Source organism: Bradyrhizobium iriomotense (assembly GCF_018130765.1).
GTDB classification, from domain to species: domain Bacteria; phylum Pseudomonadota; class Alphaproteobacteria; order Rhizobiales; family Xanthobacteraceae; genus Bradyrhizobium; species Bradyrhizobium iriomotense_A.
This window is the reverse complement of sequence record NZ_JAFCJZ010000002.1, coordinates 401,438-454,670: the sequence shown is the minus strand read 5'-3', so window position 1 is coordinate 454,670 and position 53,233 is coordinate 401,438. Positions and strand designations below refer to the sequence as shown.

At 64.5% G+C, this 53,233-nt stretch carries 58 protein-coding genes and 1 riboswitch (2 of these 59 cut by a window edge); of the genes, 30 read left to right on the top strand and 28 right to left on the bottom strand.

All coding sequences use genetic code 11. The features are described 5' to 3' along the window. Positions 1-700 carry the 5' portion of a phosphoribosylaminoimidazolesuccinocarboxamide synthase gene (purC, locus tag JQ635_RS05520; RefSeq protein WP_172782948.1) on the bottom strand. It extends 68 nt beyond the left edge of the window, so only the first 700 of its 768 coding nucleotides appear in the window; it begins with the start codon at positions 698-700; its stop codon lies off the left edge, out of view. 331 nt (positions 701-1,031) lie between these two features. Between purC and JQ635_RS05515 the strand changes: the two genes are divergently transcribed. Next, complete coding sequence (locus tag JQ635_RS05515; RefSeq protein ID WP_211408847.1) at positions 1,032-1,355, top strand: DUF1476 domain-containing protein; 324 nt, start codon at positions 1,032-1,034, stop codon at positions 1,353-1,355. 5 nt (positions 1,356-1,360) lie between these two features. Here JQ635_RS05515 and JQ635_RS05510 read toward each other — a convergent pair whose 3' ends face one another. Beyond that, positions 1,361-2,335 (bottom strand): LysR family transcriptional regulator, encoded by a 975-nt coding sequence (locus JQ635_RS05510; protein WP_211408846.1) that lies wholly within the window; start codon positions 2,333-2,335, stop codon positions 1,361-1,363. Between the two features lie 108 nt (positions 2,336-2,443). Here JQ635_RS05510 and JQ635_RS05505 point away from each other — a divergent pair, with 108 nt between their 5' ends. Continuing rightward, on the top strand, positions 2,444-3,271 hold the full coding sequence (locus JQ635_RS05505; RefSeq protein ID WP_211408845.1) for an isocitrate lyase/PEP mutase family protein: 828 nt from the start codon (positions 2,444-2,446) through the stop codon (positions 3,269-3,271). On the opposite strand, the gene cynS is transcribed toward JQ635_RS05505, so the two are convergent. From cynS to JQ635_RS05485, 4 genes are all read right to left on the bottom strand, one after another. After that, positions 3,258-3,746 carry a cyanase gene (gene cynS / locus JQ635_RS05500; protein WP_211408844.1) on the bottom strand — a complete coding sequence of 163 codons (489 nt, stop codon included), beginning with the start codon at positions 3,744-3,746 and terminating at the stop codon, positions 3,258-3,260. The two genes, JQ635_RS05505 and cynS, sit on opposite strands and share 14 nt — an antisense overlap. A gap of 15 nt (positions 3,747-3,761) precedes the next feature. Continuing rightward, entirely contained in the window at positions 3,762-4,685 is a 924-nt protein-coding gene (locus JQ635_RS05495; protein WP_211408843.1) for an ABC transporter ATP-binding protein, read from the bottom strand. Positions 4,686-4,690: 5 nt separating this feature from the next. Beyond that, positions 4,691-5,530, bottom strand: coding sequence for a nitrate ABC transporter permease (gene ntrB / locus JQ635_RS05490; protein WP_211408842.1), 840 nt, complete (start codon positions 5,528-5,530; stop codon positions 4,691-4,693). A 172-nt stretch (positions 5,531-5,702) separates the two neighbouring features. Then, a complete protein-coding gene (locus JQ635_RS05485) occupies positions 5,703-7,082 on the bottom strand; it encodes a CmpA/NrtA family ABC transporter substrate-binding protein (RefSeq protein ID WP_211408841.1) in 1,380 nt (459 codons plus the stop codon). Between the two features lie 160 nt (positions 7,083-7,242). Between JQ635_RS05485 and JQ635_RS05480 the strand changes: the two genes are divergently transcribed. After that, entirely contained in the window at positions 7,243-9,162 is a 1,920-nt protein-coding gene (locus JQ635_RS05480) for a sigma 54-interacting transcriptional regulator (RefSeq protein ID WP_211408840.1), read from the top strand. A gap of 9 nt (positions 9,163-9,171) precedes the next feature. On the opposite strand, the gene JQ635_RS05475 is transcribed toward JQ635_RS05480, so the two are convergent. The 3 genes from JQ635_RS05475 to JQ635_RS05465 all read right to left on the bottom strand — a co-directional run bounded on the left by JQ635_RS05475 (position 9,172) and on the right by JQ635_RS05465 (position 11,827). Beyond that, positions 9,172-10,050, bottom strand: a complete 879-nt coding sequence (locus tag JQ635_RS05475) for a sulfurtransferase (RefSeq protein WP_211408839.1) — start codon at positions 10,048-10,050, stop codon at positions 9,172-9,174. Between the two features lie 86 nt (positions 10,051-10,136). Continuing rightward, a complete protein-coding gene (locus tag JQ635_RS05470) occupies positions 10,137-11,249 on the bottom strand; it encodes an acyl-CoA dehydrogenase family protein (RefSeq protein ID WP_211408838.1) in 1,113 nt (370 codons plus the stop codon). A 35-nt stretch (positions 11,250-11,284) separates the two neighbouring features. Further along, positions 11,285-11,827, bottom strand: coding sequence for an OsmC family protein (locus tag JQ635_RS05465; protein WP_211408837.1), 543 nt, complete (start codon positions 11,825-11,827; stop codon positions 11,285-11,287). A gap of 247 nt (positions 11,828-12,074) precedes the next feature. Between JQ635_RS05465 and JQ635_RS05460 the strand changes: the two genes are divergently transcribed. Next, on the top strand, positions 12,075-12,722 hold the full coding sequence (locus tag JQ635_RS05460) for a TetR/AcrR family transcriptional regulator (RefSeq protein WP_211408836.1): 648 nt from the start codon (positions 12,075-12,077) through the stop codon (positions 12,720-12,722). Positions 12,723-12,921: 199 nt separating this feature from the next. Here the strand turns inward: JQ635_RS05460 and JQ635_RS05455 are convergent, their stop codons facing one another. The 3 genes from JQ635_RS05455 to JQ635_RS05445 all read right to left on the bottom strand — a co-directional run bounded on the left by JQ635_RS05455 (position 12,922) and on the right by JQ635_RS05445 (position 17,664). Continuing rightward, entirely contained in the window at positions 12,922-14,274 is a 1,353-nt protein-coding gene (locus JQ635_RS05455) for a tetratricopeptide repeat protein (protein ID WP_211408835.1), read from the bottom strand. Between the two features lie 251 nt (positions 14,275-14,525). Beyond that, the gene (locus tag JQ635_RS05450; RefSeq protein ID WP_246583310.1) at positions 14,526-16,208 is read right to left on the bottom strand and encodes a tetratricopeptide repeat protein; all 1,683 of its coding nucleotides are present in this window, start codon (positions 16,206-16,208) and stop codon (positions 14,526-14,528) included. Between the two features lie 256 nt (positions 16,209-16,464). Beyond that, complete coding sequence (locus JQ635_RS05445) at positions 16,465-17,664, bottom strand: TrmJ/YjtD family RNA methyltransferase (RefSeq protein WP_211408834.1); 1,200 nt, start codon at positions 17,662-17,664, stop codon at positions 16,465-16,467. 341 nt (positions 17,665-18,005) lie between these two features. Between JQ635_RS05445 and JQ635_RS05440 the strand changes: the two genes are divergently transcribed. Further along, positions 18,006-19,220, top strand: coding sequence for an NADP-dependent isocitrate dehydrogenase (locus JQ635_RS05440; protein WP_211408833.1), 1,215 nt, complete (start codon positions 18,006-18,008; stop codon positions 19,218-19,220). Between the two features lie 97 nt (positions 19,221-19,317). Continuing rightward, positions 19,318-19,821: a DUF3455 domain-containing protein gene (locus tag JQ635_RS05435; protein WP_211408832.1), complete on the top strand. Its 504-nt coding sequence runs from the start codon at positions 19,318-19,320 to the stop codon at positions 19,819-19,821. 4 nt (positions 19,822-19,825) lie between these two features. Here the strand turns inward: JQ635_RS05435 and JQ635_RS05430 are convergent, their stop codons facing one another. After that, complete coding sequence (locus JQ635_RS05430) at positions 19,826-21,052, bottom strand: cyclic nucleotide-gated ion channel (RefSeq protein WP_211408831.1); 1,227 nt, start codon at positions 21,050-21,052, stop codon at positions 19,826-19,828. 5 nt (positions 21,053-21,057) lie between these two features. Further along, the gene (gene alaS / locus JQ635_RS05425; RefSeq protein WP_211408830.1) at positions 21,058-23,736 is read right to left on the bottom strand and encodes an alanine--tRNA ligase; all 2,679 of its coding nucleotides are present in this window, start codon (positions 23,734-23,736) and stop codon (positions 21,058-21,060) included. A gap of 219 nt (positions 23,737-23,955) precedes the next feature. Beyond that, positions 23,956-24,046, top strand: a riboswitch (glycine riboswitch). Positions 24,047-24,193: 147 nt separating this feature from the next. Between alaS and gcvT the strand changes: the two genes are divergently transcribed. The 3 genes from gcvT to gcvP are packed head-to-tail and all read left to right on the top strand — an operon-like array spanning position 24,194 to position 28,620. After that, entirely contained in the window at positions 24,194-25,339 is a 1,146-nt protein-coding gene (gene gcvT / locus JQ635_RS05420; RefSeq protein ID WP_211408829.1) for a glycine cleavage system aminomethyltransferase GcvT, read from the top strand. An 11-nt stretch (positions 25,340-25,350) separates the two neighbouring features. Further along, positions 25,351-25,719: a glycine cleavage system protein GcvH gene (gene gcvH, locus JQ635_RS05415; protein WP_211408828.1), complete on the top strand. Its 369-nt coding sequence runs from the start codon at positions 25,351-25,353 to the stop codon at positions 25,717-25,719. 18 nt (positions 25,720-25,737) lie between these two features. Beyond that, complete coding sequence (gene gcvP / locus JQ635_RS05410; RefSeq protein ID WP_211408827.1) at positions 25,738-28,620, top strand: aminomethyl-transferring glycine dehydrogenase; 2,883 nt, start codon at positions 25,738-25,740, stop codon at positions 28,618-28,620. A 255-nt stretch (positions 28,621-28,875) separates the two neighbouring features. Here gcvP and recA read toward each other — a convergent pair whose 3' ends face one another. Then, entirely contained in the window at positions 28,876-29,964 is a 1,089-nt protein-coding gene (recA, locus tag JQ635_RS05405) for a recombinase RecA (protein ID WP_211408826.1), read from the bottom strand. 423 nt (positions 29,965-30,387) lie between these two features. Between recA and JQ635_RS05400 the strand changes: the two genes are divergently transcribed. The 4 genes from JQ635_RS05400 (at position 30,388) to JQ635_RS05385 (ending at position 33,127) form a co-directional block, all read left to right on the top strand. Next, complete coding sequence (locus JQ635_RS05400) at positions 30,388-30,606, top strand: hypothetical protein (protein WP_211408825.1); 219 nt, start codon at positions 30,388-30,390, stop codon at positions 30,604-30,606. Between the two features lie 1,067 nt (positions 30,607-31,673). After that, positions 31,674-31,844, top strand: a complete 171-nt coding sequence (locus JQ635_RS05395; protein ID WP_211408824.1) for a hypothetical protein — start codon at positions 31,674-31,676, stop codon at positions 31,842-31,844. A 354-nt stretch (positions 31,845-32,198) separates the two neighbouring features. After that, entirely contained in the window at positions 32,199-32,378 is a 180-nt protein-coding gene (locus JQ635_RS05390) for a hypothetical protein (RefSeq protein WP_211408823.1), read from the top strand. Between the two features lie 206 nt (positions 32,379-32,584). Continuing rightward, entirely contained in the window at positions 32,585-33,127 is a 543-nt protein-coding gene (locus JQ635_RS05385; protein WP_211408970.1) for a hypothetical protein, read from the top strand. A gap of 739 nt (positions 33,128-33,866) precedes the next feature. Here JQ635_RS05385 and JQ635_RS05380 read toward each other — a convergent pair. After that, on the bottom strand, positions 33,867-34,106 hold the full coding sequence (locus JQ635_RS05380) for a DUF2798 domain-containing protein (protein WP_211408822.1): 240 nt from the start codon (positions 34,104-34,106) through the stop codon (positions 33,867-33,869). 320 nt (positions 34,107-34,426) lie between these two features. Here JQ635_RS05380 and JQ635_RS05375 point away from each other — a divergent pair, with 320 nt between their 5' ends. Next, positions 34,427-34,615 (top strand): hypothetical protein, encoded by a 189-nt coding sequence (locus JQ635_RS05375; RefSeq protein ID WP_026311954.1) that lies wholly within the window; start codon positions 34,427-34,429, stop codon positions 34,613-34,615. A 153-nt stretch (positions 34,616-34,768) separates the two neighbouring features. Beyond that, positions 34,769-35,002, top strand: a complete 234-nt coding sequence (locus JQ635_RS05370; protein WP_018642771.1) for a DUF6894 family protein — start codon at positions 34,769-34,771, stop codon at positions 35,000-35,002. A gap of 19 nt (positions 35,003-35,021) precedes the next feature. Here the strand turns inward: JQ635_RS05370 and JQ635_RS05365 are convergent, their stop codons facing one another. Further along, positions 35,022-35,279, bottom strand: coding sequence for a hypothetical protein (locus JQ635_RS05365; protein ID WP_211408821.1), 258 nt, complete (start codon positions 35,277-35,279; stop codon positions 35,022-35,024). A gap of 99 nt (positions 35,280-35,378) precedes the next feature. Beyond that, a complete protein-coding gene (locus JQ635_RS05360; RefSeq protein ID WP_211408820.1) occupies positions 35,379-35,678 on the bottom strand; it encodes a hypothetical protein in 300 nt (99 codons plus the stop codon). Between the two features lie 365 nt (positions 35,679-36,043). Between JQ635_RS05360 and JQ635_RS05355 the strand changes: the two genes are divergently transcribed. Then, positions 36,044-36,508, top strand: a complete 465-nt coding sequence (locus tag JQ635_RS05355) for a PaaI family thioesterase (protein WP_211408819.1) — start codon at positions 36,044-36,046, stop codon at positions 36,506-36,508. A gap of 118 nt (positions 36,509-36,626) precedes the next feature. Here the strand turns inward: JQ635_RS05355 and JQ635_RS05350 are convergent, their stop codons facing one another. Then, entirely contained in the window at positions 36,627-36,920 is a 294-nt protein-coding gene (locus tag JQ635_RS05350; RefSeq protein ID WP_211408818.1) for an HdeA family protein, read from the bottom strand. Between the two features lie 184 nt (positions 36,921-37,104). Between JQ635_RS05350 and JQ635_RS05345 the strand changes: the two genes are divergently transcribed. After that, positions 37,105-37,347: a PilZ domain-containing protein gene (locus tag JQ635_RS05345; protein ID WP_211408961.1), complete on the top strand. Its 243-nt coding sequence runs from the start codon at positions 37,105-37,107 to the stop codon at positions 37,345-37,347. 44 nt (positions 37,348-37,391) lie between these two features. On the opposite strand, the gene JQ635_RS05340 is transcribed toward JQ635_RS05345, so the two are convergent. Both JQ635_RS05340 and JQ635_RS05335 read right to left on the bottom strand, forming a co-directional pair. Then, positions 37,392-39,374 (bottom strand): pyrroloquinoline quinone-dependent dehydrogenase, encoded by a 1,983-nt coding sequence (locus JQ635_RS05340; protein ID WP_211408960.1) that lies wholly within the window; start codon positions 39,372-39,374, stop codon positions 37,392-37,394. A gap of 68 nt (positions 39,375-39,442) precedes the next feature. Further along, positions 39,443-39,667: a hypothetical protein gene (locus tag JQ635_RS05335; RefSeq protein WP_211408817.1), complete on the bottom strand. Its 225-nt coding sequence runs from the start codon at positions 39,665-39,667 to the stop codon at positions 39,443-39,445. Between the two features lie 152 nt (positions 39,668-39,819). Here JQ635_RS05335 and JQ635_RS05330 point away from each other — a divergent pair, with 152 nt between their 5' ends. Both JQ635_RS05330 and JQ635_RS05325 read left to right on the top strand, forming a co-directional pair. Beyond that, entirely contained in the window at positions 39,820-40,224 is a 405-nt protein-coding gene (locus JQ635_RS05330) for a hypothetical protein (RefSeq protein WP_211408816.1), read from the top strand. Positions 40,225-40,336: 112 nt separating this feature from the next. After that, the gene (locus JQ635_RS05325) at positions 40,337-40,666 is read left to right on the top strand and encodes a hypothetical protein (RefSeq protein ID WP_211408815.1); all 330 of its coding nucleotides are present in this window, start codon (positions 40,337-40,339) and stop codon (positions 40,664-40,666) included. 72 nt (positions 40,667-40,738) lie between these two features. On the opposite strand, the gene JQ635_RS05320 is transcribed toward JQ635_RS05325, so the two are convergent. Genes JQ635_RS05320 through JQ635_RS05310 form a run of 3 tightly spaced genes read right to left on the bottom strand, consistent with a single transcriptional unit; the run spans position 40,739 to position 42,018 of the window. After that, entirely contained in the window at positions 40,739-41,095 is a 357-nt protein-coding gene (locus tag JQ635_RS05320) for a carboxymuconolactone decarboxylase family protein (protein WP_211408814.1), read from the bottom strand. A gap of 21 nt (positions 41,096-41,116) precedes the next feature. Continuing rightward, positions 41,117-41,584, bottom strand: a complete 468-nt coding sequence (locus JQ635_RS05315; protein ID WP_211408813.1) for a DUF6691 family protein — start codon at positions 41,582-41,584, stop codon at positions 41,117-41,119. Between the two features lie 5 nt (positions 41,585-41,589). Then, complete coding sequence (locus JQ635_RS05310) at positions 41,590-42,018, bottom strand: YeeE/YedE family protein (RefSeq protein ID WP_211408812.1); 429 nt, start codon at positions 42,016-42,018, stop codon at positions 41,590-41,592. A 92-nt stretch (positions 42,019-42,110) separates the two neighbouring features. Here JQ635_RS05310 and JQ635_RS05305 point away from each other — a divergent pair, with 92 nt between their 5' ends. From JQ635_RS05305 to JQ635_RS05295, 3 genes are all read left to right on the top strand, one after another. Further along, a complete protein-coding gene (locus JQ635_RS05305) occupies positions 42,111-42,431 on the top strand; it encodes an ArsR/SmtB family transcription factor (protein WP_211408811.1) in 321 nt (106 codons plus the stop codon). A 33-nt stretch (positions 42,432-42,464) separates the two neighbouring features. Next, entirely contained in the window at positions 42,465-43,904 is a 1,440-nt protein-coding gene (ccoG, locus tag JQ635_RS05300) for a cytochrome c oxidase accessory protein CcoG (RefSeq protein WP_211408810.1), read from the top strand. A 163-nt stretch (positions 43,905-44,067) separates the two neighbouring features. Continuing rightward, complete coding sequence (locus tag JQ635_RS05295; protein WP_211408809.1) at positions 44,068-45,237, top strand: GNAT family N-acetyltransferase; 1,170 nt, start codon at positions 44,068-44,070, stop codon at positions 45,235-45,237. Positions 45,238-45,242: 5 nt separating this feature from the next. On the opposite strand, the gene JQ635_RS05290 is transcribed toward JQ635_RS05295, so the two are convergent. Further along, complete coding sequence (locus JQ635_RS05290) at positions 45,243-45,908, bottom strand: DsbA family oxidoreductase (RefSeq protein WP_211408808.1); 666 nt, start codon at positions 45,906-45,908, stop codon at positions 45,243-45,245. Between the two features lie 67 nt (positions 45,909-45,975). Then, positions 45,976-46,797, bottom strand: coding sequence for a helix-turn-helix domain-containing protein (locus JQ635_RS05285; protein WP_211408807.1), 822 nt, complete (start codon positions 46,795-46,797; stop codon positions 45,976-45,978). A 101-nt stretch (positions 46,798-46,898) separates the two neighbouring features. Here JQ635_RS05285 and JQ635_RS05280 point away from each other — a divergent pair, with 101 nt between their 5' ends. Together JQ635_RS05280 and JQ635_RS05275 are read left to right on the top strand one after the other, a co-directional pair. Further along, positions 46,899-47,129: a hypothetical protein gene (locus JQ635_RS05280; RefSeq protein WP_211408806.1), complete on the top strand. Its 231-nt coding sequence runs from the start codon at positions 46,899-46,901 to the stop codon at positions 47,127-47,129. Between the two features lie 32 nt (positions 47,130-47,161). Next, the gene (locus tag JQ635_RS05275; RefSeq protein ID WP_211408805.1) at positions 47,162-47,560 is read left to right on the top strand and encodes a hypothetical protein; all 399 of its coding nucleotides are present in this window, start codon (positions 47,162-47,164) and stop codon (positions 47,558-47,560) included. 174 nt (positions 47,561-47,734) lie between these two features. On the opposite strand, the gene JQ635_RS05270 is transcribed toward JQ635_RS05275, so the two are convergent. Further along, complete coding sequence (locus JQ635_RS05270; protein ID WP_211408804.1) at positions 47,735-48,295, bottom strand: SET domain-containing protein; 561 nt, start codon at positions 48,293-48,295, stop codon at positions 47,735-47,737. 164 nt (positions 48,296-48,459) lie between these two features. Between JQ635_RS05270 and JQ635_RS05265 the strand changes: the two genes are divergently transcribed. Then, the gene (locus JQ635_RS05265; RefSeq protein WP_211408959.1) at positions 48,460-49,065 is read left to right on the top strand and encodes a hypothetical protein; all 606 of its coding nucleotides are present in this window, start codon (positions 48,460-48,462) and stop codon (positions 49,063-49,065) included. A gap of 23 nt (positions 49,066-49,088) precedes the next feature. Here JQ635_RS05265 and JQ635_RS05260 read toward each other — a convergent pair whose 3' ends face one another. After that, on the bottom strand, positions 49,089-49,817 hold the full coding sequence (locus JQ635_RS05260) for a TetR/AcrR family transcriptional regulator (protein WP_211408803.1): 729 nt from the start codon (positions 49,815-49,817) through the stop codon (positions 49,089-49,091). A gap of 106 nt (positions 49,818-49,923) precedes the next feature. Between JQ635_RS05260 and JQ635_RS05255 the strand changes: the two genes are divergently transcribed. The 5 genes from JQ635_RS05255 to JQ635_RS05235 all read left to right on the top strand — a co-directional run. After that, on the top strand, positions 49,924-51,321 hold the full coding sequence (locus JQ635_RS05255; RefSeq protein ID WP_211408802.1) for a carotenoid oxygenase family protein: 1,398 nt from the start codon (positions 49,924-49,926) through the stop codon (positions 51,319-51,321). Positions 51,322-51,447: 126 nt separating this feature from the next. After that, complete coding sequence (locus JQ635_RS05250) at positions 51,448-51,711, top strand: hypothetical protein (protein ID WP_211408801.1); 264 nt, start codon at positions 51,448-51,450, stop codon at positions 51,709-51,711. Between the two features lie 76 nt (positions 51,712-51,787). Further along, a complete protein-coding gene (locus tag JQ635_RS05245) occupies positions 51,788-52,363 on the top strand; it encodes a hypothetical protein (protein ID WP_211408800.1) in 576 nt (191 codons plus the stop codon). Between the two features lie 12 nt (positions 52,364-52,375). After that, a complete protein-coding gene (locus JQ635_RS05240) occupies positions 52,376-52,930 on the top strand; it encodes an inner membrane-spanning protein YciB (RefSeq protein WP_211408799.1) in 555 nt (184 codons plus the stop codon). 106 nt (positions 52,931-53,036) lie between these two features. Beyond that, positions 53,037-53,233: the 5' portion of a hypothetical protein gene (locus tag JQ635_RS05235; protein WP_211408798.1), read on the top strand. Its footprint extends 100 nt past the window's final position; the window shows 197 of its 297 coding nt (coding positions 1-197); it begins with the start codon at positions 53,037-53,039; its stop codon lies off the right edge, out of view.

The window sequence follows — 53,233 nt, the reverse complement described above, 5'->3', positions numbered from 1 at the left end:
TTGCGACTTCCGTGTAGGCCTCGAGCAGGCCGCCGAGGTCGCGGCGGAAACGGTCCTTGTCGAGCTTCTCGTTCGATTTGATGTCCCACAGCCGGCAGCTATCCGGCGAGATCTCGTCGGCGACGATGATCCGCATCATCTCGTTCTCGAACAGACGGCCGCACTCCATCTTGAAGTCGACGAGGCGGATGCCGATGCCGAGGAAGAGGCCGGTGAGGAAATCGTTGACGCGGATGGCGAGCGCCATGATGTCGTCGATCTCTTGGGGCGTTGCCCAGCCGAAGGCAGTGATGTGCTCTTCCGACACCATGGGGTCGTTGAGCTGGTCGTTCTTGTAATAGAATTCGATGATCGAACGGGGCAGCTGCGTGCCCTCCTCGATGCCGAGGCGCTGCGACAGCGAGCCGGCGGCAACGTTCCGCACCACCACTTCCAGCGGCACGATCTCGACCTCGCGAATCAACTGCTCGCGCATGTTGAGGCGGCGGATGAAATGGGTCGGCACCCCGATGTCGTTGAGGTGCTGAAACAGGTACTCCGAGATCCGGTTGTTGAGGACACCCTTGCCCTCGATCACCTGATGCTTCTTCGCATTGAACGCGGTGGCGTCATCCTTGAAGTGCTGGATCAGGGTACCGGGCTCCGGGCCTTCATAGAGAACCTTTGCCTTGCCTTCATAAATGCGACGCCGACGGCTCATTGGGATGTACCGTGTTTTGTTGAAATCCATGAATTTGGTGTGCTCCGGTTGATTAGGATTACGACCCACAGCGGAGCTGCCGTGAACGGCTCGGAACCCGTCCATAACCCAAGGAAACACCGAGGAAACAGAACGGGAACCAAGCCTTAGGCAACCTATCCGATTGGCTGTCCGAGCACAATCGATCCGGCCGTCCGGCGCCCAACTTATACCGTCTTGCCTGCGGCTTAACGGCTCGTTGTTTTGCCGATTCGTGCTCCTTATCTAGGCATGCGCCGGGGCTCCCGCAACGAGGGCCGCCGGGTCCAGTCAGCAGGGAATTGGAAGAGGCATGAACGAGATCAATAAGCGCGAGGAAGGCTTCGAGAAGAAATTTGCCCTCGACGAGGAGCAGAAATTCAAGGCGGAGGCCCGCCGCAACCGGCTGCTCGGGCTGTGGGCGGCCGAAAATCTCGGCATATCGGGCGAAGCTGCCACCGCCTATGCCAAGGAGGTCGTCGCGGCCGATTTCGAGGAAGCCGGCGATGCCGACGTCCTGCGCAAGATCATGGCCGATTTCGCCGCCAAGAGCGTCGCAGTTACCGAACAGGCGATTCGCGCCAAGATGAGCGAGCTGCTCGCGGTCGCGGCTGCCGAGGTGAAGACAGGGAAATAATCCATTCAGGCCCGACGCCGGCGCGCCACGACCTTGCGCGCCGGCGATCTTTTTCGGCCAGCCCGGTTCTTCGAGACGTCGCCCGTGGCGTAGTCGCGGCGGATGGTTTCCAGGAGGCGCTGAGCGGCCGCACTCAGGAAGCCACCGCGACGGGTCACCAGCACGATATGCTGGTCCGCGGCGAGATCGCCGACGGCGATCGTCGAGATCGCTCCCGCATGCAGCTCCTCCGCCACGTGGCTCTGCGCCAAGAGCGCAAGGCCGAAGCCCGCCTCCACGAGCCGCTTCTGCGCGGTGAGGCTGTCCACCGCCGTCCACTCCACGTCCCCGAGGCCTTGCGTCAGGAACAGCGCGAACACGTGAGCAGCCGCAATCTCGCGGCGGCCGCGCGTTTCCGGGAACGCGATCCAGCGCTCGCCGCGAAGCTCGACAAGCCGTTTCACGCGCTTGCCGGCAAGCGGATGATCGGACGCGCAGACCACCTGCAACGCCTCGCTCAGCACCAGCTCATAGGCAAGATCGCCGGCGCGGTCGGCGTTGTAACGCAGGCCGATCGTCGCCTCTCCACGCCGGATGAGATCGCTGACCTCCGCGCTGGTCGCGGTCCGCAAGGCGAGCGCGACGGCGGGATTTTCCGCGGCAAATCGCTTCATGATGCCCGACAGGCGGCCGTCGGCGAGCGTGCCGGTCACGGCCAGCGAAACCGGCCCCGAATTCTGCTTGGTCAGCGCGCGTATGGCCTGCTCGGCGTCCTGCGCCGCCGCGACGGCGCGCTCGGCATAGGGGATCAGCACGCGCCCGGCATCGCTGAGCCGTGTGCGGCCGGCGATCCTTTCGAACAGGGGCACGCCGAGCTCCTGCTCCAGCAGCGCAATGCGGCGCGAAATCGCCGGCTGCGAGCGATGCAGCGCCTTTGCAGCGTTCGAGATGCCGCCGCGCCGGTGTACCACCAGGAACGTGTTCAGCGCGTCGCTGTCCATGCCGGACCTCATGCAAAAAGCTGATGATATCGAGAGAAATAACAAATTTGTCTGATGGGTGAAACCACCCTATCGCTGCTGCGCGACAAGAGACCGACAGGAGCCCCCATGCGCACCCAGGCCGACAAGGCAGCACGATTTCGCGAACTGCATCAGCGCCCCGGCGCCTTCATCATCCCGAACCCCTGGGATGCCGGCACCGCAAAACTGCTGGCGTCGATGGGGTTCGAGGCGCTTGCGACGACGAGCCTTGGCCTTGCCAACACCCTCGGCGGCACCACCGTCAGCCTCGATGCCATCCTTGAAAACTGCCGGATCATCGCCGAGGCGACCGATCTTCCCGTCAATGCCGACCTCGAAAACTGTGGCGCGGACGATCCGAAGACCGCGGCAAGGGCCATCACGCGCGCGGCGGAGGCCGGCTGCGTCGGCGGCTCGATCGAGGATTTTACCGGCGATCCGCGCAAGCCGATCTACGAATTCCAGCTCGCGGTCGAACGCGTGCAGGCCGCCGTCGAGGCGGCACGCGCGCTCCCCTTCCCATTCACGCTGACGGCCCGCACCGAGAACCTGCTGAAGGGCACCAACGATCTCGACGACACGATCCGGCGGCTGCAGGCCTTCGAGGCCGCCGGCGCCGACGTGCTGTATTCGCCGGGGGTCCACGACATCGAGACCATCCGCACCGTGGCCTCGTCGGTCAAAAAGCCCTTCAACCTGGTGATGGGTTTTGCTGATCCGACGCTGACCCTCGCGCAATTGTCGGCGGCCGGCGTCAAGCGCATCAGCGTCGGCGGCGCCATGTCGCGCTATGCGCTGGCCGCCTTCCTGAAGAGCGCGCGCGAGATGAAGGAGAACGGCTCCTTCACCTTTGTTCGCGAGATGGCACCGATCAAGGAGCTGCGCGAGGCCTTCGCGTCGGTCAGCCCTCCCTAAAGCCGTACTCCGGCACGTTGCCGCTGGCGCCGTAATATTTGTACGGCAGGAATTTGCCGCTCATGGTGATCTTGACGCGGTCGCCCTTCGGGTTGGCGACGCGCTCGATGCCCATGTCGAAGTCGATCGCCGACATGATGCCGTCGCCGAACTCTTCCTCGATCAGCGCCTTCCAGGCCGGGCCGTTCACCATCACCATCTCGTAGAAGCGGTAGATCAAGGGATCGGTCGGCGGCATCGGCGTGCCGGCGCCGCGCATCGGCACCTCATTGAGCATAGCGGTCTCGGCCTTGGAGAGGCCGAACAGCTCGGCGGCGTTGGCGGCCTGCGGCTTCGTCAGCTTCATCTGGCCCATGATCGCGCCGACGATCAGCACCTCGGAATAGCCGCCGATCTTCTCGCAGATGTGTTTCCAGCTCCAGCCCTTCTCGCGCTTGATGTCGAGCAGCTTCTCGGTGAGGTCTTCGCGTTTCATGTCAGGGTCTCCTCGTTAGGCGGTCAATCCGGGATTGGCCCCGGGTGTCCAGGTCTGTCGTTGCTCTTCACCGCTGGATGCGATCGAGAGGCCGGGCTTGCCGATATGCACCAGGGGTACGTTGCGCGGATCGTGATCCGGCTTTTCAGTGGTGAAGGTCTTGCTGCGCGTCACCAGGAAATCGATGATGTGGTTGCGCAGCGCGTAATAAAGCGGATGGCGGTGCAGGTCGGTGCGGCCGCGATCCCTGGGCAGCGGGTTCTCGACGACCTCGGCCAGCACCGCGCCGGGTCCGTTGGTCATCAGGAAAATCTTGTCGGCGAGGTAGATCGCCTCGTCGACGTCATGGGTGATCATGAACGCGGTCTGCCCTGTCTCCAGGCAAATCCGCCGGACCTCGTCCTGCAGCGTGCCGCGCGTCAGCGCGTCCAGCGCCGAGAACGGCTCGTCCATCAGCATCATCTTCGGCGTGATCGACAGTGCCCGCGCAATGCCGACGCGCTGCTTCATGCCGCCGGACAGTTCTGACGGCCGCTTGTGCTCGGAGCCGGTGAGCCCGACAAGGTCGATGAAATTCTGCGCGTGCGCCTTGACCTTGGCGCGATCCCAGCTGCGCCATTTCGAGCTCACAGCGTAAGAGACGTTGCCGAGCACGGTGCGCCAGGGCAGGAGCGCATGGCTCTGGAAGATCACGGCGCGGTCGAGGCTGGTGCCCGAGATCGCCTGCCCGTCGACGATGACGGCGCCCTCGCTCGGCGCATCGAGGCCGGCGAGGATGTTGAGCACCGTGGTCTTGCCGCAGCCGGAATGGCCGATCACGCAGCAGAACTCACCGCGCGCCATCGAGAGCCAGAGGTTCTCGAAAATGGTGGTCGTGGCGCCACCCGCACCGGGATAGCGTTTTGCAATGCCTTCGATGGAGACGAACTTGTCGGTCACAGCCACTACTCCGGAAAGGTGACCATGCGCGTGAAGCGCGCGAGGATCTGGTCGAGCAGCATGCCGACGATCCCGATCAGGAGGATCGCGATGATCACGTTGGTGATCGAGAGGTTGTTCCACTCGTTCCAGACGAAGTAGCCGATGCCGGTGCCGCCGACGAGCATTTCGGCCGCGACGATCACGAGCCAGGCGATGCCGATCGAGATGCGCATGCCGGTCAAAATCGTCGGTGCCGCCGCAGGGAGGATCACCGTGAAGGCGCGCCTGACGGTGCCGACCTCCAGCGTGCGCGCGACGTTGATCCATTCCTTGCGGACGCTCGCGACGCCGAACACGGTGTTGAGCAGCATCGGCCAGATCGAGCAGATGAAGATCACGAAGATGGCGGAGACCGAGGAATCCTTGATGGTGTAGAGCGCCAGCGGCATCCAGGCGAGCGGCGAGATCGGCTTCAAGACCTGGATGAACGGATCGAGCGCCTTGCTGAGCAGCGGCGACATGCCGATGAGGAAACCGAGTGGGATCGCGACCAGCACCGCCAGCAGATAGCCGGTGCCGACGCGCGCGATGGAATAAGCGAGCTGGATGCCGAGCCCCTTGTCGTTCGGCCCGTTGTCATAGAACGGCCGCTTCAGATGCTCCCACAGCTTCGCGCCGACATCGAGCGGCCCGGGCATTGCGGATTTGCCCTGGGTCGCGGTGAGGCCCATCAGCTTGGCGTATTCCGGACTCATCGTCGCCACCGGCGCGGTGGAGCGCGTGGCAAGATGCCAGATGCCGAGGAACGCGGCGAGCAGCGCGATGGAGACGAGGCCGGCGCGGAGGCGGAGGGAGGAGTTCATTGCGCGAGACCTCTCCACGCGTCGTCCCGGCGAACGCCGGGACCCAAACCGCGTGATCCATCGATTGCGATCAGTGGGAGTACCGAACGACGAGTCTTCGCCAAACCTCTCCCTGTGGTTATGGGTCCCGGCCTTCGCCGGGACGACAATGGAGCGAGAGCGAGAGACTTACTCACGACTGCTTCCTGATCTTGAAGCTCGCGACATAATCCTCGGGCTTGGCCGGATCGAAATTCTTCCCCATCACCGCGAACGACTTGTAGCTGCTCGCCGGCGGCGACAGGCCCATCTCGGTCATCAGCTTCTTGGTATCGGTCGCCAGATACACCTGCTCGGCGACCGCCTTGTAATCGACGTCGCCCTTGATCTGACCCCAGCGCTTCATCTGCGTCAGCATCCACACCGCGAAGGACTGCCAGGGGAACGGATCGAAATCGACGCGCTTGGCATCGGTCTTCACGCCGCCGAGGCCGTCGGCGTAAGTGCCGGTCAGGACCTGCTCCAGCACCGTCACCGGGGCGTTGATGTAGTTGGCCGGCGCGATCGCCTCCGCAATCTGCTTGCGGTTCTCCGCCTTCGACGCATAGGCGGTCGCATCGACGATGGCGCGCGTCAGCGCGGCAAAGCTGTTCGGCGCTGCCGTGATGAACTCACGGCTGGCGGCGAAGCTGCAGCAGGGATGGCCGTCCCAGATCTCCTTGGAGAGCAGATGCATGAAGCCGACGCCGTCATAGATCGCGCGCTGGCAGATGTTGTCGGGCGCGAGGAAGCCGTCGATGTTGTCGGCGCGCAGATTGGCCACCATCTCCGGCGGCGGCACCGAGCGCAATTGCACGTCGGTGTCGGGGTCGAGGCCGTGCTCGGCGAGATAATAGCGCAGCAGGTAGTTGTGCATGGAATAGTCGAAGGGGATCGCGAATTTCAGGCCCTTCCAGTCCTTCGGATCGCGCTTGTCCTTGTGCTTGGTCGCGAGCACGATGCCCTGCCCGTTGATGTTCTCGATCGCGGGCACCGCGAACGGAATGGCGTTGGCCCCGAGGCCAAGCGAGATCGCGATCGGCATCGGCGCCAGCATGTGCGCGGCGTCGTACTCCTTGTTGATGGTCTTGTCGCGGATCACCGCCCAGCCGGCGGTCTTGACCACTTCGACGTTGAGGCCGTGCTTGGCATAGAAGCCCATCGGCGCCGCCATGATGATCGGCGTGGCGCAGGTGATCGGGATGAAGCCGACCTTGAGATCCTTCTTCTCGGGCGCGCCGGCCTGCGCGAACACTTCGGTCGCCGTCTTGAGCGGGAAGAACTGCGAGAGCGCCGCGAGCGCGGTCGATGCGCCGACCGACTTCAGGAAGGCACGCCGCGCCACATCCTGGGGAAACATCGCGCGCATGACGGCGGAGGCGACCACGCCCTCGTAACGCTTCTCCTCGCTCTCGACGGGATCACAGCGCAGCGCAGTGGCCTGCTCATGCTCCGCCGCGGATTGGTGCTGGCCGCAAACGCAGCCGGCTCGAAGGTTGCGATCGGGATCAAACGGATTGTCGAACGTGGACATCGGCCCTCCTGCGCGTCATTGCGAGGAGGATTTACGCAAGGAGTGTGCCACCCCCTCGGGAGCGGCCAGTGCCTTGATGACGCAGCACTTTCGGTCACGCTTGGCCACTACGAAAACTCGTGATAAACGAAATTTCGTAGCTCAATGACGAGATTTCGTAATGGCAACGACGCCAATGCCCGTCCACGATGTTCCCGCCATCGACCCGCGCATCGCGGCGTTCGAATCCTCGGTCGAGGCGACGCTGCTGGTCGATCCCTTCGGCGACCAGATCGTCGATGCCAATCCCGCCGCCTGCGCCCTGCTCGGCTATGACCGCGCGCTGCTGCGGCAAACGAAGGCCAGCACGCTCCATGCCGGCGAGCTTCCCGCGCTCACCGTCTTCACCCAGGCCGTGCTGCACAAGGGCGCCTACTGGACCACGGCCCTCACTCCCCGCCATGCGACAGGGCAAAACCTCCAGCTCGAATATGCCGGCTGCCTGCTGCCGCATGATGGCCGCTCGCTGCTGCTGCTCACGCTGACCGATCTCGAAGCGCGCCGCCGGCGCAATGTCGACGCCGCCGCCGAGGACCACATGCGCGGCGGCATTTCGACCTGGCAGCGTGTCGAGCGCGTGTTCCAGGACATCGAGCGCGAGAACCAGCTGATCCTGCGCGCCGCCGGCGAAGGCATCTATGGCGTCAACGCAGAAGGCAAGACCACCTTCGTCAATCCTGCGGCCGAGCGGATGCTGGGCTGGACCGCCGAGGAGCTGGTCGGCAAGGAGATCCACCCGATCGTCCACCACACCCATCACGACGGCCGCCACTATCACAACCACGACTGCCCGATCTACGCGGCGTTCCGCGACGGCGCCGTGCACCAGGTCGACGGCGAGGTGTTTTGGCGCAAGGACGGATCGCCCGCCTGGGTCGAATATACCTCCACGCCCATTCGCGATCGCGGCGTCGTGGTCGGCGCGGTCGTGGTGTTTCGCGACGTCAGCCAGCGCCGCGAAGCCGACGAGAAGCTGCACGCCGCGCTCGCCGAGGTCGACCGTCTGCGCGAGCGGCTGGAGCTGGAGAACGCCTATCTCCAGGAGGAAATCCGCATCGAGACCAACCCGCGCGGCATCATCGGCGGAAGCGAGGCGATCCAGAAGACGCTGCGCCAGGTCAAGCTGGTGGCGCCGACCACGGCGGCGGTGATGATCACCGGCGAGTCCGGCACCGGCAAGGAGCTGATCGCGCGCGCCATCCACGAGGATTCCACCCGCAGCGACCGGCCGCTGATCCGCGTCAACTGCGCCGCGATCCCGCGCGAATTGTTCGAGAGCGAGTTCTTCGGCCATGTCCGCGGCGCCTTCACCGGCGCGACGCGCGACCGCATCGGCCGCTTCGAGCTTGCCGACGGCGGCACGCTGTTTCTCGACGAGGTCGGCGAGATCCCGCTCGAATTGCAAGGCAAGCTGCTGCGCGTGTTGCAGGAGGGCCATTTCGAGCGCGTCGGCCAGGAGCGCACCCGCGCGGTCGACGTCCGCGTCATCGCCGCGACCAACCGCGATCTCAAGCAGGAGGTGCAGCGCGGACGCTTTCGTGAAGACCTCTATTTCCGTCTCAACGTGTTCCCGATCGAAACCGTCCCCTTGCGCGAGCGGCGCGAGGACATTCCCCTGCTCGCGCAACATTTCCTGACGCGCGAGGGCAAGGCGCTGAAGTCGAATTTGCGCCTGTCCGAAGGCGATGCGCGGCGGCTCGCCCGCTACGACTGGCCCGGCAATGTCCGCGAATTGCAGAACGTGATCGAGCGCGCCGCGATCCTGTCGCAGAACGGCCGCCTGCGCATCGATCTTCCCGATGTCTCCGGCGCGCAGGCACCTAGCAGCGCCGCCCGCCAGAAGACGGATGCGCGCCCCGCCGTGATGACGTCGTCGGAAATGCGCGACCACGAGCGCGCCAACATCCTGGCCGCGCTCGAGGCCTGCGCCGGAAAAGTCTTCGGCCCCGGCGGCGCGGCCGAGATGCTCGACATCAAACCGACCACGCTGGCCTCGCGGATCAAGGCGCTGGGGATCGCGCCCCGTCCGCGGACCATGTGATCGCGGCACTCACGCCGCCTTGGTCGTCACACCAGACGCAATCGGCAGGCCCTGCTCGATCGGCAGCGAGGGATCGCGCGACCATTCGTTCCAGGAGCCGAAATACATCCGCACGTCCTTCACGCCGGCATTCTTCAGCGCCAGGAACGTGTTCGAGGCACGCGCGCCCTTGAAGCAGTAGAGATAGACCGGCGTCGTCGTCGAGATGCCGACGGTGGCGCATTCAGCCAAAATCTCGTCCTTGGACTTGAAGCGCGGGCCCTCGGCGGTCGGCTTCATCATGCGGTACCATTCCAGCCAGACAGCGCCGGGGATGCGGCCCTTGCGCGGGCAGAAGTCCTTCCCGTAGGGCGAGGAGCTGTCGCCGATCCACTCGTCGACGTCGCGCACGTCGAGGATGGCGATGCCGGGCTTGCCGACGGCACCCAGCATCGTCTTGGCGTCGATCAGGATCTCGCCGGCTTCCGGCACGATCGCGAACGAAGCCTTCACCGGCGTCGGCACGTCCTTGGTCACCGGGAAGCCGGCCGCCGACCACGCATCGAAGCCGCCATGCAGCACCTTCACCTTGGGATAGCCGAGCATGGTGAGCAGGTAATAGCCGCGGCAGGACTGGCCGAAGCCCGAGTTCATCGACTGCTCGTAGATCACGGCCGTCTCCTTGCCGGAAAGGCCCGCGCCGCCGAAGGCGTCGGCGAATTTTGTCTTCAGCTCCGCCATGCCCTCAGGCGTCGAGGTCGCCAGGAACGTGAAGATCTCATGCACGTTGACGGCGCCCGGCAGGTGTCCGGCGGCATAGGCATCGGGATTGCGGGTGTCGATGACGACACACGGCTCTAGCTTCAAGAGATCGGCGAGTTCGACGGCAGTGATCAGGACGTCAGTCATGGCAGCCTCTCCGTTGAGGTTGGGGGTCTCTGGGGTCGTCGTCTTAGGGTCGCGTCTTAGGTCTTCTTGGGGTGGACTCGTAGAACTCAGGCATCGGCGAGCATCTTGCGCAGTTGCTTGGTGGCCGGCGTGACGATCGCGACGAAATAGGCCTCGCGCAGGCGCCGCTGCGCGCGGTGGCTCTTGAGATAGCCGCGCGCGCCACAATGCAGCATCGCTGCATGCGCCGCCGCGACGCTGGCCTCGCCCGCACGCAGGCGCAGCGCGATCACCTTGCGCCAATAGGTCTCCTCCTCGTTGTAGGGATCGCGCGCCAGCGCCATGGTCTCGGCCTCGAGCTCGGCGGCGAGCTCGCGGAAGTGCACCGGCTGCTGCGGCAGATAGCGGTTGATGTGGCCGAGCGGGTTATCCACCTCGTCCATGATGTTGATGCAGTCCCTGATGACGCCAAGCGCCATGCCGGCCTGGAGCAGGATGAAGCCGGCGCGGATCTTCTTGACGAAGGGCCCGGCGGGATCGGCGAGGATCAGCTCGTCCGGCACGAAGACATCGCGGAACTGCACGCCGTAGGTGCCGGTGCCGTCCATCGCGAGGAACGGCTTGCATGGCGTCAGCGTGATCGCCGGGTCCGAGCAGTCGGCGAGGAACATGACAGTGCCCTGATCGTCCTCGCGCTCGAAGATGGTGCCGAAGAAATGATCGGGGCCGAGATTGGAGACCCAGGGCAGCGCGCCACGCACGATGTAGCCGCCCTCGACCTTCTTCCCTTTCAGCTTGAGCTTCTCGATGCCGAAAAAGCTCTTCATGGGATTGGAGAGTCCGGTGCCGCCGAGCACGCGCCCGGTCGAGAACGCATCGCCGAAACGCCTCGCTAGCTTCAGATTGGTCGAGTTGGCGGCGTACCAGACCAGCGTGTTCTGGCACCAGGCCATGAAGGCGGTGGCGCCGCAGACCTCGCCGATCGCAGCCATCGACTCGATCGCGCAGCGCAAGTCCGCGGGACCTTCGTAAGGAACGTGACTGCCCCAGGCTCCGACCGCGCCGAACGCGCGCAGCACCTCGGCCGGATAGACCGAGCCGTCGTCGATGCCGACGGCGAGCGGCGCGAGCTGCTCCCGCGCAATCCGCGCCACCTCCCCTGCAATGGACGGTGCGGGCTGATCCAAAACTTCGGCCCGCGATAAAGCCAGTGAACCCATGATCGTCTCCCGCACCGTTGTCCCTGTTGCTATTGTTAGATGCCGACCTCGAGATTGACGGGACGGGTGAAGGTGTTGGCGACCGGCGACCATTTCTTCACATGGGCGACCAGCGCGTTGATCTCGTCCTGCGAGATGCCCTCGCACTCCATGTCCACTTTCACGCGCACGTCGGTGAAGCCGACCGGCTTGTCGGAGACATCGCCGGTGCCCCAGACCGCGGTGATGTTGAGGTCGCCTTCGAGCTCGAGCTCGAGCTTGTTGACGATCCAGCCGCGATGCACGGCGTTGGCGTGCAGGCCGACCGCAAGACACGAGCCGAGCGCGGCGAGCGAGGCTTCCGACGGATTGGGGGCGGTGTCGTCGCCCAGAAGCCCCGGCGGCTCGTCGACGATGTAGGGCGGCAGGTTGCGGATGTAGTTGGCGTGGCGGAACTTTCCTTCCGCAACCGTCTTGCACTTCAAGGTCTTGATGACCTTCGGATTCGCCTTGCCATTGGCGATCAGTTGCTCGAGGCCATTCTTGTCGATGGGTGCGAGGCAACCCGTCAGCACGGTCTTCTGAACGACGGCAGTCATCAATCTTCTCCCTGGCAGAAGTGGAATTCGGCAGGATACCGAACGGTCTGTTTCCCTGCATGGAGCGTGCCAGAGCCGGCCGAAAACAAAACGCGAAGCTTTGGAGCCGCTTAAGCCTCCCTGCCTGCGGATTGATCAGCCGGTGCTTGCTCAAAGGCGATGCAGATGGGCTGGCCTTTGCGAATCTTTTCAGCGCGGAACAGATGCGGCTTGCTGATGCGGCGCAGCTGCGGGTAAGTTCGTCACCATGGCAAAGACGTCATCGAAGAAGACTTCGCCCCACGCCGCCGCTGGCGAAGATGAATCCGCGCGCGGGCGCCTCCTCAGCGCCGCAACGCATCTGTTCTGCAAGAACGGGATCAACGCCACCGGCATCGACGCGATCATCGAGGAAGCCGGCACGGCGAAGACCACACTCTACAAATTGTTCGGCTCCAAGACCAATCTCGTCAACGCGGTGCTGGAGAGCGAAGGCAAGCAGTGGCGCGAATGGTTCATCGGCGCCATGGAAGCGGGCGGCGGCGACGCGCAGGCCAAGCTGACGCGGATCTTCCCGGCGCTGAAGAGCTGGTTCGCCGAAGAGCGCTTCTACGGCTGCCCCTTCATCAATGCCGTCGGCGAGCACGACAAGGACGCCAAACAGTTCCGCAACATCGCGCTGAAGCACAAGAAGATCGTGCTCGGCCATATCGAGAAGCTCGCCGGCGAACTCGGCTCGAGCGAGCCCGCGGTGCTCGCGCACCAGCTCGGCCTGATCATCGACGGCGCCATCGTCGCCGCAATGATCTCGCGCGACCCAGGCGTGGCCGATACGGCGGCGCTCACGGCCGGCCCCCTGCTCGGCCAGTCCAAGGCGAAGAAGAAGCGCGCGGCGGATCAGCTCGAGGCGGTGTAAACGCGCTGGTCTTGTAGCCCGCATACAGCGAAGCGGAATGCGGGAACACCGTCCCGGATTGCGCTCCGCTCCATCCGGGGTACGAGGTCCGTAGGGTGGGCAAAGGCGCAAAGCGCCGTGCCCACCAAACTCGTCGAGCTTTGTTGATCGAGATGGCGGGCGCGCTTTGCTTTGCCCACCCTACGAGAGCTGCGCCCCGTCAGGGATTGACGCCCAGCGCCTTGAGCTCGGCCGCGGCCGCCTGTGCTTCCACGAAGGTCGGCGGGCAATCGGCAAGTGCCAGTCCGAAAAGCCGCCGCGCCTCCTCCTTCATGCGACGCTGCAAAGCGAGTTCAGCGGTGAAGAAATTCGCTTCACAGATCTGGCCCTTCTTCTTGATCGGGTCGGCATCGTCGGCTGCGCGCAGCAACTCCTCGGCCGTCATCGTCCCCAACATCACCCGGATGATTGGAGCAGGCCATTTCGTCATATCGAGCTTGGCGGTCGCCTCTGACAACGTCTCCGGGGCATTACTGCGCCAGCCGGCGATTTCACGCCAGATCGCACCATAGGGCTCCTTGGGATCGAGCTCTCGTGAACGATCGAGGTTGGAGATTGCCTGCCCGGTCGAGCCGGCCTGGAGGTGTGCCATGGCACATATGCGATACTGGCCGGCCGCCTTCGGAGCACGCTCGATCGCGAGATCGCATGCCGAGACGGCGCGCTGCGGATCCCCCATCGCCAGATAGCTGAAGGTGCGGCACATATATGTGTTGGGGTCCTTGGGATCGAAGGCCACCGCGCGATCGCAGTCATCCATGGCGCGCGCAAGCTCGTGCTTTGCTCGATAAGCGCCTGCACGATAGACGTACGCAGGAGGGTACCCCGGATCGAGCGCGAGCGCCGCTTCGTAATCGGAGATTGCACCATCAATGTTGCCCTTCTTGCTCTGGGCAACACCGCGCGCCAGATAGGCCGCCCTGTGCAATGGATTGAATTGAGCGGACGGACCGGGATCAGTGGGAGCCAGATCCCCACCATGATAGAAAGGCCGCGCCCCGCCGGCAGCGAGTGACGGATCGAGCTTCAATTCGATTGCTCTCGTATAGTCGGCAATGGCGCGGTCGAAATCGCCCTTCGTGGAATATGACACCCCGCGACTGTAGTAAGCGCGCTGATCCTTGGGGTTCAGCCGGATGGCCTCGCCGTAGTCCGCAATCGCGCGATCGAGTTCTCCGAGTTGATAGTAAGAGTATGCGCGATTGTAATGCGCGTAGACATTTTGAGGATGGAGCCTGATCAGCTCACTGTAATCGGCGACCGCGAGTTCGAACGCGCCCTTCTTGCTGTAAGCGCTAGCTCGATTGAACCGGGCGCTGATCACGCCTCGCTCGCCAAATTTCCCGGCATCCAGCACGGACGTGCAGGCGGCGATCCGCTCATCGACCGGGATTTCCGTGATCGCAGTGCATTTCCAGTCCGTATTGGACTCAGCAATGGAGGGCGACACAAGCGAAGCAGCGGCCAAACAAATCGCCGCGGCGACAATCTCGCGGCCCGTCATTCCAGACATGCAGTCCCCATTTCAATTCCCGGGAACTTCATAGCAATCGATTGAGCGCCCGCACAGCCCTTGGTTGCGGCGCAAATTGCAAACCTCGTGCGAGGATGACGGTCTCGTAGGGTGGGCAAAGGCGCGCAGCGCCGTGCCCACCACCTCTGTATCAGCTACGTCGATCGACATGGTGGGCACGCTTCCGCCTTTGCTCTTGGAGCTACGGCGGACAAGCCGCTTGCCCACCCTACGAAATCCCACCCGTTCGATCAGCGGCTCGCTCGCAGCGCGCCAAGCTCAGCGTCTGCGGCCTGCTTCTCGATAAAGGTCTTCGGGCAATCGGCCGCCGCCTGCTCGAACAGCTTCAACGCCTCTTCCCTGGAGCCGCTCTGCAAGGCGCGCTCGGCGATATAGAAATTCGCCTCGCAGACCTGCCCCTTCTTCTTCGCCGGGTCGGCATCGTCCGCCGCGCTGAGCACTTGCTCCGGCGTCGTCGTGCCAAGGAAGAGATTGAGGACCGGCGCGGGCCACTTCGCCGTGTCGAGCTGCTTTGCAGCCTCGCTCAGCTGGCTCGGTTGGTCACTGCGCCTTGCAACAATTTCGCGCCATAAGACCGGGTAGGCATTCTTTGGATCGAGCTGGATCGCCTGATCGAGGTCGGCCAACGATTTGGCGAATGAAGCAATCTGCCAATAGACCCTTGCACGATGAAAATAGGCGCGCGCATCCTTGGCATCGAGCTGCACGAGTTGATCGTAATCCGCGAGCGAACGGTCGAAATCTCCCTTGGCCTTGTACGCGTTAGCGCGGAGCCCGAGTGCGTCCTTGTCCTTAGGGTTGAGGCGGATCGCCTCATCATAGTCTGCGATGGCCAGATCAAGGTCCCCTCTTGCGGAGTACGCAGTTCCCCGAGCGCGGAATGCAGGACCGTCCCCCCAGCCGAGCGCAGCTGTCCCGCCATCAACAGACGCTGAAGCGGGATCGGCGTCTTGACCTGGAATCTGATGCGTCCCCTCGCCTGGGCTTCCCTGATCCCGATGGGCCAGCTGAATTGCCTGTGTGAAATCGGCAATGGCGTGGTCGTAGTCGCCTTTTCGAGCATAGGCGACACCCCGGCAGAGGTAGACAGATCGACCTCGTGGGTTGAGCTCGATGATCCGGTCATAATCGGCGAACGCGCGAGTGAACTCGTCCAATTGAAGGAAGGATTCTGCGCGAAAGAAATAAAATTCCTCGCTCCTTGGCTTGATCTGCATGGTTTGATCGAGTGCGGCCAATGCGAGCTCTCTGTTACCCCTGGCGAAGTAGACCCGACCGCGACACAACTGGCCACCGCCGGTTTGCGGGCTCAGCTCGACCGCTCGGTCACAGTCAGCCATGGCACGATCCAGGTCTCCCTTGCGGATGAAAGCGAGACCTCGGTCGACAAGCGCTATGACATTGTCCGGATGGACCAGGAGGGCTTGATCATAGTCAGCGATAGCGCGGACCATATCTCCTTTGGCTTGGTAGATTCGGGCACGCCCCAGACGGGCATAGACAGCCTTGGGATCAAGCTCGATGACCTTGTCGTAGTCGGCAAGCGCAGCGTCGGTTTGTCGCCTCGCGGTTTGTGCAGCAGCTCTCTGAAGACGCGCGTTCAGATTGCCCGGATCGCGTTCGATGATCACGTTGTAGTCCGCGATCGCAAGGCCGACCTCACCTTTCTGACGGTAGAGCATGGCACGGCGAAAGTGCGCCGCGATCACGCTCTGTTGCAAGGCCTTCCCAGCCTCAATGATGGCGGTGCAGCCCGCAATGCGATCATCGAGGGTGATGTTGCCGAGCGCGTTGCACTTTGCAGCCAAAGGCATTTCCGCTCGGGCAGGCGATACTTCGATCAAGATTGTGAGCGCCAACGCGCTTAAGCTTGCTGCCGCACAAATCAGTGCACGGCCGATCATTCCAAACATGCAGTCCCCATTTCAATTCCCGGGGACTTCATAGCAACCGATTACGCCTCTGCACAGCCCTTGGTTGCGGCGTTGGCGTGCAGCTCGGGCGATAGTGCTTAGGGTGGATTAGCCACAAGCGCCGTGCCGCGACTTGTCCGCCGTAGCTCGAAGAGCGAAGGCGGAAGCGTGCCCACCATCTCTCTCGACACAAAAAAGTGGTGGGCACGGCGCTATGCGCCTTTGCCCACCCTACGAGACCTGCGCCTGACGAGACCTACGCGCCCTGCTCGATCATCCCCTGCAGCCGCACCAGCTCCGCCTCCAGATCGCGCTCGACATCCGCGGCCCGGATCTCCAGCACCCGATAGTCGCGCGCCTCGAGCCAGGTCCGCCGCCCCGCGCGGTCGGTCGCGATGGCCTCGCCCTCGCCCGGGTTCACCAGCTCGATCGCGATCCGGTGCGGGAACGAGACGAAGTCCGGGATGTGGCGGCCGACCGGGGTCTGGCGCTTGAACCCACCTGCGAAGCGGCGGTCGCGGGTCAGGGCCTGCCACAGCAGGCGCTCGGCGTCGGTCGGGTTGCGGCGGAGCAGGCGGGCGAGGCCGCGCACGGTCGAGCCGCTGTCGGGCACACCGCCGCCCTGGCCGTGCTCGGCCAGCAGCGCGCGCAGGCGCGTGGCCTGCTCGCCGTCGAGCACGCCGCCCTTGGCCGGGCCCTTGCGCCCCTCCGCAATCGCCATCACCACGCCATGCAGAGTGTGCATGTCCTGCTTGGTCGGCTCCATCCGGCTAAAAATGTTGCGCAGGTTCACCAGCATGGTGTCGCGCTTCTCGGCGGGCCGCAGGAACTCGACCTTGTCGAGCTCGCGCACGAGATTGTCGAAGAAGGCCTGCATCTGATGCTGCGAGGCGCGCTCGGAGCGCTCCGGCATGGCGTGCGGCAGTTCGCCTGATGTCGCCAGCTTGAACCATTCGTAGCCGATCAGCAGCACGGCCTGGGCGAGGTTGAGCGAGGCAAAGCCCGGATTGACCGGGAAGGTGATGATGCGGTTGGAGAGCCCGACCTCCTCGTTGGTCAGCCCCCAGCGCTCCCGGCCGAACAGGATACCGGCCTTGCCGCCGGTCGCGACGTGCCCGGCGATCTCGCTGGCTGCGGCCTCCGGCCCGACCACGGGCTTAGCCTGATCGTGGGGGCGAGCCGTGGTGGCGAACAGCAGATCGAGGTCGGCGACCGCCTCCTCGACCGTGCCAAACAATTCGACCTTTTCCAGAATGTGGTCGGCGCCGGCCGCGGCCCGCTGGGCCGCGATGTTGGGCCAGCCGTCCCTGGGGTTGACGATGCGCAAGGCGCCAAGCGCGAAATTGCCCATGGCGCGCGCGGCCATGCCGATGTTTTCACCCAGCTGCGGCTCGACCAGGATGACGATGGGACCGTCGAGGGAAAGGCCCGTCTTGCTCTTGTCAGTCCCCGACATCTCGCTTCGCTTTCACACTGTCTCTCAAGGCCTTGGCAAGGCCACCTTAGGAATTGATTCAAGCAGGCCGCCGGCCGGCTCGGGCGCCATCCGCCTGTCGTTTGCCTGTCCTGACAAAATTCTCAAGAGAAATAACGGGTTGGATTCGACTTTTGAATCTCTTCTGAAGCCTCAGGCCCGCCCCTGCCGGCGGGCCGCTCCCCGCCCCCCATCTGTGGAAGCTGGATGAGCTAAAAGTGCATAATCACTTGGCTTTCACCCGCTGCTATCAGGTGCTAAGAGGCGGCGGATATTCACGTTGGCGCGCAACAAGCGCCGTTCCCAAGAGGGCTTCCCCGATCATGGCAAAAATCAAGGTATCCAATCCCGTCGTCGAACTCGATGGCGACGAGATGACCCGGATCATCTGGCAGTACATCAAGGACAAGCTGATCAACCCGTTCCTGGATGTCGAGCTGCTCTATTTCGACCTGGGCATGGAGTACCGCGACCACACCAACGATCAGGTGACCATCGACGCCGCCGAGGCGATCAAGAAGGTCGGCGTCGGCGTCAAGTGCGCCACCATCACCCCGGACGAAGCCCGGGTGAAGGAGTTCAACCTCAAGCAGATGTGGAAGTCGCCGAACGGCACCATCCGCAACATCCTCGGCGGCTGCATCTTCCGCGAGCCGATCATCTGCAAGAACGTGCCGCGCCTCGTTCCCGGCTGGACCAAGCCGATCATCATCGGCCGCCATGCCTATGGCGACCAGTACCGCGCCACCGACATCAAGTTCCCGGGCAAGGGCACCCTCTCGCTGAAGTTCGTCGGCGAGGACGGCACCGTGATCGAGAAGGAAGTGTTCAAGGCTCCGGGCGCCGGCGTCGCCATGGAGATGTACAACCTCGACGACTCCATCATCGACTTCGCCCGCGCCTCCTTCAACTACGGCCTCTTGCGCGGCTATCCGGTCTATCTCTCGACCAAGAACACGATCCTCAAGGTCTACGACGGCCGCTTCAAGGACATCTTCCAGGAGATCTTCGACAAGGAGTTCAAGAAGGAGTTCGACGCCAAGGGCCTGACCTACGAGCACCGCCTGATCGACGACATGGTGGCCTCGGCGCTGAAGTGGTCCGGCGGCTATGTCTGGGCCTGTAAAAACTACGACGGCGACGTGCAGTCCGACACGGTCGCGCAGGGCTACGGCTCGCTCGGCCTGATGACCTCGGTGCTGCTCACCCCCGACGGCAAGACCGTGGAAGCGGAAGCTGCCCACGGCACGGTGACCCGCCACTACCGCGAGCACCAGAAGGGCAAGGAGACCTCGACCAACTCAATCGCGTCGATCTTCGCCTGGACCCGTGGCCTCGCCCACCGCGCCAAGCTCGACAACAATGCCGAGCTCGCCAAGTTCGCGAACACGCTGGAGAAGGTCTGCGTCGACACCGTCGAGGCCGGCTACATGACCAAGGACCTCGCCCTGCTGGTCGGTGCCGACCAGCGCTGGCTCTCGACCACCGGCTTCCTCGACAAGGTCGCCGAGAACCTTACCAAGGCGATGGCGGCGTAAGTCGACCGCAATTTCGCCCGACTGGGCCAGACATCATCACGGGCCGCGCCTTTGGGCGCGGCCCGTTTCTTTTTTGAGAGCTTTTGCGGAGACCGCCATGTTCATCAAGCTTGCCACCCCCACTCTGTTCCTGCTCGCCGCAATGGCCGGGCCCGCTGTCGCCGCAGACCCACTCCCCGACGCGATCGCCGCCCCCGGCGAGAGCGTCGTGCTCAGCGTCCACGCCGAGGGCGCGCAGGTCTATGAGTGCAAGGCGGCCGCCGACAGCAAGCTCGCCTGGGCCTTCCGCGAGCCGGTCGCGACGCTGCTCTCCGAGGGCAAGACCGTCGGCCGTCACTATGCCGGGCCGAACTGGGAGCTCGCCGACGGCAGCGCCGTGGTCGGCAAGGCCATCGGCAACGCGCCGGGTGCAACCGCCGCCGACATCCCCTGGCTGAAGCTGGAGGTCGCCTCCCGCCGTGGCAGCGGCACCCTCACGCCGGTCACCACCGTCCAGCGCATCAACACCCATGGCGGCAAGCTCGAGGGTTCTTGCGACAAAGCCGGCGAATTCAAGAGCGCGCCCTACTCGGCCGATTACGTCTTCCTGAAGAAGGGCTGACCGCTCAGCGGTCAGTCCGCTCCTGCTCCGCCTGCGCCAGCTCTGCCGCGGCGAGATCGCCGCTGTCGGCCAGCCGCGCCTTCGCGGTGGTATGGACGTGGGCGGCGAGCGTCGGCATGCGCTCGATCAGGGCGTGAAAATGCTGCACGTCCAGCACCAGCAGCCGCGTCTTGCGCGTTGCCGTTACCGTGCCGCTGCGCTTGGTCTTGTGCAGCAGCGCGATCTCGCCGAAGAAGGTGCCGTCGGCGAGCCGCACATTCTGGTTCGGCAGCGCGATCTCGACCTCGCCGGCGGTGATGAAATACATCGACGAGGCGTCATCCCCTCGCCGCACCAGGATCTCGCCCTGCTCGATGGTGCGCGCGCGCAGGAGGCGCATGATGTCGGCGATCTCCGACGCCGACAGATGCGAGAACAGCGGCACCCGCGCCAGCATGCCCCAGGTCACGACGAAATCGCGCCGCTTCACCTCTTCGGCGAACGCCGAGGAGATGATCGCGACCGGCAGCGCGATCATCGCAAAGCCGCTGATGATCGCGAACACCGAGATGAACTTGCCGAGCGGCGTCACCGGCACGACGTCGCCATAGCCGACGGTGCCGAGCGTCACGATCGCCCACCACATCGCCTGCGGGATGGTGCCGAGCTTGTCCGGCTGCACGTCGCGCTCGACGACATAGAGCAGCGAGGCGAAGGTCAGCACCGCGCCGATCAGGATGACGATGCAGCCGATCAGCGCGCGCCGCTCGGCATGGACGGCGGCGAGCAGCGAGCGCATCGCCGGCGAGTAGCGGATCAGCTTGAAGAACGGCAGCACGCCGAGCCCGGCGAGCGTCGCGTGCCGGCCGGTGGCGAGCACGATCGCGGCCGGCAGGAACGCCATGAGGTCGATGATGCCGAGCGCGGAGAAGGCATAAGAGAGCCGGTCGGACAGCGCCGAACCTGTGCGCTGGGTGTGTCCCGCCACCGTCCACAGCCGCGCCAGATATTCGAGTGCGAACACGATGACGGCGAGGATTGCGATCGCGCTGAACAGCGTGTCGAACCGCGCGTCGAGCTCCGGCACCGAGGCGAGGATCATCGCGGCCACATCGAGCACGATGACGCCAATGATGAGCTGGATGAAGCGCGACCCGACCGAATAGGCCAGGGGATCGTGCTCCAGCAATTCGTAGAGCCGATCCCTTAAGTTAGGATCGCGAAGCCCACGCCCTCGCGGAACGAGGCGCATGGGACTTACGCGCCTGCCATCGCTTTTTCGATCGCCGCGAGCGCCGCGGTCGCGTTGGCGCCATCGGGGCCGCCGGCCTGGGCCATGTCGGGCCGGCCGCCGCCGCCCTTGCCGCCGAGCGCTTCGGAGGCGACGCGGACGAGGTTCACGGCGTTGAAGCGCGCGGTGAGGTCAGGCGTGACACCGACCACGACGCCGGCCTTGCCGTCCCCGGTGACGCCCACGATCGCGACGACGCCCGAGCCGATCTGCTTCTTGCCGTCGTCGGCAAGGCCCTTGAGATCCTTCATCTCGATGCCCTCGACCGCACGCGCCATCAGCTTGACGTCGCCGACCTCGCGCACGCCGCTCGCTGCGCCGTTGCCGGCAGCCGCGCCGCCGCCCATGGCGAGCTTCTTGCGCGCGTCGGACAATTCGCGCTCGAGCTTCTTGCGCTCCTCCATCAGCGCGGCGATGCGCGCCGGCACGTCGTCGAGCGAGGTGCGCAGCTCGTTCGCCGCAGTCTTCGCCAGCGCCATGGTCTCGTTGGCATGCCGGCGCGCGTAATTGCCGGTCAGCGCCTCGATGCGGCGCACGCCGGAGGCGACCGCGCTTTCGCTCGTGAGCGTGATCAGGCCGATGTCGCCGGTGCGCTTCACATGCGTGCCGCCGCAGAGCTCGACCGACCAGCCGAGCGCATTGGCGCCGCGCTCGCGCGCGGTCCTGCCCATGGAGACGACGCGGACCTCGTCGCCATATTTCTCGCCGAACAGCGCGCGCGCACCGGCCTCGCGGGCCTCGTCGACGCCCATCACGCGCGTCGTCACCTCGTCGTTTTCCAGCACCACGTCGTTGGCAATATCCTCGACGCGGGACAGCTCCTCCGCCGTGATCGGCTTCGGATGCACGAAGTCGAAGCGCAGGCGGTCGGGCGCGACCATCGAGCCGCGCTGGGCGATGTGATCGCCGAGCACCTGGCGCAGCGCCTCGTGAATGAGATGCGTCGCCGAATGATGCGCGCGGATCGACGAGCGCCTGGAATGATCGACCTCGAGCTGCAGCGCGGTGCCGACCTTCAGCTCGCCGCTCTCGACCGTGCCGACGTGAACGAAGAAATCGCCGAGCTTCTTCTGCGTGTCGGTGACGCGGAACTTGATGCCGCCTTCGCCCGTCAGCAGGCCGGTGTCGCCGACCTGGCCGCCCGACTCCGCATAGAACGGCGTCTGGTTCAGCAGAAGCGCGCCGGTTTCGCCGGCCTTGAGGCTCGCGACTTCCGCGCCATCCTTGACCAGCGCGGACACGACGCCCTCGGCGCTCTCAGTCTCATAGCCCAGGAATTCGGTCGCACCCAGCTTCTCGCGCAGCGGGAACCAGATCGCTTCGGAAGCAGCCTCACCCGAGCCCTTCCAGGACTCGCGCGCCTTGGCTTTCTGGCGCTCCATGGCGTCGGTGAAGGCGGACTGGTCGACGCCGATTCCGCGCGACTTCAGCGCGTCCTGCGTCAGGTCGAGCGGGAAGCCGTAGGTGTCGTACAGCGTGAAGGCGACATCGCCGTCGAACATGTCGCCCTTCTTCAGGGACGCGCTCTTCTCGTCGAGGATGGCAAGGCCGCGCGCCAGCGTCTTGCGGAAGCGGGTCTCTTCCAGCCGCAGCGTTTCCTCGATCAGCTTCTCCGCGCGCATCAGGTCGGGATAGGCCTGGCCCATCTCGCGCACCAGCGCCGGGACGAGACGATGCATCAAGGGGTCCTTGGCCCCCAGCAGCTGCGCATGGCGCATCGCGCGGCGCATGATCCGGCGCAGCACATAGCCGCGGCCCTCGTTCGAGGGCAGCACGCCGTCGGCGACCAGGAAGGCCGAGGAACGCAAGTGGTCGGCGATGACGCGGAACGAGCCGGCAGTCTGCTCCTGCGGCCCGCTCCCGAGCGCGGACGCGGTCGCATCGATCAGGTTGCGGAACAGGTCGGTCTCGAACACGCTGTCGACGCCCTGGAGGACGCAGGCCATGCGCTCCAGGCCCATGCCGGTGTCGATCGAGGGACGCGGCAGGTCCACGCGCTCCTCCTTCGTCACCTGCTCGTATTGCATGAACACGAGATTCCAGAACTCGAGGAAGCGGTCGCCGTCCTCTTCCGGCGAGCCCGGAGGCCCGCCCCAGATGTGCTCGCCGCGATCGATGAAGATCTCCGAGCACGGGCCGCACGGCCCGGTGTCGCCCATCGCCCAGAAATTGTCCGAGGTCGGGATGCGGATGATGCGGTCGTCGGAGAAGCCGGCGATCTTCTTCCACAGACCCGCCGCCTCGTCGTCGGTGTGGTAGACCGTAACCAGCAGCTTGTCCTTCTTCAGCCCGTACTCCTTCGTGATCAGCTTCCAGGCGAGCTCGATCGCACGCTCCTTGAAGTAATCGCCGAACGAGAAGTTGCCGAGCATCTCGAAGAAGGTGAGATGGCGCGCGGTGTAGCCGACATTGTCGAGGTCGTTGTGCTTGCCGCCGGCGCGCACGCATTTCTGCGACGTGGTGGCGCGCTGATACGGCCGCTTCTCGACGCCGGTAAAAACGTTCTTGAACTGCACCATGCCGGCATTGGTGAACATCAACGTCGGGTCGTTGCGCGGCACGAGCGGCGAGGACGGCACGATCTCGTGGCCGTTCTCGGCAAAGAAGTTCAGAAAGGTCGACCTGATCTCGTTGACGCCGCTCATGTTCATCCAATCGGGTGTGCTTGGACCCGCTCCGCCGTCCAAACCGGAAATTAAGGCTGATATCTGCGGGCCAAAGCGCTTTTAGACAAGGCCAGCTTCGCTGTCCAGAAACTGTGCAGAGAGATCAGAGGGTTGCCGCAGGCGCTCAATCCGGTTGAAAGGCACTGAAGTCGCGTTGACAGGCTTGGCTGCCCTGTGGTCTGTACCCATCTGTATCGTACGGCCACGTCGGGAGAGACCGGCTTTAGGCAGCCGGCGCCGAAGGAGCAACCGCCCCGGAAACTCTCAGGCAAAAGGACCGCGTGGCTTTGACAGCATCTGGAAAGAGGCGCCGACGGGCATAAGGGCCCGGACTGCGTCCGCCGACGGGATAATACTCTCAGGCACAGCGACAGATGGGGCTTCGACTGGTTTGTCTCGGGGAATCGTCCCCGGGGAACCGCCGAGGGCCCCTGAGATGCTAGCGCACGACCAAGACTCCCTGAAACGTACGCCCCTTTACGACCTCCATGTCTCCCTGGGCGGCAAGATGGTGCCGTTCGCAGGCTATGACATGCCCGTGCAGTACCCCGCCGGCGTGCTCAAAGAGCACCTTCATACCCGCACCCAAGCCGGCCTGTTCGACGTCTCCCATATGGGCCAGATTGCGCTCCGGCCGAAGTCGGGCAAGGTCGAGGACGCCGCCCGTGCGCTGGAACGGCTGGTGCCGCAGGATATCGTCGCGATCGCCCCCGGCCGTCAGCGCTACGCCCAGTTCACCAATGCGGACGGCGGGATTCTCGACGATCTGATGGTCGCCAATTTCGGCGATCACCTGTTCCTGGTGGTCAACGCCGCCTGCAAGGAACAGGACGAGGCGCATCTGCGCGCGAATCTGTCCGACGACTGCATTATCGATTCGCTTGCCGACCGCGCGCTGATTGCGCTGCAGGGCCCGAAGGCGGAAGCGGTGCTGGCGAAATTCTGTGCAGAGGCGCCCGGCATGAAGTTCATGGACGCCGGCCCGCATGAGGTCGCCGGCATCAAGTGCTTCGTCTCGCGCTCCGGTTACACCGGCGAGGACGGTTTTGAGATCTCGGTTCCGGCCGCCGATGCCGAACGCCTCGCCAAGATGCTGCTGGACAATCCCGACGTGCTGCCGATCGGCCTCGGCGCCCGCGACAGCCTGCGGCTGGAAGCTGGGCTCTGCCTCTACGGCCACGATATCGACACCGCCACCACGCCGGTCGAAGCCGCGCTGGAATGGTCGGTGCAGAAGAGCCGCCGCAGCGGCGGCGCCCGTGCCGGCGGCTTTCCCGGCGCCGAGAAGATCCTTGCTCACTTCGATGGCGGCGCATCCCGCCGCCGCGTCGGCCTGCGTGCCGAGGGCCGTGCGCCGGTACGCGAGGGCGCGCTGCTGTTTGCCGATAGCGCGGGCGGCGAGCCCATTGGAAAGGTCACCTCGGGCGGTTTCGGCCCGAGCCTGAGCGCGCCGGTCGCGATGGGCTACGTGCCTGTGAGCCTGAGCGCGCTCGGCACAAAACTCTTCGCCGAGGTGCGCGGCCAGCGCCTGCCGCTCGCAGTCGCCACCATGCCCTTCGTGAAAAACACCTACAAACGCTGAGGATTTCAGAAATGACCACGACGCTGTACACCTCCGACCATGAATGGCTCGCCATCGACGGCGACACGGCCACCGTCGGCATCACCGACTACGCGCAGCAGCAGCTCGGCGACGTCGTGTTCGTCGAACTGCCGAAGGTCGGCCGCGCGCTGAAGAAGGCGGAAGCCGCCGCCGTCGTGGAATCGGTCAAGGCCGCCTCGGACGTGTACGCGCCTGTTACCGGCGAGGTGCTCGAGACCAACGAGGCGCTGGCCGCCGAGCCGGCGCTGGTGAACTCGGATGCGCAGGGCACCGCCTGGTTCTTCAAGATCAAGATTGCCGACAAGAGCGAGCTCGGCGGACTGATGGACGAAGCCGCCTACAAGGCGCACACGGCATAGAGAGCGATGGAGCAAGCGATGACCGCGCACCGCAAGTCCAACGGCGACACCGCCGCCAATTTCGTTCGCCGCCACATCGGCCCCTCGGTGCGCGACGTCAACGCAATGCTGGAGACCGTCGGCGCCAAGAGCGTCGACGCCTTGATGTCGGAAACGCTTCCCGACTCGATCCGGCAGGCATCCCCGCTCGATCTCGGCAAGCCCCTGAGCGAGACCGAGGCGATCGCGCACATGGCCGAGCTCGCCGCTCAGAACCAGGTCTTCACCTCGCTGATCGGCCAAGGCTATTCCGGCACCATCCTGCCCGCGGTGATCCAGCGCAACATTCTGGAAAATCCGGCCTGGTACACGGCCTATACGCCCTATCAGCCCGAGATCAGCCAGGGCCGGCTGGAGGCGCTGTTCAACTTCCAGACCATGATCTGCGACCTCACCGGGCTCGACGTCGCCAACGCTTCGCTGCTCGATGAAGCGACCGCGGCGGCCGAAGCCATGGCGCTCGCCGAGCGCCACTCGCAGGTCAAGGCGAAGGCGTTCTTCGTCGACAAGGACGTGCATCCGCAGACGCTGGCGGTGATGCGCACCCGCGCCGAGCCGCTCGGCTGGACCCTGGTGGTCGGCGATCCCCTCACCGATCTCGACAAGGCCGATGTGCTCGGTGCGCTGCTGCAATATCCGGGAACCTCGGGCGCGTTGCGCGACCTCAGGCCCGCGATCGCGGCGCTGAAGGCCAAGGGCGCGCTCGCGATCGTTGCCGCCGACCTGCTGGCGCTGACGCTGCTCGCCTCGCCCGGCGAGCTTGGCGCCGATATCGCGATCGGATCGGCCCAGCGCTTCGGCGTGCCGATGGGTTATGGCGGACCGCACGCGGCCTATATGGCGGTGCGCGATGCGCTGAAGCGCTCGCTGCCCGGCCGCATCGTCGGCCTTTCCGTGGATTCGCGCGGCGCGCCCGCCTATCGCCTCGCGCTGCAGACCCGCGAGCAGCACATCCGCCGCGAGAAGGCGACCTCCAACATCTGCACCGCGCAGGTGCTGCTCGCCGTGATCGCCGCGATGTACGCGGTCTATCACGGCCCCGAGGGCCTCACCCAGATCGCGCGCAATGTGCATCGGCGCACCGCCGTGCTCGCGGCCGGCCTGCGCAAGCTCGGCTTTGCGCCGCAGGCCGAAAACTTCTTCGACACGCTCAGCGTCGATGCCGGCGCCAAGCGCGCCGAGATCGTCGCACGCGCAGCTAGCGAGAAGATCAATCTCGGCATCAGCGAAACCAGCTTGCGCATCGCGCTCGACGAGACCACGACGCCCGCGACGGTCGAAGCCGTGTGGCGCGCGTTCGGCGGCCAGCTTTCCTACGCCGAGTTAGATGCGACCACGCGCGAGGCGCTGCCGGAGGCGTTGAAGCGCGCGACCGCCTTCCTCACCCATCCCGTGTTCCACGCGCATCGCTCGGAAACCGAGATGCTGCGCTACATGCGCAAGCTCAGCGATCGCGACCTCGCGCTCGACCGCGCCATGATCCCGCTCGGATCCTGCACCATGAAGCTGAACGCGACCACCGAGATGATGCCGCTGACCTGGCCGGAATTCGGCAGCCTCCACCCGTTCGCCCCGCGCGAGCAGGCCAAGGGCTATCACGCGCTGTTCGCGCGGCTGGAAAAATGGCTGTGCGACATCACCGGCTATGACGCGATCTCGCTGCAGCCGAATTCGGGCGCGCAAGGCGAATATGCCGGACTGCTCGCGATCCGCGGCTATCATGCGGCGCGCGGAGAGAGCCATCGCAAGATCTGCCTGATCCCCTCCTCCGCCCACGGCACCAACCCGGCCTCGGCCGCGATGGTCGGCATGGACGTGGTGGTGGTCGCCTGCGAGAAGAACGGCGACGTCGACGTCAACGATCTCCGCGCCAAGGCCGAGAAGCATTCGAACGATCTCGCGGCCGTGATGATCACCTATCCCTCGACGCACGGCGTGTTCGAGGAGCACATTCGCGAGATCTGCGACATCGTGCACGCTCATGGCGGCCAGGTGTATCTCGACGGCGCCAACCTCAACGCGCAGGTCGGCCTTAGCAGGCCCGGCGATTACGGCGCCGATGTCAGCCATCTCAACCTGCACAAGACCTTCTGCATCCCGCATGGCGGCGGCGGTCCCGGCATGGGCCCGATCGGCGTCAAGGCGCATCTCGCGCCGTTCCTGCCAAGTCATCCTGAAAATCGCCATCCTGCAACGAATGGCGGCGCGCCGGTCGGTCCGGTCTCGGCCGCGCCGTTCGGCTCGGCGTCGATCCTCACCATCTCCTACATCTACATTTTGATGATGGGCGGCGAAGGCTTGAAGCGCGCGACCGAGATCGCGATCCTCAACGCCAACTACATCGCAGCAAGGCTCGATGCGCATTTCCCGGTGCTCTACAAGAACGCCAAGGGCCGCGTCGCGCATGAGTGCATCGTCGACCCGCGTCCGCTGAAGACGACATCAGGCCTCACCGTCGACGACATCGCAAAGCGCCTGATCGACTACGGCTTCCACGCTCCGACCATGAGCTTCCCGGTGCCGGGCACGCTGATGATCGAGCCGACCGAGTCGGAATCCAAGGCCGAGCTCGACCGCTTCTGCGACGCCATGATCGCGATCCGGAAGGAGATCGCCGAGGTCGAGGCCGGCCGCTTCAAGATCGAGGCCTCGCCCTTGCGCAACGCCCCGCACACCGTCCACGACATCGCGGATGATGCGTGGAATCGGGCTTACACCCGCAGCGAAGGCTGCTTCCCGGATGGCGTCTCGCGCACCGACAAATACTGGAGCCCGGTCGGCCGCGTCGACAACGTCTATGGCGACCGGAATCTCGTGTGCTCCTGCCCGCCGGTGAGCGATTACGCGGAAGCCGCGGAGTAGCGAATCGTAGGGTGGGTTAGCGGGCGGCTGCGCGAAGCGCAGTCCGCCGGCGTAACCCACCACTTCAGCATCCGCGGAGACGAACAGTGGTGGGTTACGCCAAGCGGTTTGCGCTTCGCGCAATCCGCAGGGCTAACCCACCCTACGGTACGGCGCCCGAGGCACGATCCCCGCAAAAACGAAACGGGCACTGACGACGTCGGCAACTCAACGTCTTCAGCGCCCGCTCCTCGCGAAAAACTTTCGCGTTAGGTCTTACTCCTCCGCCGGCTCCTCGCCGTCGGCGTCGCTCTCGGGCGTGCCGGCCAAAATCTGCTCGGAGATCAGGCCGGAGTTCTGGCGGATCGCGGTCTCGATCTTGGCGGTGATGTCGGGGTTGGCCTTCAGGAACGCTTTCGAGTTCTCGCGGCCCTGGCCGAGGCGCTGGCTGTCATAGGAGAACCAGGCGCCGGACTTCTCGACGATGCCGGCCTTGACGCCGAGATCGAGGATCTCGCCCATCTTGGAGACGCCCTCGCCGTACATGATATCGAACTCGACCTGCTTGAAGGGCGGCGCCAGCTTGTTCTTCACCACCTTCACGCGCGTGGTGTTGCCGACCACCTCGTCGCGCTCCTTGATCGCGCCGATACGGCGGATGTCGAGGCGGACGGAGGCGTAGAATTTCAGCGCGTTGCCGCCGGTGGTGGTTTCGGGCGAGCCGTACATCACACCGATCTTCATGCGGATCTGGTTGATGAAGATCACCATGGTGTTGGACTTGTTGATGGAGGCCGTCAGCTTGCGCAGCGCCTGGCTCATCAAGCGGGCCTGCAGACCCGGCAGCGCATCGCCCATCTCGCCCTCGAGCTCGGCCTTTGGCACCAGCGCCGCGACCGAATCGACCACCAGCACGTCCACCGCGCCCGAGCGCACCAGCGTGTCGCAGATTTCCAGCGCCTGCTCGCCGGTGTCGGGTTGCGAGATCAGGAGCTCGTCGATGTTGACCCCGAGCTTGCGGGCATAGACCGGGTCGAGCGCGTGCTCGGCGTCGATGAAGGCGCAGATGCCGCCCTTCTTCTGCGCTTCGGCCACCGTGTGCAGTGCCAGCGTGGTCTTGCCCGAGGATTCCGGCCCGTAGATCTCGACGATGCGCCCCTTGGGCAGGCCGCCGATGCCGAGCGCGATATCGAGCCCGAGCGAGCCTGACGACACCGCCTCGATGTCCATGGAGCGGTCGTTCTTGCCGAGCTTCATCACCGAGCCCTTGCCGAACTGGCGCTCGATCTGAGAGAGCGCGGCAGCCAGGGCTTTACTCTTGTCCATGGAAGATCCTTCGACGATACGCAGGGCAGTGGCGGACATTGGGTCGTGCTCCTTATGGCGAGGATTCGCTAGGGGGACAAACGATTGAGAGGCGGGCCGGCGATAAAAACAATGTACCCTATTTGTTCTAGGTTCGCAATATGTTCTTTTGCGGATCTGGGCTGGCCGCATTTGACCCAAGTGTCCTAAGTTGATTTGGAGACTGTCCTAATTCGCTAGCAATCCATCGTTAATAGGAGCATTGTTCCAACATCGCCGGCTGAGGCTCTGCCCGTAGGCGTCGGTGACTGAGAGACCGATTGCACTCCCGCCTATATGGCAAGGGTGCGTGTCATGATCGAACAACCTCATTTCGAGGCCTATTCAATCCCAGCTCGCATTTGTCTGGCCGTCGCCGTCCTTGGCGCTGCACTCCTTCTCGCCGGACTGCTTATGGGCGTCTTTGCGCACTAAGATACAGCCATGAAAGACACGCTGGCCCACCTAGAAATGCTCCGCGTGCAAATCGCCGAATGCGAGCGTATGCAGCAGGCTGCAAAGAGCCAAATTAAGCGCGACGTGTTCGCGAGAGTGCTCGTTCGCTACAGGGCTATAGCCGTCGAGCTTGAGCAGGCGATAGCAAAAATGCCACCGGCTCTCGATACCATCCGTAAAATCAAAGTGCCCTTCCCCAAAGAGTAAGGCCGCATCCGTGGCGGCCTCTTTCGTACCAGTCTAAGCGGCTGAGGAACTATCAGCCTAGCAGCGCATCTCTACGATGCCCCCAGCACGAAAGGTGCCCCCCCAGACTGTTGGAGGAAAACCCCATCAGCGGGTTGGCGGCCCCCCAGTTGGGGCCGTTTATATTCAAAGGCAAGGCCGCCTCAGTTGGCGAAAAGGCGGCCCCAACTCGGGCTGGCTGGAGTTGAGGCCAAGGTACTGGGCCAGCTTTAGGGCGGTGCGCTAGCTCAGGCCCAAACAACCTGCATCGGAACCGTGGAACTAGCGATTGGGCAACCAACCTACCCCGGATTTGCAGTGTCCTAATTCGCCCTCACGGGTGTCCTAATTAGGACAGCACCGATTTCGGGTACTGTCCGCATTTGCCCCCAAGTTGAATCCAGGGGCATCCTGATTTCAATTATCGGACATCGCGGCGACTTATTTTGAACACGCCGCCCGGCTTCCACTTTTTCCCGATCTGGGACAGCCGCCGAATCTCTGGGCGGCGGGATCGAGAACCAAGGGTGGCTCAAATGAAGAAAGTGCTCGTAATCGCGGCTGCGTTGGTCGCTGTGACGTCGGCGGCTCATGCGCGCGGACCGGGAGGAGGTTTTGGTGGCGGTGCGTCCAGCTTTTCGCCCGGCCACTCGTTTCAGAGCAATGGTCCCGTAACCGGCACGACAGGCGCATCCGGCTATTCCCCGGGACATCAGATGCGGTCCAATGGACCGGTGACCGGTTCTCCCGGCGCCTCCGGTTACGCTCCGGGACATGTGAAGCGATAAGATTACGAGAGGCCGCCGACCATGGGTGATCGCGTCACAAACCTGTGGCATGGCCGTTGCACATTGCGGTCAACTGGGATTTCAGCGCTCAGTTAGAAAATAGAGCGCCGCCGGGACGCTCATTTCGAGCCCGGCCGCGCTTTTCCCAACGCCTGATGCGGGCACTCGCCGTCATAAATCCGTAATTCTACGTTACCCGAACCTTCCCGCTGTTCCCGATCTTGTCTAGGTTCAGCGACTGAGAGACGGGGGGCGCGAGTGATGACGGAACACACCCATCTTGGCATGGCGCCAAAAGATCGCCTGTTGGACGCAGCCCGGAAAGAGCTGATCGCGTTCGAACGGCGAGAAATGGAGTTCCGCCAAAAGGACCGCCAGGAGCGCGCGGCGGAGCTTCGCCTTCCCTTGGATAAGATCATCAAGGTCCACTGAGGCCGCGCCGGCAGTTGTCGCCTCCAGAACCTTTGCAATGCGCCCGGGTTTATCCCGGCATGTATCGCCTCTGGTATTTTGCCGCCTTCCTTGCCGTCACCGCGACAGCCTTTGGCGCCTTGGTGGCGTTCGACAAATTCCTTGGATGACGCGAGGCCGCAAAGCCCGCCAGGCCCGAGACCGGCTCGCACATGGGCCGGCTGCTGAAAGCGCCCGCAGCAACACCCTAAGTTCAATGGTGAACCGATGCGGCCCGTGGCAGTTTATTGACATCACCGGCCGAGGCTCTGCCCGTAGGCGTCGGTGGCTGAGAGACCGAGCGTGCTCCCGCCTGCAAAGCAAGGGAGCGCCGCCATGGCCAGCCACAATCACATTTCGCGCGCACGCAATCTGGTTGCCGAGTTCGACGAGCAGAACGCCCTCATGCGCGAGCTGGTGGCGGAGGCGTCGAAAGTGCTCCAATTGCCTGTGCCGGACACGTTCCTCGGCCGCAAGACACAGGAGCCGTTCCCCTGGGAAGAATCCCGTTCTTGAACTGGCTGCCATGATTCTGCGTGATCGGGCCGCGCGACCTCGATGGTGTCGCCGATGACGGGCGCCTCACTCCGGAAAAGATTCTCATCCGGCCGGAGCTCGCGCCCCGTCACCAGTTCTCCGGTCTTGAGCAGAATGCGCTTCACCCAATACGCCAAGGGAAGATCGCGTCCATCTTGCGGGACGCCTCAGTCTGAACCTGCGGAATGACCATCGAAGCCGCCGTGGGAGGTATCCGACTGGCTGCTGTTGAGGCTCGGCCCGACCTCGCGATTATTTCGGTCCGGCCGCACCTTCAATCCCTGCCGAAATGCAAATCCCATGAAGCCGACAAGGACCGCAAGACAGATCGGCGCGAGGATCCAGTCCGGCATTTGGCTCTCCCCCTGATATTCAAGTCGGCTTCATCGTACTGCAAGAGCCCGGCGCCGACGCAACAGCGTCCGTCTTCAGCCGAAGCTGACACGCATCAAAGACACAGCCGCCGCGTGCCGTCATGCTTCCGCAGTCCTGCGGCATCGAACCTTTCGGTGCTCTGCGGCCTTCTCTGGGGTTGGATCGCAACAATCGGGATCTCGGTCATGACGGAAAATACGCAGCACCATGCCACCAGGCGCAATCACCTGCTGGAGGTGGCGCTCGAGGAGATGATCAAGTTCGAGCGCAGGGAAAACGAGTTCCGCAAGAAGGACCGCGAGGAGCGTGCCGCCGAGCTCCGCCTCCCGCTGGACGCGATCAAGGTTCATTAGATCCGCCGGCGCGCGGCGAAACGCCTGTCGCGGGCGGCAAAGGTATTTAGACACCACCTCTAAGCCATTGATCGCGCGAGAGAACCGCACGGCGGCCTACTGTGTATGGGGTTGTTTTGCAGCTTTTTGCAGGACCAACGGCGCGTCCGTGGCCATGCTGGCCCGGACCGGTCGCCGTCTACCCCGCTTCCTGATCCCTACAGCAGCGCCAGCAGCGCGATGCCGATCACCAACACAATGAAGCCAGCCGCTGTCGCGGCGGCAAATGACCGCTCGACGTTATCCATGATGCCACCCCGTTGCCGGCGTGCCACGTTCCCCCATGGCAGCACCGGACTCAGCGGAATCTTGCCTGCGGCTGTGGCCTCAGTGGTGCGATCGGGTGGCCAAATTGGGACCGGTGCGGGGCCAGTCTGCGGCCTGCTCAGCGCTGCGTTCGCTTGCTGCCGTCAGGCGTCCGTAAGCCAACTCGCCTAGTGTCGATCAGCCCGGTGGACCAACACCGGGCCTCCATACCCAGTCGACGACCCCGCTCTCCCCGAGCGGGGTTTTCTGTTTGCGGACCTGTGCGCGGGTAGCGCCGGGCGCCGATTCGATTCAAGAACCTGTCAGGCTGCCGTAAGCTCAGCCGGATAGGGTCGCTCGGCTTATGGTGTTGCAGCCCAGCACCTCAGCCTCCAATAACCTTCTCCCCGCTTGGCTCTCCCCAAGCGGGGTTTTTTTCATGCGTGCCGGCCACTCACGCGCCGCGCTCCTCCCGCGTCAGCCGCAGCGAGAAGGCGCGGATCGCGGGCGCCGCCAGCAGCACCATGGGCAGCATCGCGGCCCATGCGATCAGCCACGACACCATCCAGTGCCGAACGAACAGCATCGCGCCATCAGCGGGAAAGCTGGCGATTCCCGCCGCGATCAGCGAGGTCAATCCGGACTGGATGACGCCGAAGACGAAATGAGAATAGCGGCGGGGAATGCCGAGCATGACGCGCCCTTGTTATTGCCGTCATGCGGCCAAGCAAGGCACGTGCCGCCTCGCGAGATGCGCCTGATCGCTTGCCGTTCAGCGCCCGCGCTTTTTCGAATCCGGAGACTGATCTGGATCAAGAGTCTCCGGCAGCATCAGCATTGAACTGGCTCCGTGGTTCTCCGGCCATGAACAAAGTTCCTGGCCGGGCGATGACGTGTGCGCTTTCGAGATTTCCGTGAGCTATCCAAGAGTTATCGGCAGATTTCGCTTGTCCCTGGAATATGATGACGACCAACATGTGTGCAGTGATGGATGGTGAATCGTGGGAGGTGACCATGAATCACAGGGGTGTCGAGTTCACCGTCGCCAAGACGGCGATTCCCGGAGTCTGGCAGTGGCAGTTCCGCATCGGGGAGCAGGTCAAGTCCGGCAAGACCGAGACCAAGATCGACCTGTTGGCGATCCGGCGGGTGCAACTGCGCATCGATCGGGAATTGAAGGCCATCGGGCGCAAGACAGCCTGATCGAGCGGGGCATCCTTGTGCGGCGCGGCATACCCTGAACGGAGCCGCATACACTCCGTAGACATCCGGAATTGATCTGCCGGAAGTTTGGGATTGCACTGCCCCGCCCTTGGCCTTGGGGGGCGGGGCCTTCACGCGCGACCGGTGCCAGCCATGCCGCTCTACTTCTTCCGAATCCGCAATGGCCGTTATTCCGGCTGTGCGGATCAGGCGACGGAATTTTCCGATCGCGATTCCGCCTGGAAGGAGATGACCAGCGTCTGCGCCGACATGGCCGCCGGGATCGCCCGCAAGCTCCAGGAAAATTCCGAATGGCACATGGAGCTCCTCGACGAGGCCAAGGAGCCGGTGTTCCGCATCCGCATCGTCGCCGAGACGCTCGACTAGACGCGAGGGCGTGGCCCTCTCAATCGGCGCTGGGCAGCCGCCGCATGGTGAATTCGATCTCGCCGCCGGGCAGTTCGCGCCAAGTCTCGACCGCGCTCATATAGCCGGCCCTGGGGTAGCGGGCGAAGAAGGCCTCTGCCCTCGCCCGCGCCGCCGCACGCGGCAGCGTAAAGGTCTCGCGCAGATAGCCGTCACCGGAGCGCCCGCCCGGCGTGTTGCCGCCGGTCTTGCGCCGGCGCGCCATCCGCTCGGCGAGATCCCGCGGACGATCGGCCATGACCGGCCCTCCTCTACGCAATACCTAAGCTCAATGTAGGGAGTAGGCGGACGAGGAGGAGTCCCGGCCGGAAGGCGATCCCGCCCCCGTCCGAAAGGCTCAGTTCGCGGCTGTGCCGGTCTTGGTCTTCTTCGGCGCGCTGGTGGTCGCGGCCGACGCCTTCGGCGCCGCCTGCTTCGGCGGATCGGAGCGCATGCCACCCCAGGGATCGTTGGAGGCCTTGGCGTCCGGAATCTTCTTCAGCGTTTCCTTGTAGGCCTTGTCACGCTCGGCTTCCGCGGCCTTCTCCTCCGGGGTCTTGCCCGGGCCGTCCTGCAGCAAATTGAGATTGGGCATTTGCGCATAGGCCGGTCCGGCCAGCACGGCCAGCAGCACCGCCGCCATACGGAAAAGCTTCATCTTTGACTCCTCAGATCATTTCATGGAGGCGCGGATCGCCCGTGCCTTGTCATCCTTACGCAGCCGGTCGCGACCGCTTGGGGGCCGCAGGGACCGCTACGATCGGCACGATTTCGGCGCGTGCAGCCAGTCGTCCCAGATCGGGCCGCACTTTGTACACCCGTTCAGCGCAAGACCGAGCGCAACCAGACAAAAGACGAGGACATACCGACGCAACATCGCCCACCCGTACCCAACCACGGCATCATATCGGGCCAAGTCTGGCATTTTCAAGCCGACGGGACCGGCGCCAGGCGGGTGACTTTGCCGCGCCGGTGCGGGCAGAATGTCCGAAACACCCGGCAACAATGGAGGAAACCACAGCAATGCCATCGCAGCCAGACGCCGAGTTCGGCATCAGTGAGGCCAGACGCATCCTCGGCGAGGTCTTCGCGCCCTGGGTCCAGGATCTCAACCTCTCGGTCGAGCGCATCGAACATGTGCCGCCACCGGATGAGCCCGACTGGCAGCCGGGCGCGCTGCTGCGCATGCCGTTCTCGGAGCGGCTGTGCCGGAGCGGCGGCGTGATCTGCGGCCAGGCGCTGATGGCGTTCGCCGACACCGCGATGGTGATCGCGAACCTTGCCGCCAATCGCGGCTATCGCCCGATGACGACGGTCGACCAGACCACGCATTTCATGCGCGCGGTCTCCTCTTCGGATGTGCTCGCGGATGCGCGCGTGGTGCGGCTCGGACGCACCATGAGCTTTGGCCGCGTCACGCTGCTCTCGGCCACCGACAACAAGCAGGTGGCGATGGTGTCGAGCGCGTTCGCGATGCTGCCGGGCTGAGCATCGTCCCAAAAGAAGAGAGCCGCGTGAGCGCAAGGCGCACCGCGGCTCTCGATGACGTTCGTATCGAAGCGAGGCCGACGCGCGATTGCATCCGCGCTTCGGTCCGCTTCAAGAGTTATTTGCCGAGGATCTCGTCGGCCGCGGTGACGACGCTGACGGTCGGATTCTTTCCGCAATAGGCACCGAACTTCTTGGCGTTCTCGATGAACACCTCGGTGTCGATGATCGCGTTGTCTTCGTCGCCCTTGTACCAGCCGTCCATCCAGGTCAGCACGACCGCGATGTTGTCTTCGCCGCTATCGAGGAATTGCTTGCAGGTCATGGTCGAGAGGTCCCACTTGACGGCGTGGGCGGGCATCCACGACAGCGAGAGCGCTGCGGCGAACAGAAGCGAAAGCGTGGTCTTCATCAATATCTCCATCGGCGCGTAACGCCATAAAGGAAAGGATCGTGAGAAAAGTCGGCGGGACGTGACTCACCGCTTCAACGTCGTAAACGAAGTCTGAAGCGCTACGCAAGTAGCGCCAGTATTCAGTTCATTTCAACGTAATTTCTATGCACTATTTCACAATCGTCACGATGGATTAATGCCGATGATCGAGAAGCGCGCAGCACAGCGTCACCGTGTTTTCAAGGGCGGAACGATCACCTTCGAAGACGGCGGCATCGCGTGCACGGTGCGAAACATGTCGGCAAGCGGTGCGGCGATCGACCTCGAGAGCCCCGTCACATTGCCGCAATCGTTCACACTCTCGATCGCACGCGACAATTTCGTGCGGAATTGCCGCCCCGTATGGCGCAGCGACAAGCGCATCGGCCTCGCTTTCGTGCAATAACACATGCGATGTGAACGAGTGTTCGCATCACATGCACAACACGATCATGACTGCCTGCTACGATGGCGGCGACGCCAGCGCAGTCCGACGATCACGAGCGTGATGATCGCGAGCGTGATCGCCGACGTCGCCGCAAGAAATCGTCCGCCCGGACGATCGATCGTGCGCGACCAGAGCGAAGGCGCCTCGCCCGGCCGCGCCAGGCGGAACGCAACGACGCTGTCGCCGATCGATGTGCCGGCTTCGGAATGCCCGCCGGCGCCGATCGCGACATATTGCTCGCCCTTCCAGAGATAGGTCATGGGATTGGCGACGCCCGGCACCGGCAGCCGCCCCTGCCAAAGCTCGCGTCCGCTGCGCGCATCGAAGGCGCGCAAGTAAGCATCCATCGCACCGGTGAAGACGAGACCGCCCGCAGTGACCGCGAGTCCGTTGACGAGCGGCGCGCCCCAGGGCAGTGGCACGCCGAGCGGCGCCAGATCCTCGGTGGTGCCGACCGTCGAACGCCAGAGAATTTTGCCCGCCTTCAGGTCGACCGCAACCATCTCGCCCCAGGGCGGCTTGTTGCAGAGAAAGCCGAGCGGCGACATCACCATCGCACGCGACATCGCGAACGGCGCGCCGCGCTGTCGGCCGAAATCATGACCGGGCGGCGGATTGAAGCCGGCGGCTTCCGCGCGCGGGATCAGCTTGATGAGATGAACAGCACGGCTGGTGTTGGCGTAGAGGATCTGGTGGACCGGATCGAAGGCCGCGCTGCCCCAGTTGACCCCGCCGCCGGTGAACGGAAATTCCAGCGTGCCTTGTGTCGACGGCGGTGTGAACAGTCCCTCGTTGCGCGCCGCCGCGAAGCGTCGCTCGCACGTCGAGCGCATCAAGCCAGGCAGTAACGAGAGCGCGTCATCGGTCGAGATCGTCTGTGATGTCAATGCCGGCACGTGGGTCGGAAACGGCTGGGTCGGAGACAGCTTCTCGCCTTCCGCGCCACCTTGCGGCACCGCGCGCTCCTCGACCGGCCACACCGGCTTGCCGGTGTCGCGATCGAGCACGAAGACAAAACCTTGCTTGGTCGGCTGGATCACGACGTCGCGCTGCCCCTCGCCGGTGTCGAGACGCGTCAGCGTTGGCTGCGCCGGCAGATCGTAATCCCAGACGTCGTGATGCACGGTCTGGAACGCCCATACGAGCTCGCCGGTCTCGACGCGCAGCGCGACCACCGAATTGGCGTGCTCGTTGTTGCCCGGTCGCTTGCCACCCCAGAAGTCCGGTGACGGCGAGGTCGTGGGCAAGAACACGAGCCCGCGCGTCTCGTCGACCGACATCGGCGCCCAGACATTGGCGTGACCAGCCTCGATGCCGTCGCGCTTGAGCGGCTCGAAGGTCCAGCGCGGCTCGCCGGTACGCGCATCGAATGCGCGTACCATGCCGCTCGGCGCGTCGACGCGGCTGTTGTCGCCGATCGCGGAGCCGACCACGACGACGCCGCGGCCGACCGCCGGTGGCGAGGTGATCTGGAATTCGCCCGGCCATTCCAGGCGCAGGCCGATCTCGAGCTTGATCTCGCCGCCCTTGCCGAAACCGGCACAGGGAATGCCGGTCCTCGCATCGAGCGCAATCAGGCGGACGTCGTTCGTGCCCATGAATATCCGCGATCGGCAAGCGGCATTCGCAGGCGCCTGGTCATCGACCCAGTACGTGACACCGCGGCAGACATAGCGATTGGCGGGACGCTGATTGGTCGCGATCTTCGGATCGAAGCGCCATTTCTGCGCGCCCGTGCCGGGATCGAGCGCGATCACCTCGTTGAAAGGCGAGCAGAAGATCAGGCTGTCCTCGACGAACAGCGGTGTCGCCTGGAATTTCGTTCGCCGCATCACTTCGGGCGGGCGCGCAGTGAGATCGCCGGTGTGATATTCGAAGGCGCGAACGAGTTGGCCGACATTGTCGGGCGTGATCTCTCGCAAGGGCGAGAAGCGCGAGCCGCCGGCATCGCCGCCCCAGCTTTCCCAGGCGGCGCAGGGGGGCATCGCAAGCAACAAGAGCGCAACGAGCGCTGGCGGAATTCGCAGGCGGGTCCGCAAACGCCCGCCTCCCCCTATTTCGGCTTCTTGGCCGGTTCGCTCGGGCGGGCACCGCCCCACGGATCGTACTTTTCCTTGGGCTCGGGAATGCGCTCGAGCGCGGCCTTGTAAGCTTTCTCGTCGACCTTCGGCTTGTTGTCCGCCGGCTTGGCGCCGTCATTGGGCTGGCGCCGCCCCTGCGCCTCGGCCGAGCCGCACGCCACCGCCAGCACCGCAGCCGCTATGACCAAAATCTTCATTGATGCAATCCCCCTCGCGTGGGGTACAAACTAGCCTGCAATCCCGCAATAGCAAATGCCGCCGGTTCCGCGCCTTCAGCAAATTTTGATCGGGGCGGACTTCGCCGGATCGCATTCGTGCCTATCTGTTGGCCCGCAGGGGACGTTCACGGATGTTGCGGATCATTGCTAATGCGGCGCTGCTGGCCGGCGCGCTCGGCCTCGGTGCTTGCGGCTTTGCCGACAGCCGGGCGCCGGTGCCCGAGTTCATGCGCATGAAGGAAGCCGAGCAGCCTTCGCCGGAGCCGCCCCCGGACGTCAAGCGCGTGGTGCGTGAGCAGATCGACGTGGTGTTTCTCACCACGTCCTATCCGCGTGAGGTTCATGTCGCCCCGCCCCGTCACGAGGTGCGGGGACCGGGCTGGACCGCCTGCGTCCGCGCGCAGCTCACCTCCGCAACCGGCACGCCGCTCGGCGCGCAGACCTATATCGTGACCATCAATGGCGGCAAGGTCGTCGATCGCCGGCGCGCCGAAGCCGACGACATTTGCGGGACCGAGGTCTACGAACCGATCTAGGAACAGGCGCCATTAACGAATGGTGCGGTTCCGGGAAAAACCTGAAAATCAGCCGGAACGATCCTCGCCTCCCCTTCTTGTTACCGCCAAGGGCAGTATCGAGGAGGACAGGATGAGGACGTTTACGATTGCACTGCTGGCCGGCATCGGGGCCCTCGCTGCTGCGGGCGGCGCGAAAGCTGCCGACATCTACACGACCGGCGAATACACCAGCCCCGAACTCGTTCAGGAAGTCCGGCTCGTCTGCGATGATGCCGGCAATTGCTATCGCACCCGCGGCGGCGCGCGCGTGATTGTGCGTGACTCCTACGCCAGGATGCCGCGCGAGCGCTATTATGAGCGCCGCACCTATCGCGACTGGGACGATGGTCCGCGTGCCGGTGTCGGCATCCGTGCTCCCGGCGTCAGCGTGGGCGTCGGTGTCGGCGACGACCGCTGGTAGTCGATGAAGCCATGATCGACAGGACCGGACGAGCATGCTCGTCCGGCCGCGTTACTATGAGAGCAAGCGCCGTCAGGCGGCAACGGATTGCTGCTGGAACTGCTCGTAGGCCGCGATCGCATCTGCGGCGTACATCAGCGACGGGCCGCCTCCCATGTAGACGGCCATGCCGAGCGTCTCCTCGACCTCCTCGCGCGTTGCGCCGAGCTTGACGAGGGCCTCGGTGTGAAAGCCGATGCAGCCGTCGCAATGCGCGGCAACCCCGAGCGCCAGCGCGATCAGCTCCTTGGTCTTCTTGTCCAGCGCACCGTCGCGCGTGGCGGCCTGGGCGAGCGCGGCAAATCCCTTCATGGTGTCGGGGATGTCGCTCCGCAGCTTCTTCATGTTGGCGGAGATTTGCCGGGTGATCTCGGGATAGTTCTTGTCCATGACTTACTCTCTACGGTGACTTCAGGTTTCAAGCGGATCGGCCGGTGTGACGAAACGCGTCAATGACGGCAGGTGAGCGATGAAGCGGGCGAGCACCATGCCGGCGCACATCGCCGCAACGAAGATGACGGCGGAGACCGACCCGAATCCGAGCGCGGTCAGCGCCGGCCCCGGACAGAAGCCCGCCAGTCCCCAGCCGATACCGAAGATCGCGGGACCTGCGACGATCTTGGGATCAATGTCGCGTCGTGTCGGCAGATAAAATCGATCGGCGAAGAACGGACGCGCGAGCTTCAGGACGCGGCTGAAGCCGATGAAGGTCACGGCCACCGCGCCCGCCATCACGAAGGCGAGGCTCGCATCCCATGTCCCTGCCGGAATGCCGCCGACGTCGAGAAAGTTCAGCACCTTGGCCGGGTTCGACATGCCGGAGACGATGAGGCCGATGCCGAAGATCAGGCCGATCGCGAATTGAACGAGGATTGCCATCGCCGTCAGCTCCAGTGCCGCATCACGAAGACGGTCGCCATGCCGGCCGCCATGAAGGTCATGGTCGCGACCAGCGAGCGCACCGACAGCCGCGACAAGCCGCAAACGCCGTGGCCGGAGGTGCAGCCACTGCCCCACACCGAACCGAAACCCGTGAGCAATCCGGCGACGATCAGCACGGCCGGCCCTGCCGCGATCGTCTGGGCCGGCAGGCTTCCGGTGACGAGCAACACCAGCACGGGCGCGGCGACGAGACCGGCGACGAAGGCGAGGCGCCCGGCAAATTCGCGGTCCTCATAGGGCGGAAACAGCCGCGCCGCGATGCCGCTGACGCCGGCAATCCGCCCCGTTGCCCACATCAGCAGAACGGCGGCGAGGCCGATCATCGCGCCGCCAACGAGGGACGCGACCGGCGTAAATGATGTCGAGACCATGAGCCTCTCCTGGTCGAGAGCACCCTTCGCGGGCGCGATATCTTTATTTCAGTTGTTTCTTATTTTCGAATTTACTAATATATTGGGCGGTCATGAAGCGCAAGCCCCGGAATCAGGAACTGCTCGCTCTGGAGGAGAAGGCCGAAGAGGCCTCCCGCCTCCTCACCGCCATGGGCAATCCCAAGCGGCTCCTGGTTCTCTGCAACATGCTGGACGGCGAAAGATCCGTCGGCGAACTCGCCGACATCGCCGGCCTGTCATCGGCCGCGCTATCCCAACACCTCGGAAAGATGCGCGCATTGAGCCTGGTCAAACCCAGGCGGGACGGTCAGACCATATACTACAGCATCGCGAGCCAGGAGGTCCGCGCGGTGCTGGAGACCCTGTACCGCCTCTTCTGTGCACCGGGATAGGACTTCGCTGACGCAAACGCGGGAACGTGCGGGATGAGTGACGACACCTTCATCGAGGGGCCTCTCTACGAGAAGCGCAGGAAGGTCTATCCGCAATCCGTCCACGGCCCGTTTCGCCGCATCAAATGGGCGATCCTGTGCGTCACGCTCGGAACCTACTATCTCCTGCCGTTCGTACGCTGGAACCGCGGACCGGGCCTGCCCGACCAGGCGGTGCTGATCGATCTTCCGCATCGGCGCTTCTACTTCTTCTTCATCGAGCTGTGGCCGCAGGAGGTCTACTACTTCACCGGCCTCTTGATCATCGCGGCGATGGCGCTGTTCCTGATGAATGCGGTCGCCGGCCGGCTGTGGTGCGGCTACATGTGTCCGCAGACGGTGTGGACCGACCTGTTCTACGCGGTGGAGCGCTGGGTCGAGGGCGACCGGCGCGAGCGCATGCAGGGCGACAAGCGCTACTGGACCCTCGACCACATCCGGAAAGTCGCGCTGAAACACTTTCTCTGGATCATGATCGCCTGGTGGACCGGCGGCGCCTGGGTGCTCTATTTCTCCGACGCGCCGACGCTGGTGAAGGAACTCGCCACCTTCGAGGCCCCGTTCATCGCCTATCTCTGGATCGGTATCCTCACCGCCACGACCTATGTCTTTGCCGGTCACGCCCGTGAGCAGATGTGCATCTACATGTGCCCGTGGCCACGCATCCAGGCGGCGCTGACCGACGAATGGGCGCTCAACGTCACCTATCGCCGCGACCGGGGCGAGCCGCGCATGTCGGTGAAGAAGGCGGATGCGGCCCGTGCCCATGGTGATCCCGCCGGCGACTGCGTCGACTGTCACCAGTGCATCAATGTCTGCCCGACCGGCGTCGACATCCGCAACGGCATCCAGCTCGGCTGCATCCAGTGCGGCCTGTGCATCGATGCCTGCGACAACGTGATGCGCGAGATCGGCCGGCCCAAAGGCCTGATCGGCTACGACACCGACATCAACATGCAGCGTCGGCGCGAGGGCAAGGCACCGATCTACCGCATCATCCGTCCGCGCACGCTGATCTATGCCGCGGCCATCGCCATCGTGGGCAGCATCATGCTCTACACCCTCGCCACCCGCGCGACGATGGACGTCAACGTGCTGCACGAGCGCAATCCGCTCTTTGTCCAACTCTCGGATGGCGGGGTCCGCAACGACTATACCGTGCGCATCCTCAACAAGGGCGCGCAGCGATCGTTTGCGCTTCAAGTCTCCGGTCTGCCGGGTGCGAACATTCGCGTCGCCGGCATCGAGGCTGGCCCCGGCGGCAAGCCCGTGATCGAGGTCGGGCAGGATCAGACGCGCGAGGTCAGGCTGTCGGTGCAGGTCGGTCCTGGCGACCTTCCGAAGACCTCCCGTGACGTCGATATCGTCATCACCGATACGGCCAGCGGCGGACGGGCGAGCGCCCGCGATCATTTCGTGCCGGGCGACCAGTAGCGCACCACATTCCATGAAGCTTCCGGCGACCCCGGCCGGATGCTGAATGAGAAGTTAACACTACCGCTCGAATTGAAGCGGCGTCCCAACGGTATTTTCCAATCTTTGCGCTAAGCATGATCCGTAACACGGGCTCAGCCCGCGTGAACGGGGACGACGGGACGTGGTCGACATCGCACAACAGGCTGCGATCAATCCGGCATCGACAGGCGATGCCGCGACGGCGCGCGCTCGCGTTCCGCTTGCCGCGGTCGACCCCGGCCAATGGCGCGCGCTCGCGCAGCGCGCGATCGAGCCGAACGGATATTACCTGCCCGCCTGGGAGCTCGCCGTCAGCGCAACCGCACGCGGCCGCACGGACGCCTCGGCGCTTCCCGCATTCGACAGATCTGCGGCCCGACTGATCGGGCTGATGCCGGTGATCTCGCTGTGGCACGCCCAAAAGATTCCCCTGCCCGCCCTGGTGAGCGCGCATCCCTATGGCACGCTGTGCAGCCCGCTGATCGACCGCGATGCCCCGATCGAGGCGGCAACGCGCCTGTTGCAGCAGGCGCGCGAGGCCGGCGCCCACGCGCTGGTGCTGAACGACGTTGCGCTCGACGGCGCGGCGATGAATGCGCTCAACCAGATCCTGAGCCGCGACAGCCTGAAACCACGCGTGCTCTCCTCCTACATCCGCGCCAGCCTCGACGCGACACAGGATGGCGAAACGCTGTTGCGCGACGCGCTTGGCGCCAAGAAGCTCAAGGAACTGCGCCGCCAGCGTCATCGCCTGGAAGAGCACGGCCCCGTCGTGTTCGAGGTTGCACGCAGTCCCGAGGAAATCAGACCGGCGCTCGAAGCATTTTTGCAGCTCGAAGCCAGCGGTTGGAAAGGTAAGCGCGGCACTGCGCTGGTCCAGCATGCCGGGGATGCGACCTTCATCCGCCGCGCCGTACCGGCGCTGGCGGAAACCGCGCAGTGCGAGATCGTCACGCTTCGCGCCGGGACGACGCCGGTCGCCGCCGGCATCGTGCTGCGACACCAGGACCGCGCCTTCTTCTTCAAGCTCGGCATCGACGAGGGCTTTGCGAAATATTCGCCGGGCGTGCAGCTCACGCTCGATCTCACCCGCCACCTCTGCGCCGATCCCGCCATCGCCAGCGCGGATTCCACGGCAAGCGCGCATCACCCCATGATCAACCCGATCTGGCGCGGACGTTTTGCGATCGGCGACGTGCTCATCCCGCTCCGGCGGCACGATCCAATCGTGGCGCTCGTTCACGGCGCGCTCGCGGCGCATGGCGTTGCCTACGCGGCGGCGCGCCACGCAGTTCGCCTGCTCCGCAAATAAACCTGCTACTCCGCCGCCTGCGCGTTGATCTCCTCCGAGACCTGGCGGATCGCGCGGGCGAGCAGGTTCGGATCCTGCGCGCCGGAGACGGCGTATTTCTGCGCGAACACGTAGGTCGGCACGCCGGAGATACCCTTCTCGGCGGCCTCCTGCGCGTCCGCCGAAACGCGTGCGACGTCCTCGTCGGTGGCAAGGCGCTTGCGCACGTCCGCGGCATCGAGGCCGATGTCGGCGGCCGCCTGCACCAGCACGTTCACATCGGTGAGATCGCCGCCGTCGCGGAAATAGAGCTCCATCAGGCGCTGCTTCATCTCGGGCGCCTTGCCGATCGCTTCCGCCCAGAGGATCAGGCGATGGCAGTCGGTCGTGTTGGGCTGACGCGCGACCAACTCGGGCTTGTAGACGAGGCCCTCCTCGCTCGCAGCCGCGACGACGCGGCCGGCAATGCCCTTATAGGCCTCGACCGAGCCGAACTTCTGGGTGAGATAGGCCTCGCGGCTGATGCCCTCGCGCGGCACCCAGGGATTGAGGAAGAAGGGGCGGAAGTTGAGCTTGACGGGAACGTCGGGCACCAGCGCCAGCGCGCTCTCGATCCGGTGCTTGCCGATATAGCACCAGGGGCAGACCACGTCGGAGACGACGTCGATCTGGAGCGGTTTCAGCGTGCTCATGTCAGGCGCCTCCTTGGCGGTAAAGGTTGGCCCAAAGATAAGCCGAACCCGCCCCGAGGCAAGGGCGCTACGTCATAGCTGCCGCGATCTGCTTCAGCCGATCCGCGGTGCGCTCGTCCGCCGGGAAGAACGTCTCCAGCGCCAGCTCCGACAGCGTGATGTCCACGGGCGTGCCGAACACCATGGTGGTGGAGAAGAAACTTAGTATCTCTCCGCCATGACGCAGCTTGAAGGGAATGGCGACATTGTCGCTCGACAGCGGGGCCGCGCGCGCCGGGATGGGATAGCTCTTGAGGTCGTTGTAGAGCTTGATCAGCTCCGGATCGGCCGTCGCCTCGCATTGGCGGTGCAGCCGCTCCAAGAGATGCCCGCACCATTCGGCGAGATTGACCGTGCGCGGCGCCAGCGCCTCGGGATGGAAGGCGAGCTTCAGCACGTTGAAGGGCTGGCCGAGCAGATGCTGCGGGATGCCGTCGAGCAGCGGCGCCACCATGCGGTTGGCGGAGACCAGGTTCCAGTGCCTGTCCACCGCGAGCGCGGGATTGGGCTCATGCGCTTTGAGAACGAGGTCGATCGCCTGGCGGGCTGATTTCAAGGCGGGATCCTCCAGCGGGCGCTGCGCGAAGGCCGGCGCGTAGCCGGCGGCGACCAGCAACACGTTGCGTTCGCGCAACGGCACGTCGAGACGCTCGGCAAGCCTCAGCACCATGTCGCGCGAGGGCGCGGCGCGGCCGGTCTCGACGAAGCTCAGGTGTCGCGCCGAGATCTCGGCTTCGCCCGCGAGATCGAGCTGGCTCATGCGGCGGCGCTGCCGCCATTCGCGCAAATGGTCGCCGATATGGACCGGCTGGCTGCGTTCGGCCTGTGCCGTGGATGCATGTGCGTTCATGACCAGAAACCTAGCATGCGGATTTCGGCCCTTCCATTACCCGCGAGGTAATCGAATTGGGGCGCAGCCGCGCGCATCTTCGGTCGCAACAGGAGATGACCATGATCGCGCTGCTGCTCTATCGGACCGTCGCAGACCACGTCTTGCCCTGGGCCATGGCATTCGCAACCCGGATGCTGGCACGCGGCCTCAACATGCCCGAGCCGCTGGTGCATTCGACCGGCGACTATGTGCTCGCGCAGGTCATCGCCTTCGAGCACGGCGTCGGCAAGAGCCTCTGCCCGTTCCGCCTCGCCCGCCTGCTCCGCGCCTGGTGGCGCGGACGGCATTGAATTCCACCCCAGCCCAAGCAAGGAGACTTACGATGATCGACGCATCCACCTTCCTGCGCCGTGCCCTGCTCGCCGACGCCATCTTCAGCGGCGTCGCCGCTCTCGGCTTCACCTTCGGCGCGAGCGCGTTCGCAGCGTTGTTCAACCTGCCCGACGCGCTGCTGCGCGAGACCGGCCTGTTCCTGATCGCCTACACCGCCCTGGTCGGCTGGCTCGCCTCGCGGGCCACGGTAGCGAAACCGCTCGTCCTGCTGGTCGTGATCGGCAACGCGGCCTGGACGGTCGGCAGCATCGCACTGCTGCTCTCGGGCGCGGTGTCGCCGAACCTTGTGGGCGAGCTGATGGTCGTGGCACAGGCGATCGCCACCGGCGTGTTCGCCGAGTTGCAATTTCTGGGATTGCGGAAGAGTGCGGGTGTGATGACGGCGTGAGGCTCGGCCGCCTCACCACTTGCCGTCGTCGTCGCCCGGCCTTGTGCGCAATTGCGCACTGGACCGGGCGACCCAGTATTCCAGAGACGGCGACGTGATGCGGAGGAGCCGCGGCGTACTGGATGCCGCGGTCAAGCCGGGGCATGACAGTTGAGCCGGAGGCTTAAGCGCGGGCTACGCCCGCGCGCGCCCGTTGGCCTTGCTGAACGCATGACCGTTGAGCTTTTTCTTTTTGGTAGCCTTGGGGCCCGCCTTCTTGGCCTTGGCTTCCGTGCGCGCCTTCACCTTGGCGCGCTCGGCCCGCTCCTCGGCGCGCAGCTTCTTGCGCTTGGCCTCGCAGGAGACGCACTTGCAGCCGATCGGCTTCAGATAGGCTTTGAAATAATCGGTGCCGTAATCGTAGTTGATCTCGTCGCCCGGCTCGATGTTCCTGATGGCGCGGATGAAGACCTTGCGCTCACGCGGGCGGACGTCCGACTCCGCATTCGGCCGGCAGGAATGGTTGATGTAGCGCGCGAGATTTTTCCGCACCGAGCCGTCGATGGTCCAGCGGCCGTTGAGCTCGAACAGATATTTGTTCTCGATCTCGTCCTGCTCAGGGATTCGCGAGTCCAGGATCGGTCCGAAATAACGGATGATCCGGGTTCCCTTCTTGATCGGTTTGGTGGCGAAGAGGCCGAGCCCGGTCTTGGAGCGGCCGACGCGATAGGGTTTGTTCGACGATGTGGCTGGCATGATCAGGAGAACGAGGACGCGAACGAGGCCGCATGAGCTTAAAGCGAAGTCGCCCTTCTAGAACGATTCCGCGCCGCTGTCAGGTCTCTCGCGGGCCTGTTTGAACCTTGCCCACAATCAAGACGTCTGATGGTACGGAGTTCCCGCTGCATCAAGGTCGCATGATGATCCGCATCACCGCCGCGTGCCTCGCCATATTGCTGACGAGCACCGTCCTCGATGGTGCGAACGCCCAATCCGTAGGCAGCACCTACACCTCGACGGCGCCGAAGAACTGCCGGCAGGTCGGTAAGCCCAGCGAGCTCGACGGCAGCACGACGCGCATCTGTCCGGGCAAGGACGGCCTCATGGTGCTGATCGCCGAGGACGATCTCCGCGAGATCGTCTCGGTCGGGCGCAATCGCAAGGAAGCGGCCGGGGAACCTGCGGCAAAGCTCTGGTTCGCCCCGTTCAATTCATCGGAAACCACCGTCGAATGGCGCGCCGCAGGCACAAAGCCGTTTGCCATCATCCAGCGCTGGCACATCGCCGATAGCAGCGATCCCGACAAGCAGGGACGGCCGAACACCAAGGACATGCTGGTCGTGACCCGGCTGCCGCCGGGCCCGGTCTGCCATGTCGCCTATGTCGATGCCATCGCCAACCCGAACGCCAACGAGCTCGCGCGGAAGGCCGCGGACGATTTCGCCCGCAGCTTCACCTGCGGCAAGGACGAGGTAACGATCGTCGGCACGCGCGGCCGCGCGGTCGAGCTGGCGACGATGCGCTAGCGCGTTTTCGAGCTCAACAGCCGCTACACTGGAAGTTTCGTGGTGATGGGCGCGGTCAGCATCGCCTCGAGCAGGCGTTCGGCCGTCGTCCCCTCGGGCAGCCGCCCGAGGATGTCCTTCAGCCGCCCATCCAGCAGCAGCGTGGTGAAGCCGTGCACCATCGACCAGGCCCGCGCGATTGCGGCCCCCTGCTCCATCGTCAGCGCGTCGCCGCTGATCTGCTCCTGCCGCATCATGCCGATGGCGTTGGCAAGTCCGGCGAAGGAGGCTTCGGCCGCCTCGTGCAGCGACGGTCTGGAATAGTCCAGCCGCTCGGTGCGGAACATGATGCCGTACATGCCGGGGTGCGCCTGCGCATAGGCGACATAGGCCTTCGGCCGCGCCAGTGCACGTTCGAGCGGCGTGGTCACGCTGTCACAAGCCGACGCCATCGCGGCATTGAACTGGCGAAAACCGACGGCCGCAAGCTCGCTGAGAAGCCCGGTGAGATCCCCGAAATGGTGCGTCGGCGCGGCATGCGAGACGCCCGCCTCGCGCGCCACCGCGCGCAATGTCAGGCCCGCAAGCCCTTCGCGCTCGAGCACGCGCTCGGCGGCCTGCAGCAGCGCTTCGCGCAGGGCGCCGTGATGATACGGCGTCTCCGTCTTCGCGCTTGGCGCTCGGCGCGCCGCACGCGATGCCGCGGTCGATGCTGTTCGTCTGGGTGCACGCTGGTGACGCGCCGTTTCGCCCTTGGTGTCGGTCTTGGCCATTTGCAAGCTATATGACGCAATATTGACAGTGTAAAGATTTCACTTGACGGACGCTGCGATTGGCTCTATTCGATCTTTACGATGTAAAGATAGGGAGGGATACGCCGTGCAGCAGGCCGCCGTCGCCGAGCGTCGCAACAATATCGCGCCGATCCCGTTCGAGGCCGACGCGCCCTTCCTGAAAATCATCGGCGAATTGCCACGCGAGCTGAACGGCACGCTCTATCGCAACGGCCCCAATCCGCAATTCGATTCTCCCGGCGCGCACTGGTTCGTCGGCGATGGCATGCTGCACGCCTTTCGTCTGGAGAACGGCCGCGCCAGCTACCGCAACCGCTGGGTCCGCACGCCGAAATGGCTCGCCGAGCACGATGCCGGCCGCTCGCTGTTCGGCGGCTTCGGCCGCAAGCTGCCGGATGCGCCGAAAGACCTCACCGACGGCGGCGTCGCCAACACCAGCATCATCTTCCATGCCGGCAAGCTGCTGGCGCTCGAAGAAGCGCATCTGCCGACCGAGATCGAGCCGGGCACGCTGGCGACGCGCGGCTATCACAACTACCAGGGCCGCGTCGCCGGCAGTTTCACCGCGCATCCGAAGATCGATCCCGTCACGGGCGAGCTCGTGTTCTTCGGCTACAACGCCGCGGGACCGCTGACGCCTGCCCTCTCCTACGGATCGATCGACGCTTCCGGCAAGGCCACGCGCTTCGAACGCTTCGAGGCGCCCTATGCCAGCATGGTGCACGACTTCATCGTCACCGCGAACCATGTGCTGTTTCCGATCCTGCCCATCACCGGCAGCATGGAGCGCGCGATGAGCGGACGGCCGCCCTATGCCTGGGAGCCGGACAAGAGCGCCTATGTCGGCGTGATGAAGCGGAGCGGCACGGCGAAGGACATCGTCTGGTTCCGAGCTGAGGCCTGCTACGTCTTCCACGTCATGAATGCGTGGGAGGATGGCGACCGCATCGTCGCCGACGTCATGCAGTTCGAGGAAGCGCCGCTGTTTCCGCATCCCGATGGACGGCCGACCGATCCGGAAAAATCGCGCGCCCGCCACTGCCGCTGGACGTTCGATCTTGCGGGGAATACCGACCGCTTCCAGCAGACGTACCTGGACGATCTCACCGGCGAATTCCCGCGCATCGACGATCGCCGCGCCGGGCTGAAGAGTCGACACGGCTGGTACGCCTGCGCCAATCCGAAACTGCCGATGTTCGGCGCGCTCTCGGGCATCGTCCATGTCGACGGCAACGGCAGGCGGCTCGGGCATTATCTGCTGCCGGCCGGCGACACCATCTCCGAGCCTGTGTTCGTCGAACGGTCGAAGGATGCAGCGGAAGGCGACGGCTGGCTGCTCGCGGTGGTCTGGCGTGCGCGGGAAAATCGCAGCGATCTCGCCGTGTTCAATGCCACCGACATCGAAGCCGGCCCCGCCGCATTGGCGCAGCTCGGTCACCGCGTGCCGGATGGCTTTCACGGCAATTGGGTGGGCGCGGCGTAGCTCTCGTCATTCCGGGGCGCGCCATTCGGCGCGAGCCCGGAATCCATTTCGCTACACGTGTTGCTGCCCGATGGATTCCGGGCTCGCGCTGACGCGCGCCCCGGAATGACGAAAGAGGAGTTTCCCATGCACATGCCCTCGATCACCGCGGGTTGCCTTGCCCTTCTCGCCCTGTCCGGCGCCGCACTCGCATTGCAGATGATCCGGCTGCGTCGGAGCCGCCATACCCTCTTCAACGGCGGCATCCTGCTCTGCCTCGGTCTGTTGATCGCCTCCGCGCTGCCGCTCCTCTCGCGCCTGCCCTGGGCGGAATTGGCCGAGGAGGCCTCCGACCAAGCCGTTGCGGCCCTTCACCTTTTAGAGGTCGCCTACGTCATTTTGACACTGTAAAGATTTCGCTTGACCCGGCATCGCCGCTGCACTACTAATCTTTACATCGTAAAGATCGGCTCGACCGAGGCGGCCCATGGCGATTTTCCTGATCCTCGCGCCCTATGGCGCCTACACCTTCCTGATGGTGGTGACGTCGGCCATGATCAGCGTGTTTGCAGCATCGGCAATCTGCCTCGCAACCGTTGCGATCGATGTCGTACGCGGCCGCTCGGTGAAGGTCCTGGCCGCAGGCTCCGCGATCGTGTTCGCCGCAATCGGCCTTTACCTCGCGCTGATCGACCCCGCCCTCGGCCCGCTCGGCGTCAAGCTGTCGGTCGACATCGGCATCTTCGTCATCTCGCTCGGCTCGATGCTGCTCCGCCACCCCTTCACGCTGCAATATGCGCTCGAATCCGTCCCGGCGGAGACCGCGGCAATGCCCGGCTTTCTCACGGCCAATTACGTCATCACCGGCGCGTGGACAGCCGCCGCGCTGCTGATGGCGGCCGCCAATCTCGTGCTGCTCTACCTCCCCGGCCTGCCGCTCTGGTCGAGCCTTGCGGTCGCTTTCGCCGCCCGCAACAGCGCGATCTACTTCACAAAATGGTATCCCGAGTATCGCCAGATCAAGTACGGTACGCCCGCCCGCGCTCTCCCCGACGCCGGCTGAACAGGATTGACGATGAAGGACGTATTCGCCCGCCTCGCCTCCGACTTCCTCTCCGCCATCGTCTTCCTGGCCGTCTACCTCATCACCGACAACGTCGTGCTGGCAACATCGGTGGCGATTGCCGGCGCGATCGCGCAGGTGATCTATGCCCGCGTCAAGGGGCAGCAGCTCAACTACATGACCTATGCGAGCCTCGCGCTTGTCGTCGTGCTGGGCACGGTCACGCTGCTGACCAACGACCCACGCTTCATGCTGGCAAAACCCTCGATCGCACATTTCGCGATCGGTGCCATCATGCTCAAGCGCGGCTGGATGCTGCGCTACATGCCGCCGATCGTGGCCGAGACCGTCCCGGAATATGTGACCGCTGCAGGCTACGCCTGGGCCGCACTGATGTTCGTGATCGGCGCCGGCATGATCGCGGTCGCCGCCACAGGCGATCTGAAGCTGTGGGCGTTCTACATCACGGTGGTCGCCGGCGGCGCCAAGATCCTGGCCTTCGCCGTGCAGTACGTGGTTCTCAGGCTCATCGTCACGAGCCGCCGCCGTGCGGCCGCCCGCGCCTAAATGCCTCCAATGCAGGGTTAGGCAGGAGCTGCGAGTTGGGCTATAGGCTCGCTCAGGACTGGCCGCGGATCGTCGCGGCCCGCCGGGATTTGTTGGGGAGACGGGAATGGCCGTAGACGGCAACTGGAATCTGACCATGACGACGCCGATGGGCGAGCGCAACTCGACGCTCAGCCTGAAGGCCGCGGGCGGCACGCTCACGGGCGCGCAGGTTGCGGAAGGCAATTCCGCCGAGATCTTCGACGGCACCGTCAGCGGTGACAACGTCTCCTGGAAGGTCTCGATCGACAAACCGATGCCGCT

What these genes read in the sequence shown, in the direction of transcription:
- JQ635_RS05455 (WP_211408835.1), bottom strand. Translation starts at nt 14,274, where the DNA reads ATGTCTGGAATGACGGGCCGCGAGATTGTCGCCGCGGCGATTTGTTTG.
- JQ635_RS05245 (WP_211408800.1), top strand. Translation starts at nt 51,788, where the DNA reads ATGGCGATTTTCCTGATCCTCGCGCCCTATGGCGCCTACACCTTCCTG.
- JQ635_RS05325 (WP_211408815.1), top strand. Translation starts at nt 40,337, where the DNA reads ATGAGGACGTTTACGATTGCACTGCTGGCCGGCATCGGGGCCCTCGCT.
- JQ635_RS05445 (WP_211408834.1), bottom strand. Translation starts at nt 17,664, where the DNA reads ATGTCGGGGACTGACAAGAGCAAGACGGGCCTTTCCCTCGACGGTCCC.
- JQ635_RS05370 (WP_018642771.1), top strand. Translation starts at nt 34,769, where the DNA reads ATGCCGCTCTACTTCTTCCGAATCCGCAATGGCCGTTATTCCGGCTGT.
- JQ635_RS05510 (WP_211408846.1), bottom strand. Translation starts at nt 2,335, where the DNA reads ATGGACAGCGACGCGCTGAACACGTTCCTGGTGGTACACCGGCGCGGC.
- JQ635_RS05250 (WP_211408801.1), top strand. Translation starts at nt 51,448, where the DNA reads ATGCACATGCCCTCGATCACCGCGGGTTGCCTTGCCCTTCTCGCCCTG.
- gcvP (WP_211408827.1), top strand. Translation starts at nt 25,738, where the DNA reads ATGACCGCGCACCGCAAGTCCAACGGCGACACCGCCGCCAATTTCGTT.
- JQ635_RS05395 (WP_211408824.1), top strand. Translation starts at nt 31,674, where the DNA reads ATGACGGAACACACCCATCTTGGCATGGCGCCAAAAGATCGCCTGTTG.
- JQ635_RS05355 (WP_211408819.1), top strand. Translation starts at nt 36,044, where the DNA reads ATGCCATCGCAGCCAGACGCCGAGTTCGGCATCAGTGAGGCCAGACGC.
- JQ635_RS05335 (WP_211408817.1), bottom strand. Translation starts at nt 39,667, where the DNA reads ATGAAGATTTTGGTCATAGCGGCTGCGGTGCTGGCGGTGGCGTGCGGC.
- JQ635_RS05435 (WP_211408832.1), top strand. Translation starts at nt 19,318, where the DNA reads ATGTTCATCAAGCTTGCCACCCCCACTCTGTTCCTGCTCGCCGCAATG.
- JQ635_RS05475 (WP_211408839.1), bottom strand. Translation starts at nt 10,050, where the DNA reads ATGACTGACGTCCTGATCACTGCCGTCGAACTCGCCGATCTCTTGAAG.
- JQ635_RS05320 (WP_211408814.1), bottom strand. Translation starts at nt 41,095, where the DNA reads ATGGACAAGAACTATCCCGAGATCACCCGGCAAATCTCCGCCAACATG.
- JQ635_RS05450 (WP_246583310.1), bottom strand. Translation starts at nt 16,208, where the DNA reads ATGTTTGGAATGATCGGCCGTGCACTGATTTGTGCGGCAGCAAGCTTA.
- JQ635_RS05350 (WP_211408818.1), bottom strand. Translation starts at nt 36,920, where the DNA reads ATGAAGACCACGCTTTCGCTTCTGTTCGCCGCAGCGCTCTCGCTGTCG.
- JQ635_RS05385 (WP_211408970.1), top strand. Translation starts at nt 32,585, where the DNA reads ATGACCATCGAAGCCGCCGTGGGAGGTATCCGACTGGCTGCTGTTGAG.
- alaS (WP_211408830.1), bottom strand. Translation starts at nt 23,736, where the DNA reads ATGAGCGGCGTCAACGAGATCAGGTCGACCTTTCTGAACTTCTTTGCC.
- JQ635_RS05265 (WP_211408959.1), top strand. Translation starts at nt 48,460, where the DNA reads ATGATCCGCATCACCGCCGCGTGCCTCGCCATATTGCTGACGAGCACC.
- gcvH (WP_211408828.1), top strand. Translation starts at nt 25,351, where the DNA reads ATGACCACGACGCTGTACACCTCCGACCATGAATGGCTCGCCATCGAC.
- recA (WP_211408826.1), bottom strand. Translation starts at nt 29,964, where the DNA reads ATGTCCGCCACTGCCCTGCGTATCGTCGAAGGATCTTCCATGGACAAG.
- JQ635_RS05270 (WP_211408804.1), bottom strand. Translation starts at nt 48,295, where the DNA reads ATGCCAGCCACATCGTCGAACAAACCCTATCGCGTCGGCCGCTCCAAG.
- JQ635_RS05290 (WP_211408808.1), bottom strand. Translation starts at nt 45,908, where the DNA reads ATGAGCACGCTGAAACCGCTCCAGATCGACGTCGTCTCCGACGTGGTC.
- JQ635_RS05275 (WP_211408805.1), top strand. Translation starts at nt 47,162, where the DNA reads ATGATCGACGCATCCACCTTCCTGCGCCGTGCCCTGCTCGCCGACGCC.
- cynS (WP_211408844.1), bottom strand. Translation starts at nt 3,746, where the DNA reads ATGAAACGCGAAGACCTCACCGAGAAGCTGCTCGACATCAAGCGCGAG.
- gcvT (WP_211408829.1), top strand. Translation starts at nt 24,194, where the DNA reads ATGCTAGCGCACGACCAAGACTCCCTGAAACGTACGCCCCTTTACGAC.
- JQ635_RS05280 (WP_211408806.1), top strand. Translation starts at nt 46,899, where the DNA reads ATGATCGCGCTGCTGCTCTATCGGACCGTCGCAGACCACGTCTTGCCC.
- JQ635_RS05285 (WP_211408807.1), bottom strand. Translation starts at nt 46,797, where the DNA reads ATGAACGCACATGCATCCACGGCACAGGCCGAACGCAGCCAGCCGGTC.
- JQ635_RS05400 (WP_211408825.1), top strand. Translation starts at nt 30,388, where the DNA reads ATGAAAGACACGCTGGCCCACCTAGAAATGCTCCGCGTGCAAATCGCC.
- JQ635_RS05480 (WP_211408840.1), top strand. Translation starts at nt 7,243, where the DNA reads ATGGCAACGACGCCAATGCCCGTCCACGATGTTCCCGCCATCGACCCG.
- JQ635_RS05260 (WP_211408803.1), bottom strand. Translation starts at nt 49,817, where the DNA reads ATGGCCAAGACCGACACCAAGGGCGAAACGGCGCGTCACCAGCGTGCA.
- JQ635_RS05485 (WP_211408841.1), bottom strand. Translation starts at nt 7,082, where the DNA reads ATGTCCACGTTCGACAATCCGTTTGATCCCGATCGCAACCTTCGAGCC.
- JQ635_RS05440 (WP_211408833.1), top strand. Translation starts at nt 18,006, where the DNA reads ATGGCAAAAATCAAGGTATCCAATCCCGTCGTCGAACTCGATGGCGAC.
- JQ635_RS05310 (WP_211408812.1), bottom strand. Translation starts at nt 42,018, where the DNA reads ATGGTCTCGACATCATTTACGCCGGTCGCGTCCCTCGTTGGCGGCGCG.
- JQ635_RS05330 (WP_211408816.1), top strand. Translation starts at nt 39,820, where the DNA reads ATGTTGCGGATCATTGCTAATGCGGCGCTGCTGGCCGGCGCGCTCGGC.
- JQ635_RS05340 (WP_211408960.1), bottom strand. Translation starts at nt 39,374, where the DNA reads ATGCCCCCCTGCGCCGCCTGGGAAAGCTGGGGCGGCGATGCCGGCGGC.
- JQ635_RS05305 (WP_211408811.1), top strand. Translation starts at nt 42,111, where the DNA reads ATGAAGCGCAAGCCCCGGAATCAGGAACTGCTCGCTCTGGAGGAGAAG.
- JQ635_RS05505 (WP_211408845.1), top strand. Translation starts at nt 2,444, where the DNA reads ATGCGCACCCAGGCCGACAAGGCAGCACGATTTCGCGAACTGCATCAG.
- JQ635_RS05430 (WP_211408831.1), bottom strand. Translation starts at nt 21,052, where the DNA reads ATGCGCCTCGTTCCGCGAGGGCGTGGGCTTCGCGATCCTAACTTAAGG.
- JQ635_RS05515 (WP_211408847.1), top strand. Translation starts at nt 1,032, where the DNA reads ATGAACGAGATCAATAAGCGCGAGGAAGGCTTCGAGAAGAAATTTGCC.
- JQ635_RS05470 (WP_211408838.1), bottom strand. Translation starts at nt 11,249, where the DNA reads ATGGGTTCACTGGCTTTATCGCGGGCCGAAGTTTTGGATCAGCCCGCA.
- ccoG (WP_211408810.1), top strand. Translation starts at nt 42,465, where the DNA reads ATGAGTGACGACACCTTCATCGAGGGGCCTCTCTACGAGAAGCGCAGG.
- JQ635_RS05465 (WP_211408837.1), bottom strand. Translation starts at nt 11,827, where the DNA reads ATGACTGCCGTCGTTCAGAAGACCGTGCTGACGGGTTGCCTCGCACCC.
- ntrB (WP_211408842.1), bottom strand. Translation starts at nt 5,530, where the DNA reads ATGAACTCCTCCCTCCGCCTCCGCGCCGGCCTCGTCTCCATCGCGCTG.
- JQ635_RS05380 (WP_211408822.1), bottom strand. Translation starts at nt 34,106, where the DNA reads ATGCTCGGCATTCCCCGCCGCTATTCTCATTTCGTCTTCGGCGTCATC.
- JQ635_RS05315 (WP_211408813.1), bottom strand. Translation starts at nt 41,584, where the DNA reads ATGGCAATCCTCGTTCAATTCGCGATCGGCCTGATCTTCGGCATCGGC.
- JQ635_RS05240 (WP_211408799.1), top strand. Translation starts at nt 52,376, where the DNA reads ATGAAGGACGTATTCGCCCGCCTCGCCTCCGACTTCCTCTCCGCCATC.
- JQ635_RS05365 (WP_211408821.1), bottom strand. Translation starts at nt 35,279, where the DNA reads ATGGCCGATCGTCCGCGGGATCTCGCCGAGCGGATGGCGCGCCGGCGC.
- JQ635_RS05345 (WP_211408961.1), top strand. Translation starts at nt 37,105, where the DNA reads ATGATCGAGAAGCGCGCAGCACAGCGTCACCGTGTTTTCAAGGGCGGA.
- JQ635_RS05360 (WP_211408820.1), bottom strand. Translation starts at nt 35,678, where the DNA reads ATGAAGCTTTTCCGTATGGCGGCGGTGCTGCTGGCCGTGCTGGCCGGA.
- JQ635_RS05390 (WP_211408823.1), top strand. Translation starts at nt 32,199, where the DNA reads ATGGCCAGCCACAATCACATTTCGCGCGCACGCAATCTGGTTGCCGAG.
- JQ635_RS05460 (WP_211408836.1), top strand. Translation starts at nt 12,075, where the DNA reads ATGGCAAAGACGTCATCGAAGAAGACTTCGCCCCACGCCGCCGCTGGC.
- JQ635_RS05375 (WP_026311954.1), top strand. Translation starts at nt 34,427, where the DNA reads ATGAATCACAGGGGTGTCGAGTTCACCGTCGCCAAGACGGCGATTCCC.